The 48,147-nt window shown below is 75.5% G+C and carries 34 protein-coding genes and 1 riboswitch (1 of these 35 only partly in view); of the genes, 20 read left to right on the forward strand and 14 right to left on the reverse strand.

Annotated features, from left to right (window positions below; genetic code table 11):
* From ACFY2K_RS05195 to ACFY2K_RS05205, 3 genes are all read right to left on the reverse strand, one after another.
* Nucleotides 1–80 carry the beginning of a PP2C family protein-serine/threonine phosphatase gene (locus ACFY2K_RS05195; RefSeq protein ID WP_380523139.1) on the reverse strand. The gene continues 1,015 nt to the left of window position 1, outside the view, so only the first 80 of its 1,095 coding nucleotides appear in the window; it begins with the start codon at nt 78–80; the stop codon falls past the left edge of the window.
* Nucleotides 81–295: 215 nt separating this feature from the next.
* Nucleotides 296–718, reverse strand: a complete 423-nt coding sequence (locus ACFY2K_RS05200) for a MarR family winged helix-turn-helix transcriptional regulator (protein WP_375892035.1) — start codon at nt 716–718, stop codon at nt 296–298.
* A 43-nt stretch (nt 719–761) separates the two neighbouring features.
* Nucleotides 762–2,057: a M48 family metalloprotease gene (locus ACFY2K_RS05205; RefSeq protein ID WP_387709670.1), complete on the reverse strand. Its 1,296-nt coding sequence runs from the start codon at nt 2,055–2,057 to the stop codon at nt 762–764.
* 170 nt (nt 2,058–2,227) lie between these two features.
* On the opposite strand from ACFY2K_RS05205, the gene ACFY2K_RS05210 reads away from it, so the two are divergent.
* From ACFY2K_RS05210 to ACFY2K_RS05240, 7 genes are all read left to right on the forward strand, one after another.
* A complete protein-coding gene (locus ACFY2K_RS05210; protein WP_387709672.1) occupies nt 2,228–3,367 on the forward strand; it encodes a CapA family protein in 1,140 nt (379 codons plus the stop codon).
* A 415-nt stretch (nt 3,368–3,782) separates the two neighbouring features.
* Entirely contained in the window at nt 3,783–4,529 is a 747-nt protein-coding gene (locus tag ACFY2K_RS05215; RefSeq protein ID WP_387709731.1) for a 2,3-dihydro-2,3-dihydroxybenzoate dehydrogenase, read from the forward strand.
* Nucleotides 4,530–4,590: 61 nt separating this feature from the next.
* The gene (dhbC, locus tag ACFY2K_RS05220; RefSeq protein ID WP_380523141.1) at nt 4,591–5,802 is read left to right on the forward strand and encodes an isochorismate synthase DhbC; all 1,212 of its coding nucleotides are present in this window, start codon (nt 4,591–4,593) and stop codon (nt 5,800–5,802) included.
* A complete protein-coding gene (locus tag ACFY2K_RS05225) occupies nt 5,799–7,469 on the forward strand; it encodes a (2,3-dihydroxybenzoyl)adenylate synthase (protein ID WP_387709673.1) in 1,671 nt (556 codons plus the stop codon). The genes dhbC and ACFY2K_RS05225 overlap by 4 nt, the downstream gene beginning before the upstream one ends.
* A 53-nt stretch (nt 7,470–7,522) precedes the next feature.
* Nucleotides 7,523–8,173 (forward strand): isochorismatase family protein, encoded by a 651-nt coding sequence (locus ACFY2K_RS05230; RefSeq protein ID WP_387709675.1) that lies wholly within the window; start codon nt 7,523–7,525, stop codon nt 8,171–8,173.
* Nucleotides 8,174–8,178: 5 nt separating this feature from the next.
* Nucleotides 8,179–8,412, forward strand: a complete 234-nt coding sequence (locus tag ACFY2K_RS05235; protein WP_387709677.1) for a phosphopantetheine-binding protein — start codon at nt 8,179–8,181, stop codon at nt 8,410–8,412.
* A 56-nt stretch (nt 8,413–8,468) separates the two neighbouring features.
* Complete coding sequence (locus ACFY2K_RS05240; RefSeq protein WP_387709678.1) at nt 8,469–9,164, forward strand: AMP-binding protein; 696 nt, start codon at nt 8,469–8,471, stop codon at nt 9,162–9,164.
* Nucleotides 9,165–9,285: 121 nt separating this feature from the next.
* On the opposite strand, the gene ACFY2K_RS05245 is transcribed toward ACFY2K_RS05240, so the two are convergent.
* Complete coding sequence (locus ACFY2K_RS05245; protein ID WP_387709680.1) at nt 9,286–10,449, reverse strand: amidohydrolase; 1,164 nt, start codon at nt 10,447–10,449, stop codon at nt 9,286–9,288.
* A gap of 117 nt (nt 10,450–10,566) precedes the next feature.
* On the opposite strand from ACFY2K_RS05245, the gene ACFY2K_RS05250 reads away from it, so the two are divergent.
* The 5 genes from ACFY2K_RS05250 (at nt 10,567) to ACFY2K_RS05270 (ending at nt 20,881) form a co-directional block, all read left to right on the forward strand.
* Nucleotides 10,567–18,000, forward strand: a complete 7,434-nt coding sequence (locus tag ACFY2K_RS05250; RefSeq protein ID WP_387709682.1) for an amino acid adenylation domain-containing protein — start codon at nt 10,567–10,569, stop codon at nt 17,998–18,000.
* The gene (locus ACFY2K_RS05255) at nt 17,993–18,178 is read left to right on the forward strand and encodes an MbtH family protein (RefSeq protein ID WP_375892016.1); all 186 of its coding nucleotides are present in this window, start codon (nt 17,993–17,995) and stop codon (nt 18,176–18,178) included. Before ACFY2K_RS05250 ends, ACFY2K_RS05255 begins: the two co-directional genes overlap by 8 nt.
* Nucleotides 18,175–19,569 carry a DHA2 family efflux MFS transporter permease subunit gene (locus ACFY2K_RS05260; protein WP_387709684.1) on the forward strand — a complete coding sequence of 465 codons (1,395 nt, stop codon included), beginning with the start codon at nt 18,175–18,177 and terminating at the stop codon, nt 19,567–19,569. The genes ACFY2K_RS05255 and ACFY2K_RS05260 overlap by 4 nt, the downstream gene beginning before the upstream one ends.
* Nucleotides 19,570–19,652: 83 nt before the next feature.
* Nucleotides 19,653–20,204, forward strand: coding sequence for a Uma2 family endonuclease (locus tag ACFY2K_RS05265; RefSeq protein ID WP_387709686.1), 552 nt, complete (start codon nt 19,653–19,655; stop codon nt 20,202–20,204).
* 125 nt (nt 20,205–20,329) lie between these two features.
* Entirely contained in the window at nt 20,330–20,881 is a 552-nt protein-coding gene (locus ACFY2K_RS05270; RefSeq protein ID WP_380586928.1) for a YceI family protein, read from the forward strand.
* Nucleotides 20,882–20,925: 44 nt separating this feature from the next.
* On the opposite strand, the gene ACFY2K_RS05275 is transcribed toward ACFY2K_RS05270, so the two are convergent.
* The 5 genes from ACFY2K_RS05275 to fhuB all read right to left on the reverse strand — a co-directional run bounded on the left by ACFY2K_RS05275 (nt 20,926) and on the right by fhuB (nt 26,362).
* Nucleotides 20,926–21,219: a hypothetical protein gene (locus ACFY2K_RS05275; RefSeq protein ID WP_387709688.1), complete on the reverse strand. Its 294-nt coding sequence runs from the start codon at nt 21,217–21,219 to the stop codon at nt 20,926–20,928.
* A gap of 11 nt (nt 21,220–21,230) precedes the next feature.
* Nucleotides 21,231–21,920 carry a hypothetical protein gene (locus ACFY2K_RS05280; protein WP_387709690.1) on the reverse strand — a complete coding sequence of 230 codons (690 nt, stop codon included), beginning with the start codon at nt 21,918–21,920 and terminating at the stop codon, nt 21,231–21,233.
* A 192-nt stretch (nt 21,921–22,112) separates the two neighbouring features.
* Entirely contained in the window at nt 22,113–22,970 is an 858-nt protein-coding gene (locus ACFY2K_RS05285; protein WP_387709692.1) for an MBL fold metallo-hydrolase, read from the reverse strand.
* A 14-nt stretch (nt 22,971–22,984) separates the two neighbouring features.
* Nucleotides 22,985–23,044, reverse strand: a riboswitch (guanidine-III (ykkC-III) riboswitch).
* Between the two features lie 16 nt (nt 23,045–23,060).
* On the reverse strand, nt 23,061–24,185 hold the full coding sequence (gene fes, locus ACFY2K_RS05290; protein ID WP_387709693.1) for an enterochelin esterase: 1,125 nt from the start codon (nt 24,183–24,185) through the stop codon (nt 23,061–23,063).
* 17 nt (nt 24,186–24,202) lie between these two features.
* Nucleotides 24,203–26,362 (reverse strand): Fe(3+)-hydroxamate ABC transporter permease FhuB, encoded by a 2,160-nt coding sequence (fhuB, locus tag ACFY2K_RS05295; protein WP_380523156.1) that lies wholly within the window; start codon nt 26,360–26,362, stop codon nt 24,203–24,205.
* 105 nt (nt 26,363–26,467) lie between these two features.
* Here fhuB and ACFY2K_RS05300 point away from each other — a divergent pair, with 105 nt between their 5' ends.
* The 8 genes from ACFY2K_RS05300 to ACFY2K_RS05335 all read left to right on the forward strand — a co-directional run bounded on the left by ACFY2K_RS05300 (nt 26,468) and on the right by ACFY2K_RS05335 (nt 42,282).
* Nucleotides 26,468–27,496, forward strand: a complete 1,029-nt coding sequence (locus ACFY2K_RS05300; RefSeq protein ID WP_375892002.1) for an ABC transporter substrate-binding protein — start codon at nt 26,468–26,470, stop codon at nt 27,494–27,496.
* A 25-nt stretch (nt 27,497–27,521) separates the two neighbouring features.
* The gene (locus tag ACFY2K_RS05305; protein ID WP_380643190.1) at nt 27,522–28,304 is read left to right on the forward strand and encodes an ABC transporter ATP-binding protein; all 783 of its coding nucleotides are present in this window, start codon (nt 27,522–27,524) and stop codon (nt 28,302–28,304) included.
* Between the two features lie 240 nt (nt 28,305–28,544).
* A complete protein-coding gene (locus tag ACFY2K_RS05310; RefSeq protein ID WP_387709696.1) occupies nt 28,545–29,402 on the forward strand; it encodes a DUF4132 domain-containing protein in 858 nt (285 codons plus the stop codon).
* Nucleotides 29,399–34,615 carry a hypothetical protein gene (locus ACFY2K_RS05315; RefSeq protein WP_387709698.1) on the forward strand — a complete coding sequence of 1,739 codons (5,217 nt, stop codon included), beginning with the start codon at nt 29,399–29,401 and terminating at the stop codon, nt 34,613–34,615. The genes ACFY2K_RS05310 and ACFY2K_RS05315 overlap by 4 nt, the downstream gene beginning before the upstream one ends.
* On the forward strand, nt 34,612–35,808 hold the full coding sequence (locus tag ACFY2K_RS05320; RefSeq protein WP_387709700.1) for an AAA family ATPase: 1,197 nt from the start codon (nt 34,612–34,614) through the stop codon (nt 35,806–35,808). Before ACFY2K_RS05315 ends, ACFY2K_RS05320 begins: the two co-directional genes overlap by 4 nt.
* Before the next feature lie 2 nt (nt 35,809–35,810).
* Entirely contained in the window at nt 35,811–39,614 is a 3,804-nt protein-coding gene (locus ACFY2K_RS05325; RefSeq protein WP_387709702.1) for a DUF5682 family protein, read from the forward strand.
* On the forward strand, nt 39,611–41,728 hold the full coding sequence (locus tag ACFY2K_RS05330) for a hypothetical protein (protein WP_387709704.1): 2,118 nt from the start codon (nt 39,611–39,613) through the stop codon (nt 41,726–41,728). The genes ACFY2K_RS05325 and ACFY2K_RS05330 overlap by 4 nt, the downstream gene beginning before the upstream one ends.
* 101 nt (nt 41,729–41,829) lie before the next feature.
* The gene (locus ACFY2K_RS05335) at nt 41,830–42,282 is read left to right on the forward strand and encodes a MarR family winged helix-turn-helix transcriptional regulator (RefSeq protein WP_387709706.1); all 453 of its coding nucleotides are present in this window, start codon (nt 41,830–41,832) and stop codon (nt 42,280–42,282) included.
* Between the two features lie 83 nt (nt 42,283–42,365).
* Here the strand turns inward: ACFY2K_RS05335 and ACFY2K_RS05340 are convergent, their stop codons facing one another.
* The 5 genes from ACFY2K_RS05340 to ACFY2K_RS05360 all read right to left on the reverse strand — a co-directional run bounded on the left by ACFY2K_RS05340 (nt 42,366) and on the right by ACFY2K_RS05360 (nt 47,871).
* A complete protein-coding gene (locus ACFY2K_RS05340) occupies nt 42,366–42,941 on the reverse strand; it encodes an ATP/GTP-binding protein (protein ID WP_375891989.1) in 576 nt (191 codons plus the stop codon).
* Nucleotides 42,942–43,055: 114 nt separating this feature from the next.
* Nucleotides 43,056–43,439, reverse strand: a complete 384-nt coding sequence (locus ACFY2K_RS05345) for a DUF742 domain-containing protein (protein ID WP_207813170.1) — start codon at nt 43,437–43,439, stop codon at nt 43,056–43,058.
* Nucleotides 43,436–43,867 (reverse strand): roadblock/LC7 domain-containing protein, encoded by a 432-nt coding sequence (locus tag ACFY2K_RS05350; RefSeq protein WP_375891987.1) that lies wholly within the window; start codon nt 43,865–43,867, stop codon nt 43,436–43,438. Before ACFY2K_RS05350 ends, ACFY2K_RS05345 begins: the two co-directional genes overlap by 4 nt.
* A complete protein-coding gene (locus ACFY2K_RS05355; protein WP_387709709.1) occupies nt 43,867–46,038 on the reverse strand; it encodes an ATP-binding protein in 2,172 nt (723 codons plus the stop codon). Before ACFY2K_RS05355 ends, ACFY2K_RS05350 begins: the two co-directional genes overlap by 1 nt.
* A 495-nt stretch (nt 46,039–46,533) precedes the next feature.
* Entirely contained in the window at nt 46,534–47,871 is a 1,338-nt protein-coding gene (locus ACFY2K_RS05360; protein ID WP_380523165.1) for an acyl-CoA dehydrogenase family protein, read from the reverse strand.
* Between the last annotated feature and the right edge of the window lie 276 nt (nt 47,872–48,147).

The raw sequence follows: 48,147 nt of genomic DNA on the forward strand, positions 1-48,147 counted from the left end.
GGGCCGAGGTGGATCGACGGCGGGGAGAGGATGTCGACGACGGTGATCACGACGATCAGTGCGAGCGGCAGTGCCGTCATCACTCGGCGGTCGGGTCGCCAGGAGCGGCGGCGGGCGCGGGGACGGGGGTCATCGGGACGCTGCCGGAGGGGCACCTCTCCTCTGTACACCGTGGGGGCGGTGGGGCGCACCCCGGGGCGGGCGGGGCCGGGGGCGGAGGCGCTGGTGAGGAGGGGCCGGCGAGAGGCCGGAGAGGGGGGCCGGCGAGGGGGCCGGGGCGCGGGTGCGGGCCCGGTCAGTCCTCCTGGCCGTAGCGGGCCAGGTACGCGGCGAAGCGGGCGACGTCCTCGTCGGACCATTCGGTGAAGCGGGCGGTGAAGGCCGTCCGGCGCTGCTCGTTGGCGTCCCGCAGCAGGGTGAGGCCGCCCTCGGTGGCGCGCAGGATCTGGCCGCGCTGGTCGTCCGGGTCGGTCTCGCGGCGCAGCAGGCCGAGCTTCTCCAGCGCGGTGACCTGGCGGCTGACGGTGGACTTGTCGAGCATGAAGTACGCGGCCACGTCGGCGGCCCGGCAGCCGCCGCGCTCGGTGATCAGGTCGAGGATGCTGTACGTGACCAGGGAGAGGTCGGGGTGCAGCTGGGAGGCCTTGTGCCGGGCACGGCGGGCGAAGGCGGTCAGCTCGCGCTGGATGGTGTCGATGGACGACTCGCGGCCGGGCACGGCGTTCCTACCTCCTCGGGATTTGTTGCACTATACAACGGATTTACCCCGGGGTCGCGCGCCTCGCCGCCGCCGGGCCGCCGTTCGCGGGGTCCGGCGGGTCCTGCCCTACCCGCCCTGCTTGCCAGGCGCGGGCCGCCGCGATCCGGCGGGTCGCACTCGGGTGAGTGGCGAACAGTAGCTCAAGCAGCCTCGGCGGGTCGACATCCGAGACGTTCACCACCGCCAGTCTGCGCTGCATCGCCACGAACTGCTCGGCGTCCCCGGTCAGTTCGAGGGCGTGCCGGTCCGCCCTGGCCTCGATCCGGCGGCTCACCGCACTCTGCACCGGCCCCGACAGCGCGCCGATCAGCGCCGCCGACGCGGCCAGCAGGGGCAGCGCCCGGGGATCCGCCGCGTCCGCGGCCCCGGCCGCCGCCAGCAGCGGCCGCCAGTTCGCCAGCAGGCCCAGCAGTACCACCGCCACTGCGGCACCCAGCGCCCCGAGCGCCGTACCGACCGGCACGTCCCGGTGCTTGACGTGCCCCAGTTCGTGCGCCACCACCAGCTCCACCTCGCGCGGCTCGGCCGCCGTCAGCAGGGTGTCGTACGCGACGATCCGACGGGTCGCGCCGAACCCGGAGACGTACGCGTTCAGTGCGGTGGTCCGCCGGGAGGCGTCCGCCACCAGGACGTCCCGCACCCGCACGCCGTCCCGCTCGGCCAGCGCCAACAGTGCCGTCCGCAGCTCGCCCGGCGGCATCGGGGTGAAGCGGTTGAACACCGGCTCGATCAGCAGCGGGTGGAGGAAGGACAGCGCGGCCGTCAGCAGCGCCGCCGCCCCCGCCGCCGGGAGCCACCAGTGCCGCGGGGACCACCCGGTCAGCGCGAACAGCCCGAGCACCAGCGGCAGGACCAGCAGCAGGGTCAGCCCGAGCGAGCGCACGGCGTCCAGCGCCCAGCCCGCCCAGCTCTGGGTCACCAGGCCGAACCGGGCCCGGACGGCCCGCGCCCCCGCCCCGAACGGCAGTTGCAGCGCCTGGCCCAGCACCACCAGGGCAGCCGCGCCCGCCAGCACCCCGGCCGTCCGGGAACCGCCGAACCAGCGGCCGGTGGCGGTCACCAGCGCGGCACCGGCCGGGGTCAGGCCCAGCACCAGGGTCAGCGCCAGGCCCGCCAGGCGGCCGCCGAGTGCCCACGGCAGCTGGGCGCGGCGCAGCGCGCGGCCGCGGGCGCGCTCGGCGGGGGTGAAGTCGGGTGCGGGGGTCGCGCCGGGGGTTGGGGCTGGCGCTGGGGTGGGCTCGGGCGTCGTCATCGGCGGGGTGGCTCCGGCGGGGGTGAGGGTGGGCGGGTCCAGCATGTCCTACCGCAGGCGGCGGGCGCCCACGCGTCGCGCGCGTTCGCGCGGGGTCGTCGCTTGTCGGCCCGCTGGTGTCCTCCTGTGTCCGGAATGTTGTGGATGCGGGCACAAGCGGTGCCGATTCGGTGGCGTAGGCTGACCGCTTGCATCGACCTCGGGGGGAACCACTCATGCGCCGTGCCGCGGCTGCCGTCGCCGTGCTCGTCGGCCTGACCGTCGCCACCGCCTGCGGGCCGGACGACCCGGCACCCGGTTCGGCGTCGACCGCCCCGTCCGCCGCGGCGCCCCCGGCCTCCGCCGCCGCGACCACCGGTACGGCCCCCGCAGCCGCCCCCACCAAGGGCGGCGCGCCGCGCCCGGACGGCACCATCACCGTCGCCTTCGCCGGAGACGTCCACTTCGAGGGCCGGACCGAGCCCCGGCTGTCCGTCCAGCCGCCCGAGCAGGCCCTCGGCCCGATCTCCCGCACCCTCGCCGACGCCGACCTCTCCGTGCTCAACCTGGAGACCGCGATCACCGGGCGCGGCGCACCCGAACCGAAGACCTACACCTTCCGCACCACGCCCAAGGCGCTGTCCGTGCTCAAGGACTCCGGCGTGGACGTCGTCTCGATGGCCAACAACCACGCCGTCGATTTCGGCGCCGACGGCCTCACCGACACCCTGGCCGCCAAGGACTCCTCGCCCGTCCCGGTGATCGGCGTCGGGCACAACGCCAAGGAGGCGTACGCCCCGTACGTGACCACCGTGCGCGGGGTGAAGGTCGCGGTGGTCGCCGCCAGCCAGGTCGAGGACATCACCAACCAGAAGTGGCGGGCCGGCGCGAACAAGCCCGGCATCGCCTCCGCCCTGGACGTCCCCGCGCTGGTCGCGGCCGTGCAGGCGGCCAAGCAGCAGGCCCCGGTCGTCCTCGTCTACCTGCACTGGGGCGAGGAGGGCAAGGCCTGCCCGACCGCCGCCCAGACCGCCGTGGCCAAGAAGCTCGCCGCCGTCGGCGCCTCCGCGGTGGTCGGCACCCACGCCCACACCATGGTCGGCTCGGGCATGATCGGCAACACCTACATCGGGTACGGCTTCGGCAACTTCCTCTGGTACGGCACCTCCAACTACGCCTTCTCCAACGAGACCGGCGTCACCACCCTCACCCTCGCCGCCGACGGCAAGGTCAAGGGCGAGGCCTTCGCCCCGGCCACCATCGACGACAAGGGCATCCCCCAGCCGGTCACCGGCGCCGCCGCCGAGGCCGCCCTCAAGCGCCGCGACGGCCTGCGCGGCTGCGCCGGACTCACCCCGCCCCCGGCCGCCCACTGACGACGGCCGTCCACCGGCGACGGCCGTCCACCGAGACGGCGGTCCGTACATCAACGGGTGAGCGGTCAACTGGAACTGACCACCCGTAGAGCATCGTTGCGACGCCCGGTCGAGGGCGGCATCGACGCGAACCCCCTAGGGCCCGCATTCGGACTCCCGCAGACGGGAGTCCGAAGGCGGGCCCTGGAGCCCCTGAGGCCGCTCGTCCCGTCGTCGGGGCGGGCGGCCTCTTCGCGTGCCCGGGCGGATCGGGACGCAGCAGGACGGCCGGGCGGATTGACGACGGCCCAGGTGTCGGAATCTGTCGAACGGGCTATCGGCGTAGGCGAACAGATGTGTTAGGTTAGGCTTGCCTAACATTGCTGGTCGGAGGGGAAGTCCTGTGGAACGGTCCGAATTCGCCGGTGTCGTCGCGATGGTCACCGGGGCCGGACAGGGCATCGGCGCGGCCGTGGCCCGGGCGCTGGTCGCCGAGGGAGCCGTCGTCGCGGCGGTGGACCGGGAGGCCGGCCCGCTCGCCGGGGTCGCGGCGGAGTCCGAGGCGCTGCACCCGTACGCCCTGGACGTCTCCGACGCCCGAGCGGTCGACAGCGCAGTGGAATTGATGGAGCGTCAACTCGGCCCGATCGGCGTACTGGTGAACGTCGCCGGAGTGCTGCGACCCGGCCCGGTCGTCGAACTGTCCGACGCCGACTGGGCGGAGACCTTCGCCGTCAACAGCACCGGGGTGTTCCACACCGGCCGGGCGGTCGGCCGCCGGATGGCCGAGCGGGGGCGGGGCGCCGTCGTCACCGTGGGCTCCAACGCCGCCGGGGTGCCGCGGGCCGGGATGGCCGCCTACGCGGCGTCCAAGGCGGCGGCCACCATGTTCACCCGCTGCCTCGGCCTGGAGCTGGCCCGCTCCGGGGTGCGCTGCAACGTCGTCTCGCCCGGGTCGACCGACACCCGGATGCAGCGCGGGCTGTGGGGCGAGGACGCCGAGGCGGCCGAACAGCGCGTGATCGAGGGCGACTTGGGGGCCTGGCGGGTCGGCATCCCGCTCGGGCGGATCGCCGAGCCCGCCGACGTCGCGGAGGCCGTGCTCTTCCTGGCCTCCGACCGGGCCCGGCACATCACCATGCACGACCTGTACGTCGACGGCGGCGCGACCCTGCGCGCCTGAGGCACCCCCGGGCATCCGCCGACCGCAGACCGTAGACCCGTCCCAGACTGGAGAGACCACCGTGACCACGGTGCACCACGCCCCGCCGACCCCCACCGACGGCGGCCCCGACCGAACCGCCATCGGCGCGGCCAGCGGCCTGCTCGGCCAGTACCGGGCCGCCGACGACGAGGCGTTCCTCGCCTCACCGACCCGCACCCTGCTCGCCGCGGGCGTGCACGCCCGGGTGCCGCAGGACGCCCGCCCGCTGCCCGTCCGGGTCGCCGAGACGCTGGCCGGGGCACGCCGCGACGGGGTCGAACGGCCCCTGGTGGTCGGTGCGGTGGCCTTCGACCACGGCGGCCGGGACGAACTCGCCGTCCCCGCCCGGGTCCGGTCCGCCGGGGCGCTGCGCGACGACCCGCTGATCGCGCTGCCCGCGCCGCGGGCCGCGCAGGCCGGTTGGCGGATCCGCCCGGTCCCGGAGCCGGAGGCGTACGGTGCGGGCGTCGCGGCGGCCGTCGAGCGGCTGCGCGGCGGGGAGTTGAGCAAGGTGGTGCTGGCCCGCACGCTGGAGCTGACCAGCGACCGGCCGCTCGACCTGCCGGCCGTGCTGCAGCGCCTGGCCCGGCGCGACCCCGGCGGCTACACCTTCGCCGTCCCGGCCGGCGCCGGCAGCACCCTGATCGGCGCCAGCCCCGAACTCCTGCTCTCCCGCCGGGGCACGGCCGTGCTGGCCAACCCGCTGGCCGGTTCGGTGCCGCGCAGCGAGGACCTCGGCGAGGACGTCCGGCGCGCCGCCGCGCTGCTGGAGTCGCCCAAGGACCTGCACGAGCACGCCGTGGTGGTGGACGCGATCCGCGCGGCGCTGGCGCCCTACTGCCGGAACCTGGACGTGCCGGAGCGGCCCACCCTGGTGCGGACGGCGGCGATGTGGCACCTGGCCACCACGATCAGCGGTGAGCTGGCCGACCCGGCCGTCTCCGCCCTGGAGCTGGCCTGCGCGCTGCACCCGACCCCGGCGGTCTGCGGCACGCCGACGGACGTCGCCCGCCGGGTGATCGGCGAGATCGAGCCCTTCGAGCGGGGCCTGTACACCGGCATGGTCGGCTGGGGCGACGAGAGCGGCGACGGCGAGTGGGTGGTGACCATCCGCTGCGCGCAGGCGCAGGACCGCACGCTGCGGGTGTACGCGGGCGCCGGGGTGGTCGAGCAGTCCCGGCCGGAGGCCGAACTCGCCGAGACCAGCGCCAAGTTCCGCACCTTCCTGGAGGCCGCGGGGGTGGCGCTGTGACGCCCCTGGACGAGGTGCTGGACGGATTCACCCCGTACCCGGCCGACTTCGCCGAGCGCTACCGGGCGGCCGGCCACTGGCGCGGCGAGACCTTCGGGCGGATGCTGCGCGAGCGCGCCGCCGCGCACGGCGACCGGATCGCCGTGGTCGACCCCGGCGGCCACTCGGTGGCGGCGGGCGAGCGGCGCTGGACGTACGCCGAACTCGACCGCCGGGCCGACCGGATGGCCGCCGGGCTGCTCGCCCGCGGGCTCCGGGCCGGGGACCGGGTGGTGGTCCAACTGCCCAACGCCGCCGAGTTCTTCGAGGTGGTCTTCGCCCTGTTCCGGATTGGTGCGCTGCCGGTCTTCGCGCTGCCCGCGCACCGCTACGCGGAGATCTCGCACTTCTGCGCGTTCACGGGCGCCGTGGCGTACGTCGTCCCGGGCGTCGAGGGCGGCTTCGACCACCGCGAACTCGCCACCCGGGTACGGGAGGAGAACCCGGACCTGCGGCTGGTGCTGGTGGCCGGCGAGGACCCGGGCGAGCACCTGCGGCTGGCGGACGTGCCCTGCGACGGCCCCGGCTCCGCGCGCGAACCCGAGCCCGGGGACGTCGCGTTCCTCCAGCTCTCGGGCGGCAGCACCGGGGTGCCGAAGCTGATCCCGCGCACCCACGACGACTACATCTACTCGCTGCGCGGCTCGGTCGAGCTGTGCGCGCTGGACGGGCGCAGCGTCTACCTGTGCGTGCTGCCCGCCGCCCACAACTTCCCGCTCAGCTCGCCCGGTTCGCTCGGCACGCTGTACGCCGGCGGCCGGGTGGTGCTCTGCCCGCAGCCCAGCCCCGAGACGGCCTTCCCGCTGATGGCGCGCGAGGGCGTCACCGTCACCGGGCTCGTCCCGCCGCTCGCGCTGCTGTGGCTGGACGCCGTGGAGCGCGGCGCCCGCGGCCACGAGAGCCTGGAGGTGCTGCTGGTCGGCGGCGCCAAGTTCAGCGAGGAGGCGGCCCGGCGGGTCGGCCCGGTGCTGGGCTGCACGCTCCAGCAGGTGTTCGGGATGGCCGAGGGTCTGGTCAACTACACCCGGCTGGACGACCCGGAGGAGCTGATCGCCACCACCCAGGGCCGGCCGATCTCCGCCGACGACGAGGTCCGGGTGGTCGACGACCAGGACCGCGACCTGCCCGACGGCACCACCGGGCACCTGCTCACCCGCGGCCCGTACACCATCCGCGGCTACTGGAACGCCCCCGGGCACAACGCGGCGTCCTTCACCGCGGACGGCTACTACCGCACCGGGGACCTGGTCCGCCGGCTCCCCAGCGGCCACCTGGTGGTCGAGGGCCGGGCCAAGGACCAGATCAACCGGGGCGGCGAGAAGGTCGCCGCGGAGGAGATCGAGAACCACCTGCTCGCCCACCCGGCCGTGCACGACGCGGCGGTGGTGTCGATGCCCGACCCGTACCTCGGCGAACGCACCTGCGCGTACGTCGTGCTCCGCGCCGAACACCGCGAACAGCCGCCGAAGGGCGTCGAGTTGAAGCGCTTCGTGCGCGGGCGCGGACTGGCCGAGTACAAGGTGCCGGACCGGGTGGAGTTCGTCGACGCCTTCCCCGCCACCGGGATCGGCAAGGTCAGCAAGAAGGACCTGCGGGCCGCCATCGCGGCCTCCCTCCCCGCATCGTGACATCCCCCCGTCTACCCCCCATCACCCCCGTGAATCCGAGGAGTTCGACCATCGTGGGCCTGCCCCGCATTCCCTCCTACCCGCTGCCCACCGCCGGGGAGCTGCCCGCCAACCGGGTCTCCTGGACGGTGGACCCGGCCCGCGCCGTGCTGCTGGTGCACGACCTGCAGAACCACTTCCTGGACGCCTTCCCGGGCGACGCCGCGCCCCTGCCCGAACTCCTGGACAACGTCGCCGCGTTGACCGCCGCGGCCCGCGCGAGCGGGGTGCCGGTCCTCTACTCGGCGCAGCGCGGCGGGCAGAGCCCGGCCGAACGCGGACTCCAGCAGGACTTCTGGGGCCCCGGCATCCCCGACGACCCGCGCGCCACCGCGGTCGCCGACGCCGTCGCCCCGGCCGAGGGCGACACCGTCCTCACCAAGTGGAAGTACAGCGCCTTCGTGCGCACCGAGTTGGAGCAGCTGCTGCGCGAGCAGGGCCGCGACCAGCTGGTGATCACCGGGGTCTACGCCCACATCGGCGTGCAGGCCACCGCCTGCGACGCCTGGATGCGGGACGTCCGGGCCTTCGTGGTGGCCGACGCGGTCGCCGACTTCGGACCGGACGAGCACCGCGCCGCACTGGAGTGGATCGCCGGGCGGTGCGGGGCGGTCACCACCGCGGACGTCGTACGCGCGGCGCTGGAAGGGACGGACGGGAAGTGACGGGCGTGGACGCGACCGGTTTCACGGTGGAGCGGATCCGGGGCGAGGTCGCCGACCTGCTCGGCGAGGACCCGACGGACATCCCGCTGGACGAGAACCTGGCCGACTGGGGGCTGGACTCGATCCGGCTGATGACCCTGGCCGAGCGCTGGCGGGCCGAGGGCGCCGAGGTGGAGTTCGTACGGCTGGCGGAGCGGCCGTCCGTCGAGGCCTGGGCCGAACTGCTGGGCGTGGCCTGATGGAGGCGGTCGTACGGGAGGCGGGCGCGGGCCCGGCCGGCGCGGGGGGCCCTTCCGTGGAGGAGGGCCCGGCCGGGCTGCTCGCGGCGGAGGGGCTGGTCCTGCCGGAACCGGTGCGGTCCGGTCCGGCGGTCGAGTACCCGGCCACCACCGTGGTCGGCCCGGTCGAGGCCCAGGCGGCCCGGACGCCGCAGGCGCCGGCGCTGGTGCTCGCGGACGGCGGGGTGGTGACGTACCGGGAGCTGAACGCCTCGGCCAACCGGCTGGCCCGGGCCCTGGCCCGGCGCGGCGCCCGGCCGGGTACGGTGGTCGGGCTGACGCCCGCCGGCCGTCCGGAGGAGCAGCTGACGGCGGTGCTCGCGGTGGCCAAGTCCGGGGCGGCGTGGCTGTCGTTGGACCCGGCGGACCCGCCCGGGCGGCGGGACTGGCTGCGCGCCGAGAACGAGCTGGTCTGCGTGCTGGGGGAGGGGACACCGGGTGCACCGGGCGGCCTCGACACCACCGGCGAGCTGGACACCGACCCGCCGCGCGCGCTCACCCCGCAGCACCTGCTCAGCGTCGGGTACGGCCCGGGCGGGCGCCCGGCCGCCGTCCGGCTGACCCACGCCGAGGCGGACCGGCGGGTGCGCGAGCTCCAGGCCGCCCACCCGCTCGGGCCGGGCGACCGGGTGCTGCAACTGCGGCTGCCGCACTGGGGCTTCCTCTGGCCGCTGCGGACGGGCGCGGCGGTGGTGCTGGCGGGCGGCGGCTGACGGATGACAGCGAACAACTTTCAGCGAACAGATGATGAAAGATGAAATCTGTTCGCTGAAAGTTGTCATCTGTTATCTGTCGGCTGTTGTCCGTCAGCTGTCAGTCATCAGCCGTTGGCCGTCAGCTGTCGGCCGCCCCCGCCGCCAGGTCCATCGCGGTCCACGCCATCGCCACCGCGCCGTCCAGCAGGGCCCGTTCGGCCTCCGCCCCGAGCGCGGCCTCGGCGAAGGCCGCCTCGTGCGGTGCGCAGGAGCCCCCGGTGATGTCCAGGACCGGATGGATGGAGGGCACCACGTGCGAGACGTTCCCCATGTCCGTGCAGGCGAACGGCGCGCGCTCGACCGGTTCCGGCCGGCCCAGCGCCGCCGCGTTGGCGCGCCAGTGGGTGAGCAGGGCCGGGTCGGAGCGCATGTCCAGGTAGTCCGGCTCGGGCCTGGTCAGCTCCACCTCGCAGCCGGTGGCCAGCGCCCCGGCCCGGAAGCAGTCCTCGACCCGCGCCCGCAGGTGGGCGAGGTCCTCGGCCGCCGAGGCGCGGATCTCGTACTCGGCGCTCGCGCTGTCGGGGATCAGGTTCGGGGCCGTCCCGGCCGCGGTGGTGATGCCGTGCACCCGCCACTGGGGCGGGAGTTGCTGCCGCAGCAGCCCGAGCGCGACCTGCGCGACGGTGAGCGCGTCGGCGGCGTTGCGGCCCTCGTGCGGGTTGAGGCTGGGGTGGGCGGCGCGCCCGGTGTAGCGGACGGACAGGGTGCCCAGAGCGAAGGAGCGGAAGTCGGCGACCTCGACCGGGCAGGGGTGCACCATCATCGCCGCGTCCACCCCGTCGAAGGCTCCGGCCTCCAGCAGCAGGGCCTTGCCGGCCCCGCGCTCCTCGGCCGGTGCGCCGATCACCCGTACGGTGAGCCCGAGTTCGTCCGCGTACGGGGCGAGCCCGAGCGCCGCGCCGACGCCGGCGGCGGCGATCAGGTTGTGCCCGCAGGCGTGCCCGAGGCCGGGGAGGGCGTCGTACTCGCAGACCAGCGCGACGGTGACCGGCCCGCTGCCGAGGCTCGCGGTGAACGCGGTGGCCAGGCCGTGGGCGGGAGCGGTGACCGAGTAGCCGTGGGAGCGCAGCAGTTGGGCGCACCAGGCGGCCGCCCGGTGCTCCTCGAAGGCGGTCTCGGGGTGGGCGTGGATGCGGTGGCTGAGCGCCAGCAGGTCGGCCGTGTGCGCGTGGACGCGTTCGCGGACGGCCTGCTTGGCCGCGCTCAGCGCCTGGTTCTCGGGCTGATTCCGGGGCTGGGTCATGGGCGTCTCCGGGATGTCAGGGGCGCGGCCGCACGAGGCCGTTGACCAGATCGTATGAAGTTAGATTAGGCTAACCTAAGTAAGGCGTTCCGGATCCCCCGAGGAGCTCTCCGCACCATGCCCGCCGTCGAAACGCAGCCCGCCGATCAGCAGCCCGTCGATCAGCAGCCCACCGGGGCCCGGTCCGCCGACGTCCCGCTGCTCGCCGCCCAGGCCGCCGTCTGGTACGCCCAGTCGCTCGACCCCGCCAGCCCGGTCTACAACACCGGCGACGCCGTCGAGATCACCGGACCGCTCGACGAGGAGGCCTTCGAGGCGGCCCTGCGGCAGACCGTGGACGAGGCCGAGGCCCTCGGCGCGGTCGTCGTCACCGGCCCGGACGGCACCCCGCACCAGCGCCTGACCCCCGGTCACCGCTGGCCGCTGCACCGCCTCGACCTGCGGGCCGCCGAGGAGCCGTCCGCCGAGGCCGAGGCCTGGATGCGCGCCGACCTCGCCCGCCCGGCCGACCTCACCACCGGCCCGCTGTTCACCCAGGCGCTCATCCGGCTCGCCGACGACCAGCGGATCTGGTACCGCCGGATCCACCACCTCGCCGTCGACGCCTACGCGTTGACCCTCCTCGGCGACCGCGTCGCCGCCCACTACACCGCCCGCACCACCGGCGCCGACCCCGGCCCCAGCCCCTTCGCCCGCCTCGCCGAGGCCGCCGCCGAGGAGGCCGCCTACCGCGCGGGCGAGGACTACCGCACCGACCGCGCCCACTGGTCCGCCCACCTTGCCGGCGCCGACGCCCCGGCCGTCCTGCCGGGCACCCCCGCCGTGCATCCCGGGGCTGAGCACTCCGGGGCCGAGCACTCCGGGGCCGAGCGCTCCGGGCGGCCCGGGGCCGAGTCGACCCCGCTGCGGCTGACCGCCACCCTCCGCGCCGGAACCCGCGAGCGCCTGGAGCGTGCCGCCACCGCGGCCCGCGCCACCTGGGCGGAGCTCCTCCTCGCCGCCACCGCCGGCTACCTGCACCGCCTGACCGGCGCCGAGGACGTCCTGCTCGGCCTCCCGCTCGCCAACCGCCGCGGCCCCGCCGCCCTGCGCACGCCCGTCGCCGCCGCCAACGTGCTGCCGCTGCGCCTGGCCGTCCGCCCCGCCGACACCGCCGAGGACCTGCTGCGCCAGGTGGTCCGCGCCCTGCGCACCGCCCGCCGCCACCAGCGCTACCCGCTGGAGGACCTGCGCCGCGACCTCGGCCGCACCGGCGGACGCCGCGCCCTGTTCGGCCCGATGGTCAACGTCAAGGCCTTCGAGGCCGACCTCGACCTGGCCGGCCTGCCCGGCGTGGTCCGCAACCTCGCCGCCGGACCGGTCGACGACCTCGCCGTGAACGTCTCGCCCGGCCCCGACGGCGGCCTGCGCCTGCTCCTCGACGCCGACCCGGCCCGCCACGGCGCCGACTCGCTGGCCGCCCACCGCGACGGCCTGCTGCGCTACCTCGACGCCCTCACCGAGCTGCTGCTCACCGACCCGACGACGCCGATCGCCCGGATCGACCTGCTGGACGCCGACGCCCTGCGCCGCGCCACCGAGGGCCGCACCGAACCCCCGGTCGAGCGGACCGTGCCCGAGCTGTTCTCCGCCCAGGCCGCCCGCACCCCGGCCGCCGTCGCCGTCCGCTGCGGCGAAACCGCCCTCACCTTCGGCGAGTTGGAGAGCCGGTCCGACCGCCTCGCCCACCGGCTGCGCGGCCTCGGCGTCCACGGCGGCGCGCCCGTCGCCCTCGCCCTGCCGCGCAGCGCGGACACCCTGGTCGCGATGCTCGCCGTGCTCAAGGCCGGCGGCGCCTGCGTCAGCCTCGACCTGGCCCACCCCCGGCAGCGGCTCGCCGCCGTGCTGGCCGACGCCCGCCCGGTCTGCGCCGTCGGAACCCCCGAGGCGCTCGCCGACCTCGACCTGCCGCCCGGCCTGCCCACCGTACGGCCGTCCGACGCCGAGGCCCCCGGTGCCACCGCGGCCCCTGAGGCCCCCGGGAGCCCCGAGGCGCCCCTGCCGGCCCCGCGCCTCCACGACGCCGCCTACGTGCTGCACACCTCCGGCTCCACCGGCCGCCCCAAGGGCGTGGTCGTCACCCATGCCTCGTTCGCCAACCTGCACGCCGGCCACGGCGAGGACCACATCGCCCCCGCCGTCCGCCGCACCGGCCGCGAGCGCCTGCGCATCGCCCACAGCGCCTCCTTCGCCTTCGACGCCTCCTGGGACCCGGTGCTGTGGATGGTCCACGGCCACGAGCTCCACCTGCTCGACGACGCCACCTACCGCGACCCGGCCGCCCTCGCCGCCCACCTCCACCGCGAGCGCATCGACTACCTCGACCTCACCCCCTCCTACCTCGAAGTCCTCCTCGCCGAAGGCGTGCTGGACGAGGACCGGCACCGCCCCTCGGTGCTCGCGGTCGGCGGCGAGGCCACCCCGCCCGCCCTCTGGCAGCGGCTCGCCGCCGTCCCCGGCCTGCACCCGATCGACCTCTACGGCCCCACCGAGACCACCGTCGACGCCTACGCCTGGACCCCGGGCCCGGACGGCGCCCCGACCGGCAGGGTGGTGCGCGGCTCCCGCGCCTACGTCCTGGACGGCTCGCTGCGCCCCGCGCCCGACGGCGTGACCGGCGAACTGTACGTGGCCGGTGCCTGCCTGGCCCGCGGCTACCTCGGCCGCCCCGACCTCACCGCCGAACGCTTCCTCGCCGACCCCTTCGGCCCGCCCGGCGACCGGATGTACCGCACCGGCGACCTCGCCCGCCGCCGCCCCGACGGCACCTTGGAGTTCCTCGGGCGCGCCGACGACCAGGTGAAGATCCGCGGCTTCCGGGTCGAACCCGGCGAGATCGCCGCCGTCCTCGCCCAACTGCCGGGCGTGGCCCAGGCCGTGGTGATCGCCCGACCCGGGCCGCAGGGCAAACGACTGCTCGGCTACGTCGTCCCCGCCACCGGTGGACTCTCGACCGGTCAACTCCCCACTGGTACCGTCTCCGGCCCCGACCCGGAGGCCCTGCGCGCCGCGCTCGCCGCCCGGCTGCCCGCCCACATGGTCCCGGCCGCCGTCCTGCTGCTGGACGAACTGCCGCGCACCGCCCACGACAAGCTGGACCACCGCGCCCTCCCGGAGCCCGCCGCCACCACCCCCGGCGCGGCCGCCGCCACCCCGCAGGAGGAACTGGTCTGCGGGCTGTTCGCCGACGTCCTCGGCCTGCCCGCCGCACCCGGCCGGGAGGAGTCCTTCTTCGACCTCGGCGGCCACTCCCTGCTCGCCGGTCGGCTGGCCGCCCGGCTGCGCGAGACCTTCGCCGCACCGGTCGCCTTCGCCGACGTCTTCCGCCACCCGACCCCGGCCGCCCTCGCCGCCCTGCTCCGGCTCGCAGCGCAGGACGGGCCCCCCGCGGCCGGGCCCGCCGAACCCCGCCCGGCCCTGGTGCCCGTGCCCCGCACCGAGCGGATGCCGCTCTCGCCCGCCCAGCGCGGCCTCTGGTTCCTGCACCGGCTCGAAGGCCCCAGCCCCACCTACAACATCCCGCTCGCCCTCACCCTCACCGGCCCGCTCGACCGCGCCGCCCTCGCCCTCGCCCTCGGCGACCTCACCGCCCGGCACGAAGTCCTGCGCACCGTCTACGGCGAGGAGCCGGACGGCACGCCGTACCAGCGGATCCTGCCGCCCGCGCCGGTCGAACTCCCGGACGTCGAGGGCGAGCTGGCCGAGGCCGTCCGGTACGCCTTCGACCTCACCGCCGAACCCCCGCTGCGCGCCACGCTGTTCGGCCACGGGCCCGAGCGGCACACCCTGCTCCTGCTGCTCCACCACATCGCCGGCGACGGCGCCTCCACCACCCCGCTGCTGCACGACCTCGCCGCCGCCTACACCGCCCGGCAGGCCGGGCGCGCGCCCGAACTCGCCCCACTGGACGTCCAGTTCGCCGACCACGCGGCCTGGCAGCGACAGCTGCTCGGCACCGTGGACGCACCCACCCCGCTCGCCGTACGGCAGACCGAGCACTGGCGTGCCGCCCTGGCCAGCCTGCCCGACCAGCTCGACCTGCCCACCGACCGCCCCCGCCCGCCGCTGGCCGGACACGACGGCGCCACCGTCCCCTTCGCCCTCGGCGCCGAGGCGCACACCGCCCTCGCCGCGCTCGCCCGCGCCACCGGCGGCACCGTGTTCATGGCCGTCCAGGCCGGCCTCGCCGCGCTGCTCACCCGGCACGGCTGCGGCACCGACATCCCCGTCGGCACCCCGCTCGCCGGGCGCGAGGACGAGCGGACCGCCGCCCTGGTCGGCTACTTCGTCAACTCCGCCGTGCTGCGCACCGACACCGCCGGCGACCCGTCCTTCCGGGAGCTGCTCCGGCGCGTGCGCGGCACCGTGCTGGCCGCGCACGAGCACGCCGACCTGCCCTTCGACCGCCTGGTCGAGGAGCTCAACCCGGCCCGCTCGCTCGCCCGCCACCCGCTGTTCCAGGTGATGCTCGCCTGGCAGAGCCGCGCCGACGAACCCCTCGCGCTCGGCGGCGGCCTGACCGCCGAGATCGCCGCGATCCCCAGCGGCACCGCCAAGTTCGACCTCACCCTCAACGCGGGGGAGCGGCCCGGCGGCGGCATCGGCGGCTTCCTGGAGTACCGCACCGACCTCTTCGACCCCGCCACCGCGACCGCCCTCGCGGACCGCCTCACCCGGCTGCTCACCGCCGCCGCCACCGCCCCGGACACCCCGATCGGCCGGCTGCCGCTGATCAGCGCGGAGGAGCGCCGGCGCGCCCTGGTCGAGTGGAACCTCACCCCGTCCGCCGCAGCCGTGCCGACGGCGCCCGTGCCGGCGGCCACCGACCCGACCGCCACCCTGCCCGAGCTCTTCGAGGCCGCGGCCGCCGCCAACCCGCGCGCCGTAGCGGTCAGTTGCGGCGACGACCGACTCGACTACACCGAACTCTCCGCCCACGCCGACCGCCTGGCCCGCCTGCTGGCCGCCCACGGCATCGGCCCCGGCACCATCGTCGCGCTCGCCCTGCCCCGCTCGGTCGACCTGGTCGTCGCCCTGCTCGCGGTCGCCAAGTCCGGCGCCGCCTACCTCCCGCTCGACCCCGACTACCCGGCCGACCGCCTCGCCTACATGCTGGCCGACGCCACCCCCGCCGCCCTGCTCACCGACCGGGCCACCGCCCCCCGGCTGCCCGTCCACGACGTCCCCCGACTCCTGGTCGACGGGCCGGAGTCGGCGCGGTACCCGGCCACCCCGCTCGCCCAGCACGAACGCACCCGTCCGCTGCGCGCCGAGGACACCGCGTACGTCATCTACACCTCCGGCTCCACCGGTCGGCCCAAGGGCGTGCCCGTCACCCACCGCAACGTCGCCCGGCTGTTCAGCTCCACCGACCACTGGTTCGGCTTCGACGCCCAGGACGTCTGGACGCTCTTCCACTCCTACGCCTTCGACTTCTCGGTCTGGGAACTGTGGGGCGCGCTGCTGTACGGCGGCCGGCTGGTCGTCGTCCCGCACCTGGTCAGCCGCGACCCGGCGGCCTTCCTCGACCTGCTCGCCCGCGAGCGCGTCACCGTGCTCAACCAGACCCCGTCCGCCTTCTACCAGCTCAGCGCCGCCGACCGCGACCGTCCCGGCAGCGAACTCGCCCTGCGCTACGTGGTGTTCGGCGGCGAGGCGCTCGAACTCGGCCGCCTCGACGACTGGTACTCCCGGCACCCGCAGGACGCCCCGACCCTGGTCAACATGTACGGCATCACCGAGACCACCGTGCACGTCTCGTACATCGCCCTCGACCGGGCGAGCGCCGCCGCCACCAGCAGCAGCACCATCGGCGTCAACATCCCCGACCTGCGGGTCTACGTCCTCGACCAGCACCTCCAGCCCGTCCCGCCCGGCGTCACCGGCGAGATGTACGTCGCCGGGGCCGGCCTGGCCCGCGGCTACCTCGGCCGGCCCGAACTCACCGCCACCCGCTTCGTCGCCGACCCGTACGCCGGGCTCTTCGGCGAGCAGGGCACCCGGATGTACCGCTCCGGCGACCTCGCCCGGCGCCGCGCGGACGGCGTGCTGGAGTACTTCGGCCGCGCCGACCAGCAGGTCAAGCTGCGCGGCTTCCGGATCGAACTCGGCGAGATCGAAGCCGTGTTGGCCGCCCACCCGGGTGTCGCCGACGCCGCCGTGGTGGTCCGCGAGGACACCCCCGGCGACAAGCGCCTGGTCGGCTACGTCGTGGGCACTTCCCCCACCGCCCCCACCGCCCCCACTGCCCCCACCGCCCCCACCGCCCCCACCGCCCCCGCCACCCCCACCACCCCCGCCGCCTCGCCCGAGGACCTGCGCGCCCACGCCGCCGCCGAACTGCCCGCCCACATGGTCCCCTCCGCCGTGGTCCCGGTCGACCGGCTGCCGCTGACCGCCAACGGCAAGCTCGACCGCCGGGCCCTGCCCGCCCCCGAGGCCCCCGCCGCCGGAGCCGGCCGCCCGCCCCGCAGCCCGCGCGAGCAGCAGCTCTGCCAGCTCTTCGCCGAGGTCCTGGGCCTGGAGGCGGTCGGGGTCGAGGACGACTTCTTCGCGCTCGGCGGCCACTCCCTGCTGGTGGTCCGGCTGGCCGGCCGGATCCGCGAGGTGCTCGGCCTGGAGGTCGGCATCGGCGCGCTGTTCCAGGCCTCCAGCGTGGCCGCGCTCGACGCCGCCCTGTCCGAGGGCGCCCCCGGCGCCGACGCCCTGGACGTGCTGCTCCCGCTGCGCCCCACCGCCCCCGGCCGCCGGGCCCCGCTGTTCGCGATCCACCCGGCCGGCGGCCTCAGCTGGTGCTACACCGGCCTGATCCGCCACCTCCCGGCCGACGTCCCCCTCTACGGCCTCCAGGCCCAGGGCGTCGGCGCCGCCACCGTCGGCGAACCGCTGCCCGCGACGATGGAGGAGCTGGCCGCGCACTACGCCGACCGGCTGCGCGAGGTCCAGCCCGAGGGGCCGTACCGGCTGCTCGGCTGGTCCACCGGCGGGATCATCGCCCACGCCGTCGCCGTCCGGCTCCAGGAGCTCGGCCAGCGGGTCGAACTGCTCGCGATCCTGGACGCCTACCCGGCCGAGGGCTTCCGCGAACTGCCCGTCCCGGACCAGGCCGAAGCCCTGGAGGCGCTGCTCACCATGGGCGGCTTCGGGCCCGACGACCTCGCCGGGCAGCCGCTCGAACTCGACTCCGTCATTGAGCTGCTGGGCCGCGAGGGCAGCCCGCTGGCCGGGCTGGACCGGTCCACCGTGACGGCGCTCAACGAGATCTACCTCAACACCAACCACCTGGTGCGCGGCTACGACCACCGCCCCTTCCACGGCGACGTCCGGTTCTTCCGCGCCACCGTCGACACCATCGACGAGACCCTGGTGCCCGAACTCTGGGCCCCCTACGTGACCGGCCGGATCGACAACACCGATGTGGCCTGCTCGCACAAGGACATGACCCTGCCCGCCCCGATCGCGCACATCGCGAGCGTGATCGCCGACCACCTGGAGAACCCCGACCATGAGTGACGCCCCCGCCAACCCCTTCGACGCCGACGGCGAGTTCCTGGCCCTCGTCAACGGCCAGGGCCAGCACTCCCTGTGGCCCGCCTTCGCCGCCGTCCCGCCCGGCTGGGGCGTCGCCCACGGCCCCTGCGCCCGCCCCGACGCCCTCGCCTGGATCACCGCGCACTGGACCGACCTGTGACCCCTCCCGCCGTCGCGTCCCCGGCGCGCCCCCTGCTCGCGGGGCGCGCCGCCGTGGTCGTCGTGTACACCGCCGCGATGTGCATGAACGGCCTCGACTCGACCATCGTCAACCCCGCGCTGTACCGGATCGCCGAGGACTTCGGCCGGCCCGTCCCGGCGGCCAACTCCGTCGAGACCGCCTTCCTGATCGGCCTCGCCCTCGGCCTGCCGGTGGCGGGCTGGCTCGGTGACCGGTACGGCGTGAAGCGGGTCTTCCTCGGCGCGCTCGCCGTCTTCACCCTCGCCTCCGCACTCTGCGCCGCCGCCCCCGGCCTCGGCGCCCTGGCCGCCGCCCGCGCCGTCCAGGGCGTGGCGGGCGGCCTGCTCACCCCGGTCGGCATGACCCTGCTGTTCCGCGCCTTCACGCCGGAGGAGCGCCCGCGCCTGGGCCGGATCCTGATCGTGCCGACCGCCCTGATGCCCGCCCTCGGACCGCCCCTCGGCGGCTTCCTCACCGAACACCTCTCCTGGCACTGGCTGTTCCTGGTCAACCTGCCGGTCGGCATCGCCGCCGTGGCACTCGGCCTGGCCGCCCTGCGGACCGAACCGGAACCCCCGGCCGGCCGCTTCGACACCCGCGGCTTCCTGCTCGCCACCCCGGGCCTCGGCCTGCTCACCTACGCCCTCGGCTTCGGCCCGGCCCACGGCTGGACGGCACCGGCGGTCTGGCTCGGCGGCCTCGCCGGAGCCGCCCTGCTCGGGCTCGCGGTACGCAACCAGCTCCGCTCGCCCGAACCGCTGGTGGACCTGCGGCTGCTCGCCGACCGCTCCTACGGCGCGGCGAGCTGGCTGGCGCTGCTCACCTCGGCCGGTCTGATGGGCGCCCTGTTCGTGCTGCCGCTGCTCTACCAGGCCGCCCGCGGCGCCACCGCCCTGGACGCCGGGCTCAGCGTCTTCCCCGAGGCGATCGGCCTGATGGCCGCCTCCCAGGTGGTCGACCGGCTGCTGCCCAGGCTCGGCCCGCGCCGCCTCGCCCTGCCCGCCCTGCTGCTGGCCGCGGCGATCCTCGCCGCCCTCGGCCTCGCCGAGAACCCCTGGGCCGTACGGGCGTTGATGTTCGCCGTCGGACTGGTGCTGGGCACTGCCGTGCTCACCGTCCAGATCGCCGGCTTCGCCGACATCCCGCCGCCCGCCATGGGCCGGGCGATGGCCCTGTTCACCATTCTGCGCACCCTCGGCGGCGCCATCGGCATCGCCGCCACCGCCGCCCTGATCGGCGCCCTCGGCGACGGCGCCGACCCCGCCCCCTACCGGCTCGCCCTCGCCGTCACCGCCGCACTGGTCGCCGCCGGAGCCCTCCTCGCCCGCCGCCTCCCGGCCCAGGGCCCACCCCCGCCCCCGGAGGGCTGAGGGGCCCGCGATCGGGGCGGGCGGGAGCGACATCCCGCTTGCCCCGACTACCGTACGGTGGCAGGACCACCGGAGGAGATCGCATGAATCCCGAGCACTACCGTCTTCTCGAAGAGGCCAGGCGCAGCATTCCGGACGGCTACAAGGTCGAGTTGTCTGGCGAGATCATCGTCATGCAGGCGTCGCCGTCCTCGATCCACCAACTGAACCTCGCGCTCGTCCAGCGCCAGTTCGAGGCCCACTGCCCGCCCGGGTACTTCCCGACCGGGAACAGCGACCTCTCCTCGCCCGGGGCGGGCGCCGTGCGCAACCCCGACCTCACCTACCTGCCCGAGGACGTCGTCGATCTCAGCGGCCACGAGATCCCGGCCGAGCTCGCGCTGATCGCGGTCGAGGTCGTCTCCCCGTCCAACCCCGAGAACGACTGGACGGGGAAGGTTCGGGACTACCCGCGGATGGGCTTCCCGCTCTATCTGATCATCGACCCGCGTCAGAAGACCGTCACCCTGTTCTCGGAGCCGAACCGCGACCGCTACCACACCCGTACCGAGCGGGAGTTCGGCGAGACGATCCGGATCCCCGAGCCGTTCGGCTTCGAGCTGGACCTGGCGCGGCTGGTCCCGTACCGGGACTGAGAGGGCTTCACCCGTTGGCGGGAACTTGGCACGGTGGTGCCGCGCGGCGGGCGGGGTGATACTGCATTGGGCTGACACCTTGCAAGCTGACGCCCGGACCCCGGGCCACCCCTTGGAGGTACCTGATGACCGTTTCGCTTCCCGAGCTCACCGGGGACTACGTCCTCGACCCCGCGCACTCCCGGATCGGCTTCGTCGCCCGGCACGCCATGGTGACCAAGGTGCGGGGCGCGTTCGGGCAGTTCGAGGGCACCGCGCACCTGGACGGCGCCGATCCGACGCGGTCGACCGGCCAGGTGGTGATCAAGGCCGAGAGCATCGACTCCGGAGTCGAGCAGCGCGACCAGCACCTGCGCACCAACGACTTCCTGGACGCCCCCAACTTCCCGGACATCACCTTCCGTTCGACCTCGGTCGAGGCCAAGTCCGACACCGACTACCGGGTCACCGGGGACCTCACCATCAAGGACACCACCCGCCCGGTCGCCATCGACTTCGAGTACACCGGCAACGCGGTGGACCCGTACGGCAACCTGCGGGTGGGCCTGGAGGGTTCGGTGACGATCAGCCGCAAGGAGTTCGGGGTGACCTGGAACGCGGCACTGGAGGGCGGCGGCGTGCTGGTCGGCGACAAGGTGGTGCTGGAGTTCGACATCTCCGCGATCAAGCAGAGTTAGCAGGGCAGGCGGCCGGGCTGAGTCGGAGCTGCCGCGGCTCCGGCTCAGCCGAAGAGGGTGTCGCGGACGGTGGCCATCCGCGCCTGGGCGGGGTGCCTCCTGACCCAGTCCGTGATGTTGTTCACCGCGACGTCGGTGTCGGTCTCCTTGCGGTAGTCCGAGAGCCGGGATCCGGCGATCACGCCGTTGACCCCGATCTCGCCGAGCATCCGTGCCGCGCAGTCGGCACCGTCGGGTGAGGAGCCCATGGTCCAGGCGAAGACGCCGGCGATGTTCCCCGCCTCACGGTTGGCGACGCTGTCCCTGAGCCCCGTGACCTTGTCGCCGTTGGTCTTCATGCAGGTCCCGGTCAACGTGGCGAAGACCGCCGAACCGTCGGTGGCGAACCGGTGCCTGGCGGGGATTCCGCCGCCCTCCCTTGAGAAGGTGTCGCGCCCTGCGCGTAGGTGCCGGTCACGGCCGTCGACTCCAGGGGGTCCAGGTTCTGCTTGAGCGCGTTCCAGGCGGCGTCACTGCTCGACGAGTAGGGCACCTCGTACATCACCCTGATCCCGGCGGCCAGCAGTTTGTCGCGGACCAGGCCTCGCAGGGTGCTGATCTGGGCGGGCTGGTCGCCGTCGGAGGACGACTTGATGTCGACCCACACGGCCGCGAGGTTCTTGCCGCTGCGCCGGGCGTTGGCGAGTGCGTCGAATACCGCGCCGGTGCGTTTCCGCTTGATGTTGACCGGGTCGACGCTCTCCGACGCCGGGTTGCCGGGGTCGCAGGAGACCCACTGCCTGGTGCCGCCGCACGCGCCGGAGACGTTGAACGCGGCATCGACCTCGACGCCGTTGTAGCCGGCGGCGAGGGCGTTGTCGACCTGGTCGGCGGAGTTCAGGTTGTGGGCGAAGACGTAGATCGGGCGCGGGGGATGCGGGGCGGCCGGGGCCGAGGTCACGGGCATCGCGGTGAGGAGGACCGCGGTGATGCCGACCGTGGCGTGGCCGCCACCCCGGAGGCGGCGCCGGCTGCGGGAGACCCGCTCGGATCGTGCCATGAGAGGACACTCCTTCCTGAGGGGTATGCGTCCTGTCCATGTCAAGTTCGGGAGTGAACGGCTCCGCGGGATGTGCCCGGCGGGATGTGACGCAACTATGCCGAGCGGTCGTCAGGCGTGCAAGACCACCGATACGGGCCGACCGTCAGCACCCGCGCCGGCCCACCCGGGCCGGCGTGACCGCCCGGCCCCTCAGCTGTTGGGGCAGAGGATCAGGTCGTCCAGCGCGTGCCGCCGCGGCCGGTCACCGAGTTCGGCGAGGGCGGCGCGGATGCGGTGCAGGTGGTCGACGGTGAGCTGGAGCGGGGGCTCGTCGGGCTGGTGGGTGGTGCGGATCGGGTAGTCGACGCCGGGTTCGCGGGTCATCTCGATGTGGCAGCCGAGGACGTGGGTGACGGGCCGCTCCCGGGTGAACGCGATCAGGCGCTCGATGCTGCGGCCGAAGGCGGGCCAGTCGTCGATGTAGAGCCGGCCGGGGTAGACGGTGTCGCCGGTGAGCAGGAAGCCCGTCCACGGGTCGTAGTAGGTGACGGCGGCCGGGTGGTGGCCGGGGGTGGCCAGGCATTCCAGGACCCGCCCGCCGCCGAGGTCGACGCGGGCGGTGGCCTCCGGGTCGTGGTCGAAGCCGAAGTACGCCCAGGCGGTGGGCCGGTCGGCGCCGACCAGGGCGGTGTCCGGCCGGTCGCCGAACTGCCCGTCACCCGCGACGTGGTCGCCGTGCGGGTGGGTGTGCAGGACCAGCAGCGGGTAGTGGTCGCGGGGGTTGCGGGTGAGCCACTGCGCGATCAGGCCGTCGACGATCGCCCGGAGCGGGAAGTACGCGGGCTCGGCGGTCGCTCCGGTGTCGATGAGGACCGCCCGGTCCGCCCCGAAGAGCAGGAACAGGAACGGCGCCTCGTAGTGCACCGCCTTGTTCTGCCGCAGGATGACGGTGTTCTCGTCGTACGGGTGGACCTGGATCTCCGGGTCCGTGTCGTGCTTCGCGGACGGCGAGCCGTGGATCCACGGCACGTCCAGCGGACGGGCGATCGGTGCGTCGGCGGCGGTCATGACGACTCCCTGGGTGTGCGTCGTCTTGGCGGGCCGGGTACGGCGCACATCTCGTCCGGGGCGGGCGCCGTCGCGCTGCCGTCGGCGACGCTAGCACGGGTCGTTCGCCGACGCCCGGCCCAGCAGGTGCGCCAGCCCGTCCGCGAGGCCGCCGCGCCAGCAGGCGTAGTCGTGGCCGCCGTTGAACTCCTGGTAGTGGAGGTCGTAGCCGCGTGCCGTGAGCACGTCGCGCAGGTGGCGGTTCTGGGTGAGGAGCATCCACTCCTGGAGGCCGACCTCGATCCAGAACCGGGCGTCCCGGTGGGGTTCGGCGGCGAAGCGGCGGGTGAGCCACTCGCTGCCGGCGTCGAACTCGGTCTCGTCGGGCCACCAGAAGGAGCCGGACTGGGAGAGGGCGTTGCCGAAGCGGTCCGGGCGCCGGAAGGCGGCGTAGGCGGCGGTGAGGCCGCCGGCGCTCTGGCCGGCGATGGCGGTCCGGCGCGGGTCGTCGGTGGCGTCGAACTCCGCTGCGGCCCAGGGCAGGAGGCGGTCGGCGAGGAGGTCGACGAAGGCCGGGTTGCAGCTCAGGTCGTCGGGGCGGCCGGGGCCCATGGTGTGCACCAGCAGGGCGACGGTGGGCGGGATCGCGCCGTCGGCGGTCAGGTTGTCGAGGGTGTCGCCGACGGAGAGCACCTCGCCCCACATCTCGCCGTCGAGCAGTACCGCGACCGGGTACGGGCCGAGGCCGGGTCCGTACCCGGCGGGGAGGTGGACGTCGACCCGCCGCCCGGCCACCGTGCGGGGGAGGGTGCGCCCGCGCGGTACGTCCTCGCGCCGCCGGACGTACGGCTGGGCGGGGGCCTGCGGCAGGCTGAGCACGGAGGCGGGGTGGCGGCCGTCGCGGGCGGGCAGGCGGGGTTCGCTGTCGCGGGGGTCGGGGCGGGCGTGGTCGAGGACGTGCAGCCAGTCGGCGCGGGTGGTGCCGGGGGGCGCGCCGTGGAAGGGGTGCAGCTGGTAGGAGGCGCGGTGGTCGGCGCGCAGCCGGTAGGTGATCTCCCAGCGGCCGCCCCGGCGTTCCATCAGGTGGGGGGTCAGGTCGCCGGCGTGCCGGTCCTTGTCGGTGACGGTGTGGACGAGGGCGAGCACGCCGTCGCAGTCCTGTTCGGTGGAGATGAAGGTGACCAGCCGGTACGCGGCGTCGTCCGGGTCGGGTGCGATCAGCGGGAAGGCGTTCAACGTCTGTCTCTCCAGGATCAGTTGGTACGGCGCCCGAGCAGCACCCAGAGCAGGAAGGGGCCGCCGAGCACGGTGGTGACGATGCCGACGGGGATCTCCACCCCGCCGATCAGCACCCGTCCGAGGGTGTCGGCGAGCACGACGAGCAGGGCGCCGGTGAGCGCGGAGCCGAGCACCGGCACCCGGGTCGGTCCGGCGAGCCGGGCGGCGAGTACGGGTGCGGCGAGGGCGACGAAGCCGACCGGCCCGCAGATCCCGACGGCGAGCCCGGCGAGGGCGACGGCGAGCAGCAGGCAGGCGAGCCGGACCCTCCCGGGGTCGACGCCCAGCGAGGCGGCCACGCTGTCGTCGAAGCGCAGCACCGCCAGCCGCCGGGCCACCACCAGGGCGGTCGGCACCAGGACGGCGAGTCCGACGAGCGCGGGCGTGGCGATGGCGTAGTCCCGGCCGTTGAGGCTGCCGGAGGTCCAGACGTACAGCGAGCCGGCGGAGTTGAGCGAGCGCCGGGCGAGGGCGACCTGGATGACGGCCGAGGCGAGCGCCGACATGGCGAGTCCGACGACCAGCACCCGGTAGCCGCGGGCGCCGAGCCCGCCGGAGACGAGGGTGACGACCAGGACGGCGGCCAGCGCGCCGAGCGGTCCGGCCCACCAGGCGCCGAAGGTGCCGGAGGCGGTGGCGGAGATCAGTACGGCGGCGGTGGCGCCGTCGTTGACGCCGAGGAGTTCGGGGGTGGCGAGCCGGTTGCGGGCCAGGGTCTGGGTGAGGCAGCCGGCGAGTCCGAGGGCGGCTCCGGCGGCGAGTCCGGCGACGATCCGGCCGAGGCGGAACTTCTGCACCAGCAGGACGTCCAGCCGCTCGCCGTAGCCGAACACGGCCTGGAAGGTCTTGCCGAGGCCGAGTTCGCTCTGTCCGGCGTGCGCGGAGACGACCACGACGGCGAGCAGGGCGGCGGCGAGGCCGAGTCCGGCGAGCAGCGGCCGGCGCGGCACCAGCAGGGACCAGGCGCCGTACCGCAGGGCCGGGTCCGGCCGCGCCGGGCGCGGTTCGGCGCGCTGGACGGGCGGGGCCTCGGCGGCGGGGTCGCCGATCGCCAGGGCGGCGGAGCGGCGGGAGCGGACGATGGCGATCAGCGCGGGGGCGCCGACCAGGGCGACGATCACCGAGACCGGCGCCTCGAAGGGCCGGGCGACCACCCGGGCGAGCACGTCCGCGCCGGTGAGCACGGCGGCGCCGAACAGCCCGGCGAACAGGGTGAGTCGGCCGATCCGGGGCCCGGCGAGGGCGCGGGCCAGGAAGCCGGCGAGCAGGCCGAGGAAGGAGATCGGCCCGGCCAGGGCGACGGCCGAGGCGGTGAGCAGGGTGACGGCGGCGGCGACGGCGGCGCGGGTGGCGCCGGGGCGGTGGCCGAGGCCGCGGGCGAGGTCGTCGCCGAGGGCGAGGGCGGTGAGCGGCCGGGTGGTGAGCAGGGCGAGCAGGAAGCCGGCGCCGAGGACGGGGGCGAGTTGGCCCAGGGTCGTCCAGCCTTCCACCCCGGCCAGCGAGCCGAGCACCCAGACCCGGTAACGGTCGTACGCTTCGGGTGAGTTGACGATGAGCACGCCGGTGATGCCGCCGAAGGTCGCGCCGACGGCGGAGCCGCCGAGGACCAGCCGCATGGGGGAGCCGCCGCCCCGGCTGCCGGCGATCAGCAGGACCAGGGTGCTGGCGAGGACGGCGCCGCCGAAGGCGAAGGCGAGGTACCCGTAGGAGGTCTGCACGCCGAGCACGGCGATGCCGAGGACGACGCCGAGCGAGGCGCCCGCGTTGACGCCGAGCAGGCCGGTCTCGGCCAGCGGGTTGCGGGTGACCGACTGGAGCTGGGCGCCGGCGACGCCGAGGGCGGCGCCGACCAGTAGCGCCGTCAGGGTGCGGGGCAGCCGCAACTCGCCGACGACGAGGGCGAGTCGGCTGTCGGCGCGGGCGCCGTCGCGGTCGAGCAGGTAGTCCAGGACCCGTCCCGGCCCGACCTCGCCGGCGCCGACCGAGAGCGAGAGCGCGGTGAGCGCGAGTAGCACCGCGACCGCCCCGGCGGCGACCGGCCAGGCGCTGTCCCGGAGGGGGCGGGCCGGTGGGGGAGGGGCGCCGGGCGCGGTGACGGCGGGCGCTTCGGGGGCGCCCACTTGCGACGATGTCATAAGGTAAGGCTAACCTAATGGCCGGAGCGTCCCGCCGGCACCGCCGTCGTGCCGGGCTGCCCGGACGCCCCCAACTCCCGTACCACCCGCGCCCCGGAGGCACCCATGCCGTACGCCCAGAGCCCGCTCCACCCCGTCCGCCGCCGCGCGGCCCAGGCGCTGGCCGTCACCGGGGCGGCCGCCCTCCTGCTCACCGGGTGCGGCTCCTCCGGGTCCTCGTCCACGTCTGCGGACCCCTCCAACTCCGCGTCCGCCGCCCCGGGCAGCGCGGCGGACGCGGCCAACGGCGGCAAGCGCACCGTCAAGGACGCCACCGGCAAGGCCGTCGAGGTCCCCGCCGAGCCCAAGCGGATCGTCACCCTCACCCAGGAGGACCTCGACGCGGTGCTCGCCCTCGGCCTCAAGCCGGCCGGCATCACCAACGGCCAGGGGCTCAACGAGCCGCCCGCGTACCTCAAGGACAAGGTCCAGGGCGTGCCGGTGGTCGGCAACCTGCTCCAGCCGGTGATGGACAAGGTGATCGCCGCCAAGCCCGACCTCATCCTGGCCGGGGACATGCAGGACGAGCAGGTGCTCAAGCAGCTGCGCGAGATCACCCCCGCCACCCTGGTCACCATGGCGCCCACCGACGACTGGAAGCTCGCCTTCCGGGGCATCGGCAACGCCGTCAACAAGCTCGACCAGGCCACCAAGGTGATCGACGACTACCAGGCCAAGGCCACCAAGGCCGGTGCCGACCTCGGCAAGAACAAGGGCGCCGCCGTCTCCATCGTCCGCTGGAACCCCACCGGCCCCAGCTGGATGGAGAAGAAGCAGTTCGCGAGCGGCGTCGCCCTCGACATGGGCCTCACCCGCCCGGCCGCCCAGGACAAGGACGGCAACGCCCACAGCCCGGCGCTCAGCCTGGAGAAGCTCGCCGAGATCGACGGCGACTGGCTGTTCCTGTCCACCCTCACCGACGACGGCAAGGCCGCCCTCAAGGACGTCCAGTCCAAGCCCGCCTACCAGCAGTTGAACGCGGTGAAGAACAACCACGCCGTCACCGTGGACGGTTCGGTCTGGTCCACCCGGGGCGGCCCGCTGGCGGCCGACGTCGTCATCGGCGACCTCGGCAAGGCCCTGTCCGGTTCCTGAGCGCGCGGAACCGGGGGGCTGAGAGATGGAGTTGACGATCCAGGGCGTCACCGCCGGGTACCGCCCCGGCCGCCCGGTGCTCGGCGGCATCGACCTCACCGTGCCCGCCGGGCAGGTGGTGGCGGTGGTCGGCCCGAACGGCTGCGGCAAGTCCACCCTGCTGCGGGCGGTGGCCCGGCTGCACAGGCCGGACGGCGGGCGGATCCTGGTCGGCGGCGAGGACATCTGGCGGTTGAGCCCGCGCCGGGCCGCCCACCGGGTCGCGCTGCTCCCGCAGAGCCCGCAGGCCCCCGAGGCGGTCACCGTGGCCGGCCTGGTCCGCTACGGGCGCCACCCGCACCAGGGACTGTTCCGCCAGTGGTCGGCCGACGACGAGCGGCTCACCGCCGAGGCCCTGCGCGCCACCGGCGTCGACGCCCTCGCCGACCGCCGCCTCGACCAGCTCTCCGGCGGCCAGCGGCAGCGCTGCTGGCTCGCCATGGTGCTCGCCCAGGACGCCCCGGTGGTGCTGCTGGACGAGCCGACCAGCGCGCTCGACCTCGGCCACGCGGTGGAGGTGCTGGAACTGGTCCGTACGGTCGCGGCCGGCGGGCGCACGGTGGTGATGGTGCTGCACGACCTCGCGGCCGCCGCCCGCTACGCCGACCTGCTGGTCGCCCTGCGGGACGGCGCGGTGGTGGCCTGCGGGCCGCCCCGGGAGGTGGTGGACGCGCCGCTGGTGCGGGCGCTGTACGACATCGACAGCCACGTCCTGGCGGCCCCGGACGACGGCGCCCCGGTCATCGTCCCGCGGGCGCCGACGGGCTGAGGGGCCGGTCGGCCGTGAAGGCGGCGCCACCCGGACGGGGTGGCGCCGCCTTCACGCGTCCGCAGGGCCGCGGATCGGTCCTGCGTACCCGATCGACCACCCGTTCGAGTGGTTTCAATTCGTCCGCTCCCCGGCCGCCTCCCCCCGCCCGTCGCGTTGTCAGTGACCCTCGCTACGTTCCTCGCATCGCTGGTCAGCGGGGCGATCCGAACGACGTTCCCCGGTGGGAGGAGTACGGCTGTGGCATGGGTGGAAACGGGCGCGGGAGGGTACCGCGTCACGCTCGACGGAGAGGGCCGGGTGGTGTGCCGCAACGCGGCGGGCCGCCCCCTCAAGTCCGTCCCGTCGAAGCTCGGTGACGACCCGGTGGTCACCCAGCTCAAGCAACTCGCCGAATGGCTCGCCGCGCACGAGCGGCGCTGCCAGGAGGACGTCGAGCGGTGGATGGTGCGCTCGCTGCCGGTCCCCGCCGCCGTGCTCGCCGCCGTCTGGCCCGACGAGGCCTGGCAGTCCGTCCTGCGGGACGTCGTGGTCACCGGCGCGGACGGCGCCGTGGCCGGCTTCCTGCGCGACGCCGACGCCGAGCGCGGCCTCGGCCTGGTCGACCTCGACGGCGACACCGTGCGCCTGACCGACGGCCAGGTCCTGATACCCCACCCGGTGCTCCTCCCGGACCTCGACGACCTGCGCGAGTTCGCCGTCGAACTCGGCGTCTCCCAGCGCGTCCAGCAGCTCTACCGCGAGGTCTGGCACCGCCCCGAGGAGCCGGCCGCGGGCACCGAGGTCCACACCTACGCCGGCGGCCGCTACCGCGAACTGCGCGAGCTGGTCGGGCGCTGCGCCCGGCTCGGCTGCCGGGTCCGCGGCGGCTCCGCCGTCCAGCCGATCACCGAGGGCGGCCGCACCGTCGAGGCCCGGGTCTGGGTCGGCGACTACTACGAGTACGACGCCTGCGAGACGGGCGCGCTCAGCTGGGCCGGCCCCGACGGCCGGTCCCTGCCGCTCGCCGAGGTCGGGCCGGTCGCCTGGTCCGAGGGCATGAGGATGGCCGCCGCGCTCCACGCGGGCCGCACGATCGAAGGGGAGGACGCCGCATGACCACCGGCCCGATGACCACCACCGTCCCGCAGCAGCGCGCCGCGGAGCCCGAGGCACTGCTCGACGCCGGCGCCGTCCTGCCGCCCGGCACCCTGGCCGACGCCGGCCGCCCCGACAGTGCCGCCGACGTGCTGACCGCGCGCGGCTACACCCACCCCGCGCTGGACGGCCGCCGGATCGTCCGGCTGGTCCCCGGCGCGCTCGGCCCCGCCGAGGACCTCGCCCTGGACTTCCTCGGCCTCGCCCCCGAGGGCGCGCCCGCCGAGGTCGGCCAGGTCCGCCAGGAGGCGCTCGGCTTCCCGGCCTGGGCACTCGTCCACGACCCGGCCAACGGGCACCACGCGCTCGCCCTGGTCAAGGAGCTGGAGCGGCTGGCCCGCCAGGCCCGGTCCAAGCCCGGCGCCGCCAAGGACGGCTTCGACGAACTCGCCACCCGGCTCGGCCGCGCCGTCCCGCACTTCCTGCCCACCTTCTGCGAGGAGGTCGGCCGGATCTTCCTCACCCACGGCAACCAGACCTACGCCGCCGCCTGGTTCGGCAAGGCCCGCGAGGCCGAGCGCACCCACAACCTGGCCGTCGACGAGGAGCGGCTGCGCGCCGTCTTCCTGGAGTTCGCCCTGGCCGGCGCGCTCACCGTCAAGTCCCTGCGCCAGTACGTCAAGGAGCTCGCCCGGCGGCTCGACCCGCAGACCGCCTGGCTGCGCTTCCGCCAGCTGTGCACCGAGCGCTCCGCGGCCGGCATGGCCCCGTACGCCGGGGTCGCCGAGGACGCCCGCGCGCTGATCCGGGCCGCCGGGCTGGACCGCGCCGCGCACGAACGGGCGCTGCTCGCCGAGCTGCTGGAGTCCCCCGCGGTCAACCGGGCGCCCGCCGCGTTCTGGAAGTCCTGGCACGGCGCCCTGGTCGAGCTCGGCAGCGACGACGCCGCGGTCCGCACCCGGCTGCTGGAACTGCTGCCCGACCCGGCCGCCGGCGGCACCGACGCCGCCGCCCAGGACTCCGCCTGGCTGGCCGTCCTCGCCGCCACCGGCGCCGAGGACCTGCTCACCGGCCCGCGCGCCGAGGGCGCCGAGCCCGCCGCGCAGTGGCTCCGGCGCTGGTGCAACCACCTCGGCCGCGGCTGGCGCAACCGGCCCGGCTGCCCGGCCACCCTCGCGCTGGCCGGCCGGATGGTCGAGCGGCTGCGCGCCGACGCCGTCCCGGTCGACCTCTTCACCGGCATCAGCGGCAGCCTCACCCGGCTCGACCTGCTGGAGCTCCTGCTGGCCGAGGGCATCCCGGTGGCCGACCCGCCGGCCGGCCTGGGCTTCGACCTGCGCGAGTGGGTCACCCAGAGCGGCCCGGCCGCCGCCGACGCTCCGACCGGCGCTCCGACCGACGCTCCGAGCGCCGCGACCGACGGGGCCAGGACCATCGGCGGCTCGCTCGCCGCCGTCGCCGCCGACGCACGCTTCCGGCCGCTGCTGCGCCGCTCCGCCCCCGGCGCCTGGGCGCAGGCCGTCGAACACCGCTGTGCCGCGCTCCCCCTGCTGAACGAGCTGTTCCGGGAGTGGGCCGAGGAGCGCGCCGAGGAACTCACCGCCGTCCGCGGCCTGGCCGGCGCCGTCGACCTGGTCCGCTCGCTGACCCCGCACCGCACCGCCATCCGCACGGTCGCCCCGGCCGCCGCCGAGAAGATCGCCGCGCTCGACGTCGCCGGGCTGCTCGCCGGCGCCCTCGCCGCCGGGATCCTGGACGAACTCGGCTGGCCCGCCCTGGAGGAGGCGCTCGCCCGGCTCGCCGACCCGCCCGCCGCCGACGCCCTCCCGGACACCGCCCCCGGACACCGCCCCCGCGGCCTGAACGACCTGACCGTCGAGGACGCCTGGCCGTACCTCGTCCTCGCCCGCCACGACCGGGCCCTCGTGGTCGGCCCGGACGCCATCCTGCTGGAGCACACCCTGCGGGTGCCCCCGCTGCCGGGCGTGCGCAACCGGCCCCGGCTGCGCCTGGTCGACGGCGAGCTCCTCGTCGTCTGGTACGAGGGCAACGAGCAGAAGGCCTACTGGTCCGGCCGCCCGGACCAGACCTTCGAACTGACCGGCCGCACCATCGCCGGCTACTACTACGGCGAACGCCACCCGGACGACACCTCCCTCCCGCTGCCCGGCGGCGGCCGCACCACCGGCGCCCGCCCGCTGCACCCCGGCGACACCCGGCTGCCCGAGGAGCACCCCGTCCTCGGCGACGGCACCGGGTACTGGACACTGCGCCACGCCCCGGACGGCACCCCCGTCCTGCGCGAACTCGACCCGGCCACCGGCACCCTGGGCCGGGCCGCCGAACCGCCGGTGATCGCCGCCACCGCAGCGGCCGGCCGGCTCGTCACCGGCAGCACCGGCCTGCTGCCGCTGCAGCCCGGCCTGGAGGGCACCCCGCTGGGCACCGACGGCACCGTGCTCGGCAGCTGGGTCCGGCACGACCCCGGGCGCGCCGTCACCACCTTCACCGCCGACGGGCAGCGCATCGTCCTGCCGCTGAACGAGCGCACCGACACCCACATCCTCCCGGTCGGCCGGCTCGCCCTGCCCGGCGCGCGGGGCCCGGTGGTCAGCCGCACCGGCGAGTTCCTCGACCTCGGCCTGCCCGACCTGGCCGAGCGCTCCGACCGCACCGCCGACCTGCGCTCCTGCCGGTCGGGCGAACTCTCCGCCGCCGGTACCGCCCTGGTCCCGCCGTACGACCACTGGCACGCCCTGAGGCCCCGTGACGAGGCCGGTTCCCGGGTGCTGCGCGCCCTGACCGCCGAACAGGCCGCCCGGCTGGTGGACCTCGCCTGGCCGGTCGACGCCGAGCCCGTCCCCGCGGACGAGCAGCGCTGGATCACCGTCCAGGGCGTACGGCGCCCGCTCGCCCAGCGCGGCGAGGCCCGCAACAGCCTGCCGGTCGAGGCGGTCGGCGCCGCCCTGCCCGCGATCACCCACCCGCTGCTGCTGGCCGGCGTCGCCGGGTTCGCCCGCACCGCCGCCGACCTGCTCGACCGGATCGCCCGGTTCCTCCCGCAGCCGGAGGCCGAGCGGCCCAGCAAGGCCGAGGCCGCCGAGTGGCGCCCCGAGCACGGCCGCGACCACCAGCTGCGCGACGCCGTCAGCGCCGTCCTGCCCGGCACCCCGGGCCTGGGCAACAACTGGGGCGACTCCGAGCAGTACTGGGTGCTCAACAACCTGCGCGCCGTCACCGCCGCGTTCACGGCCTCGACCGCCTCGACCGCCCCGACCGCCCCGACCGCTGAGGCTGCCGCGGCCGCTGCGGCCGTCCCGACCGCCGTGGAGGGCGAGGGCTGGACCGCCCAGGGCACCGTCACCCTGCGCGGTGGCGAGGCCCACCACGGCTGGCGCAACCTGCTCGGCCGGGTGGACGTCCTCGCCCACGCCATCGCCGACCCGCTCACCCCGCCGGCGCACCGCTCCACCCTGGTCCTGCTGCTCGGCGAGCTCACCAAGGGCCCGCTCGCCGACCGCGGCGCCACCCTGCGCGAGGTCGTCCTCGGCGAGACGGACGAGCGCGCCAAGGGCCGCCGGCCGGAGGCCTACCGCCAGGGCGAGGTGTTCCGCCGCGGCGACCGCACCGTGGTGATCCTCGACTACCGCCACCAGCAGGAGGACGGAACGGCGCACTGGCGGGCCGTCGACCACGACCCGAGCGGAGAGTTCGGTCCCGTCGCCCACTTCACCACCCTGGAGGAGCGCCGCACCGAGGAGCGGGTGAACACCGCCTGGACCGAGAAGTTCCGGCGGGTCGCCGCCCTGCGCGGCAGCGTCCCCTGGCAGAGCGAGCACGCCGCCGCCTTCGCCGAGCTCACCGGCATCGGCACCGCCCGCGCCACCCTGCTGCTCTGCCCGCCCCCCGGCCTCCTGAACTGGGGCAACGTCGAGGTGCCCGCCGAACACGGCCTCAAGACCGCCGAGGTCAGGGCCGCCCAGGCCTGGCTGCGCAACCACGACCACCACGCGATCGCCGACGTCTGGGGCGCCCTGCTGCCCCTCGACGACCCGAAGCGGCTGTGGACGGAGGGCCCCGACACCGCCGCCGCGGCCGAGGCCTGGATCCGGCACTTCGGACGCCTCGTCACCCTCCCCGAGGACGCCCTGGCCGGCGTCCAGGGCGTGCCCATCGGCACGATCGAGGAACTGCTCAACCCCGGCCGCACGCCCTGGCTCACCCGCACCACCGCCTACCGGCTGACCACCGGCAGCCGGGCCGCGCTCCAGCTGGAGCCCGCGGACGCCACCGCCGCCCCCGGCCCCGGCACCCTCCCGGGGGCGATCGACGCCCTGCGCTGGCTCGGCTACCACCTGCCCGCCGACAGCCCGCTGCGCCCGCTGCTGCCCACGGCCGCCGCCGCGCTGCGCACCCGGCTCGCCGACCCCGAACTGCTGCTCGGATTCGGCCTGGTCAGCACCACCCAGGGCACCTCGGTGTCGACCGTCCTGCGCGCACACTTCGGCCGGCCCGCCGAGGGCGGAGCCGACCCGGACGGCCTGGTCCGCTGCGGTCCGGCCGTCGTCCTCAGCCCCTACCGCACCGAGTACGAGCAGATCTGGCTGCGCCCCGCCGGCCTCACCGGCCCGGACGACCCGCTGATCGACCTGCTCATCGGGCTGACCGACGGCTACTGGTCCGGCTCCGACCTGGCCGCCGTCCGGTCGATCCTGGGCGGCGAACCGGAACGCCTGGCCGCGGGCGCCCCAGCCGTGCCGGCCGCCGACGAGGGCCCGGCCTGGCTGCAGAACCCGCAGCTCAGCGCCCCCGAGCTGGTCGCCGAGGCGGCCCGTACCCACGGCCTGGGCGAGGACGCGGCCGCGCTCTACCTCCAGCTGCTCGCCCTGCCCGACCCGACGGACCGCAACGCCGCCCGCTGGACGGGCTGGAAGCCCGCCCGGCTCAAGCGCGCCCGCGCCGAACTCGCCGCCGGCGCACTGGTGCTGGAGGCGAAGCGGGCCCGGGCCGGCCGCAGCCTCTTCCTCCCCGGCGGCTGGCAGGAGGCCAAGGCCCCCGCCCTGCCGGTGGAGACCTGGAAGGCGGGCCTGTACCAACTGTCCACCCACCGGCCGGTGCTGCCGCACCTGCCCGTGCCCGAACTGTTCGCCCGCGCCTGGCAGCGCACCCTCGACGGCGACACCCCCGGCTACGAAGAGCTCCGGACCAGCAAGCGCAGGAAGGCCCGCCGATGAGCGCCACCGACACCACCGCCACCGACACCACCGCCACCGGGACCACCGCCACCGGGACCACCGCCACCGACTCCCCGGTACGGCAGATCGTCCCGCCCGAGGAGAAGCACGCCGCCGAACTGGAGTTCCTCGCCGCCCACGACAGCGGCCCGCGCCCGCCCGGCTGGCGCCTCACCCCGCGCGCCGTGGTCACCTTCGTCATGGGCAGCGGCGGCGAGAAGCTCAAGGCCGGACGCCGCAGCCTGGCCGTCGAGCCCAAGTTCGTCGGCGAGCGCGCCCTGGTCGAACGCTGCGTCGTCACCCTCGCCGGCGAGCGCGGCCTGCTCCTCGTCGGCGAACCCGGCACCGCCAAGTCGATGCTCTCCGAACTGCTCGCCGCCGCCGTCTGCGGGACCAGCGCGCTCACCGTCCAGGGCACCGCCGGCACCACCGAGGACCAGCTCAAGTACGGCTGGAACTACGCCCTGCTGCTCGCCAAGGGCCCCAGCCGCGAAGCCCTCGTCCCCTCCCCGGTGCTCACCGCGATGACCACCGGGGCCGTCGCCCGGGTCGAGGAGGTCACCCGCTGCCTGCCCGAGGTACAGGACGCCCTCGTCTCCCTGCTCTCCGAACGGCGCATCGCCGTACCCGAGTTGGCCGGCACCCCGGACGGCCAGCTGCACGCCGCGGCCGGCTTCACCCTGATCGCCACCGCCAACCTGCGGGACAAGGGCGTCAGCGAGATGTCCGCCGCCCTCAAGCGGCGGTTCAACTTCGAGACGGTCGGCCCGATCGGCAGCCTGGCCGCCGAGGTCGAGCTGGTCCGCCGCCAGTCCACCGTCGCCGTCGTCCGGGCCGGCGCCGGCTACGCCGTGGACGACGCCGTCCTGGAGGCCCTGGTCACCGCCTTCCGCGACCTGCGCACCGGCCGCTCCACCGAGGGCTGGGAGGTCGAACGCCCCTCCACGGTGATGAGCACCGCCGAAGCCGTCTCCGTCGCCACCGCACTCGGCGTCACCGCCGCCTACCTGCCGGACGGCGGCGACCTCCTCGGCCGGCTCCCCGGCCAACTCCTCGGCGTGGTCCGCAAGGACGACCCGGCGGACGCGGCCCGGCTGCTCGGCTACTGGGACGGCCCGGTCCGCCGCCGGGCCGAACAGGGCGCCGCCACCTGGCGCACCCTGTGGGACCTCCGCCCGGCGCTGGAGGCCTGACGATGACGAGCAGCGCGGTGAGGACCACCACCCCGGACGACCCGGCCGTCCGCCCCGGCCCCGGCGCCGTATGCGGCCACGGCACCGATCCCGGTGCTGACCTCGGCACGGCCCCCGGTACCGATCCCGGCACCGACCCCGCGGTCCGGGCCGAGACGGCCCGGCTGGCCGGCTCCGGCACCGACCGTCCCGGGCCGTACCTGATCGGTGTGCGCCACCACGCGCCCTCCCTCAGTGCGGTCCTCCCCGCGCTGCTCGACGCCGCCCGGCCCGAGGCCGTCCTGGTCGAACTGCCCGCCGAGTTCCAGCCCTGGCTCGACCACCTCGCCGACGAGGCCACCGAGGCCCCCGTCGCCCTCGCCGCCGCCCCGGCCGGCGGGGGTGATGCGGACGGGGACGACGCGGGCGCAGCCCCCGGCGGGCTCGCCTTCTACCCCTTCGCCGACTTCTCCCCGGAACTCGTCGCCCTGCGCTGGGCCCGGCGCAACGGCGTCGAAGCCATCGCCTGCGACCTCCCGCTCGCCCACCGCACCGGCCCCGGCGGCCCGCGCGGCCGCCGTCCCGCGGCCGGCCCCGACACCCCCGGCGTGGCCGACGCGCTGCGCCACCGCCTCACCGGCCGTGCCACCGACGACGACCTCTGGGACCGCCTCGTCGAGACCGCCGCCCCCGGCTCCGGCCCGGAGGCCGTCCGGCGCGCCGCCCTCCTGGTCGGCTGGGCCCTGCGCCACGACGCCGGAACCGGCCCCGGCGTCGACCCGTACGACCTGCGCCGCGAAGCCTGGATGCGCGCCCGCATCCGGGCCGCCTCGGCGGGCGGACGCCGGACCGCCGTGGTCGTCGGCGCCTTCCACGCCCCCGCCCTGCTCGACGGGCCCACCGCCCCCGAGGAGCCGCCCCGCCCCGACGAACCCGGGCACGTGCTCTCCCTCATTCCGTACACCTACCCGCTGCTCGACGCCCGCTCCGGCTACCCGGCCGGCATCCGCGACCCCGAGTGGCAGCACACCGTCCTCGACGCCGGCGGCGACCCCGAGCGCCTCGACGAGGCGCTCACCACCACCGCCGTCCGGATCTGCGCCGCCCTGCGTGCCCAGGACCACCCCTCCGGCCCCGCGGACGCCCGAGAGATCGTCCGCCTGGCCGGCGACCTCGCCCGACTGCGCGGCCACGCCGCCCCCGGGCGCGGCGAACTCGTCGAAGCCGTCCAGTCCGTGCTCGCCCAAGGCGAGCCCCTCGGCCGTGGCCGGGCCGTCGCGCGCGCCCTCGAACAGGTCCTGGTCGGCATCCGCACCGGGCGCCCCACCCCGGCCGCCCCGCGCAGCGGCCTCGGCCCCGCCGTCGAAACCCTGCTCGCCGACCTGGGCCTCCCCGGCCCCGCCGACCCGGGCCCGCGCGAACTGCGCCTCGACCCGCTGCGCAGCCCCCTCGACCGCCGCCGCGAGATCCTCCTCCACCGCCTCACCGCCTGCGGCGTCCCCTACGCCGACCCCGTCTCCACCACCGGCCCCGGCGGCACCGAAACCCTCGGCACCCGCTGGCGCCTGCACTGGACCCCCACCGTCACCGCCCTGCTCACCGTCGCCGGCACCCGGGGCGTCACCCCCGCCCAAGCCGCCGAGGGAGCCCTCCGCAGCCGCCTCCCCGACGACCCCACCCCGCGCGAGATCATCGACGGCCTCACCGCCGCCGCCTCCTGCGCCCTCCCCGCCCTCACCGCCACCCTCCTCACCCGACTCACCACCACCCTTCCCGCCACCGCCACCCTCCCCGACCTCCTCGCCGCCCTCGCCCTCCTCGACCGCCTCACCGCCGGCCACCTCCCGGTCACGGCCCCTGGGGAAGCACCTGCGGGTGAAGCACCTGCGGGTGCGGCCGGTGCGGCGGAGTCAACGACTTCGGCCTCCAAGGGTGTTGACAGTCGGACCGGCCCCGGACTGCCGCTGCGGGCGGCGATGGAGCTGTTGACCGCCGTGGCGGTGCGGCAGGTGGAGGGGTTGGGGGGTTCGGACGATCCCGCGGATGCGCGGGCGCTGGTGGAGCTGGCCCGGCGGGCGGACCAGCTGGGCGGGGTGCGGCTGGGGTACGCGCTGGGGGAACTCGCCGAGCGGGGGAGCCCGTTGGTGCGGGGCGCGGCCGGGGCGGTGCGGGTGCTGCTCGGGCAGGAGTCCGCACAGGTGTTCGGCGGGCGGGCCGCGTCCTGGGTGGACGGGGCGACCGACGTGCGGGCGCGGCAGGTGCTCGGACGGTTGCTGGTCGGGTTGTTGACCGCTGCCGAGGGCCTGTTCGACAGTGCGCCCGAGGCGCTCGAACCGGTGCTGGAGCGGGTCGGTTCGCTCTCGGACGCCGCCTTCCTGGACCGGCTGCCCGCGCTGCGCGGTGGCTTCGACACGCTCAGCCCGGCCGCCCGTGACCGGCTGCTGGTCTCCGTCGAGGACCGCCTGGGCACCAGCCTGGCGGCCCTGCCGGAGCAGACCGACCCCGCTCTGGTGGCCCGTTGGGTCCGCGCGGACCTGGCGGCCCGCCGGGTGCTCGCCGGGAGAGGCCTGCTGCCGGCCGCTCCCCGGACCGCCGACCAGGTGTCCGAGCCTGGCTCCGGGGCCGGGTCCGGGTCCGAGCCCGAACCCGGGCCCACGACGGCGACCGGCCCGGCACCCGCCCCGTCGCCCGCTCCCGAGCGCGTCCTCACGCCCGCCGAGCGCTGGCGCCTGCTGCTGGGTCGCCCGGGCACGGGCGGCCTGTCCGGCCGCAGCGCCCGACTCGCCACCGCGCTGGACGAGTTGTACGGCAGCGGCCACGGCGAGGGCTCCGGCCCCGGCCTGGACGACCGGGGTGGCAGGGGCGGCAGCAGGGGCGGCCGCGAGGCGCCGTTCCCCGGAGTGCGGGAGTGGGCCGAGGAGTTGGAGGCCCTGTTCGGTCCGGGCGTCCGGGAGGAGGTCCTGGCGGCAGCCGTCGCCCAGGGCCGTACGGACGTGCTGGAGGCGATCGACCCGTCCGCCGTCCGCCCGTCGGTGGACCTGCTGCGCGCGGTGCTGGACCACGCGGGCGGTCTGCCCGAGGCCCGGGTGGCCAAGCTGCGTCCGCTGGTGCGCCGCATGGTGGACGAGTTGAGCCGCGAGCTGGCGACCCGGCTGCGCCCGGCGCTGACCGGGATCAGCGTGCCGCGCCCGTCGCGGCGCCCGGGCGGCGGGCTGGACCTCCACCGGACGATCCGGGCGAACCTGGCCACGGCCCGCCCCGGGCCGGACGGTTCGGGCACCGTGATCGTGCCGGAGCGCCCGGTGTTCCGGACCAGGGCGCGGCAGGCCAACGACTGGCGGCTGATCCTGGTGGTGGACGTGTCGGGGTCGATGGAGGCGTCCACGGTCTGGGCGGCGCTCACCGCCTCGATCCTGGCCGGGGTGCCCTCGTTGAGCACCCACTTCGTGGCCTTCTCCACCGAGGTCCTCGACCTGACGGAGCAGGTGGCGGATCCGTTGAGCCTGCTGCTGGAGGTGAGCGTCGGTGGCGGTACCAGCATCGCGACCGGTCTGCGCTACGCCCGGGAGCTGGTGACGGTGCCGTCGCGGACGCTGATCGCGGTGGTCAGCGACTTCGAGGAGGGCGGCCCGGTCAACGCGCTGCTCGCCGAGACCCGGGCCCTGGTGGACTCCGGCGTGCACCTGCTGGGCTGCGCGGCGCTGGACGACTCCGGGACGGCCCGCTATTCGAAGGCGGTCGCCGGCCAACTGGTCGCGGCCGGGATGCCGGTGGCGGCGCTGAGCCCGCTGGAACTGGCCCGCTGGGTGGGGGAGAAGGTGCGATGAACGCCACGACACAGACAGAGCGGGCTTCACAGACCGGGAGCAGCTGGCCGGGGGTCCGGCCGGAGGTGGTCGCCGAGGTGGTGTCGGGGCTGAGCGCCCGCCTGCAGAAGCGGTTGGACGGCGCGGCGGCGAAGCTCGCCGAGCGGCCGCTCAGCCGGGAGGGCGACGAGTGGCGGGTGCAGGTGGACGAGGAGGTCCTGCTCGTCCTGCACGCCCCGGGCGGGGTGGTGGCCGGCCCGTCCGACGTCCGGTGCGGCTGTCTGCTCGCCCCGGCCTGCGTCCACCGGGCCGCCGCCGTCAGCCTCTGCCCGCTGGCCGAGGCCGACGATCCGGGCCTCGGGACCACGCCGGCCGAGGCGCCGGGAACACCTGCCGCGACCACCACCACAACCCCGCCCGAGCCCGGATCCGAACCCCGCCCTGGACCCCGACTCGAACCCGGACGCGAGTCGGGACCGGAACCCGGACCCGCCGCCCTCACCCCGGCCGAACGCGGCGCCGCCCGGCACCTCCACCGCGCCGCCTGCGCGCTGCTGGCCGCCGGGGTGAGCGGGGCGGGCGCGGTCGCCCAGGCGGAGCTGCTGCGGGCCGGCCACGGGGCGCGGGTCGCGGGGCTGTACCGCCCGGCCGCGGCGGCGGTCGCCGTGGTGACCGGGATCCGGGCGGCGCGTTCCGGTGCGCCCGACCACCGGCTGGCGGACCTGGTGGCGGCGCTCCGCGAGCTGCTCGGCCTCACCACCGCCCTGAACACCCTGACTGCCGTGACCACGCCGACCGCCCCGGTCGCCCCGGTCGACGCCCTGACCCCGCCCGCCGCCCCGAGCCCGCTCGCCGCCCTGCGCGGCACCGCCCGCCAGGCCTACGCCGAGGAGGGCGGCCTGCGGCTGTACGGGCTGTTCGCCGAGCCGGTGCTGACCGCGACCCACGCGGGGGCGGTCAGTTGGGCGGTGGACGCGGGTGGCCGGCTCAGCACGATCGCCGAGGTGACCCCGCACGGCGATGTCACGACCGCCGCCCCGCTGGCCGTCGGGGCGGGCAACCGGACGGTCCGGCTGGGCGATGCGGCGCTGAGCCACCGTGAGTTCAGCCGCGCGGGGCTGGCGGTCCAGGGCGCGACCAGGTCCACCGGTGGGCGGCTGGGCGCGGGTGCCTCGGTGCGGGCGGTCCGCGCGGCGGGCGCGGCCTGGACGGCGGAGCCGGTGGCCCGGCTCTGGGCCGAGCCGCCCGCCGCCCAGGTGGCCCGGGCACTGGCGGCGCAGGAGCTGCCGTACGGGAGTCGCCCGGCGGGGAGCGACCTGTTGTTCCTGGACGTCGTCCTGCTGGGCACGGCCCCGACCGGTCCGGGCGGGGCGCTCCAGCTGCTCGCCCGTCCGGTCGGGGGCGACACGGTGATCGCGCTGCGCCCGGGGCACGAGCACCCCGATCTGGCCTTCCGGGCCAATCTGGCCCTGCTCGCCACGGCCCCGGGCCTTCGGCTGCGGCTGATCGGACGGCTGGAGCGCGCGGACCGTCCGGAACTGCGGGTGCTGGCGATCGGCACGCCCTGGGACGGCTCCGACCACGACGGCCACGACGGCCACGACCGCCTTGCCCTGCCCGCCGACCGGGCGGACCGGGTCAACCTCGGCCTGGAACGCCTGCAGACCGCTGACCTGCCCGCCGGCCCGTCCACCGGGCCATCCGCCGATCTGCCCGCCGGGCTCCCGGCCGAGCTCCCCACCGCGCCGCCGCTCGGCCCGCCGGTGCACGTGCTCGGCCGCCGGGTGGAGCAGACCGTCACCACCGGCCGGTCCGCGCCGGCGCCCGGCGCGGCCACGGCGGCGGCGGACCGGGCCCTGCTGCGGGCGTCGGGGCTGGCGACCGCCGCCGAGTTGCTGGAGGGCCTGCGGGCGGCTGCCGCGGACCAGCGGCGTGACGTGTTCGGCCGGATCGTCGCGGACGACCACGACGCCTTCGCCACCGCCTGGCTGGCGGCCGCCGACTACACCGAGGCGCTGGCGACCGCGCTCTGCTCCGCCTCCTGGGGCGGCGAGCAGGACGACTCGGAGGACGGCCCGGAGGACGGGACGGAGAACGGCCCGAAGAACGGGACGGAGGACGGGAAGGAGCTGTGAGCCGATTTATTTGCAGAGACCGATAATCGGCGCCGAATGGCATACTTGTACGAGAGGGGACAGCTCAGGACGCACAGGTGAACGTGAAGGGAAGGCGAGCCATGGCCATCCGCGACGACGCGGCCGAGGTCCGGGCCGGTGGCTGGCGGACGCTCGCCGCCCTGCACGGGCTGATCGACGCCGCGCTGGAGAAGGCACTCCAGGCGGAGCACAAGCTCTCGGTGGTGGAGTACACGGTGCTGGAGGCGCTCTCCCGGCAGGACGGCTGGCACATGCGGATGCAGCAGCTGGCCCGTGCGGCGGCGCTGAGCAGCAGTGCCACCACCCGGCTGGTGAGCCGCCTGGAGGACCGGGGCCTGCTCAGCCGCTACCTCTGCGCGGACGACCGGCGCGGCATCTACACCGAGCTGACCTCCGAGGGCCGCGCCCTGCTGGAGGCCGCCCGCCCGGTGCACGACGCCACCCTGGAGGCGACCCTGGCCCAGGCCGCGGAACTCCCCGAGCTGGCCCCGCTGGTCGACGCGCTCGCCGAGCTCAGCCTGACGAAGGCGTGATCCCGGCCCAGGCGTGACCCGGGCGGCTACCGCCGCCCGGCCGCCTCAGCGCCGCCTGGTCGCCGCACCACCGCCTGGCCGCCTCACCGCCGCCCGACGGCCAGCGCGTCCCGGTGCACCCGGTCGAGCAGGGCGAGCAGCAACTCCTTGCTGGACGCCCGCTCCCGGACGTCGCACAGCACCACCGGCACCTCCGGCCCGAGGTCGAGGGCCCGGCGGACGTCCTCCGGGGTGGCGTCGCGGCGGCCGTGGAAGCAGTTGACCCCGATGGCGAAGGGGATTCCGCGCTGCTCGAAGAAGTCCACGGCGGCGAAGCTGGATTCGAGCCGCCGGGTGTCGGCGAGGATGATCGCGCCGAGGGCGCCGAGGGCGAGGTCGTCCCACATGAACCAGAAGCGGAACTGCCCGGGCGTGCCGAAGAGGTAGAGCACCAGGTCCTCGCGGACGGTGATCCGCCCGAAGTCCATCGCCACCGTGGTGGTGGACTTGCCCTGGACGCCTTCGAGGCTGTCGACCCCGATGCTGGCGCGGGTCATCCGCTCCTCGGTCTGCAGCGGTTCGATCTCGCTGACCGAGCCGACCATGGTGGTCTTCCCGACGCCGAAGCCGCCGGCGACGAGGATCTTGACCGCGCCCGGCACCAGGCTCTGGGTCGTCAATTCGGGTCTCCTGGAGAGGAACTGTGGGGATGCTGCGGGTGCGATGGATGCGATGGATGCGGTGGATGCGGTGGACGCGACGGGTGCGGCGGATGTCACGGACGCGGCAGCCGGTCAGAGTCTGCGGACGCCTTCGATCACGGCCTGGATCAGGGAGATGTCCGGTGCCTCGGCGAGCTGGACCGGGGCCCGGGTGAGGATCAGCCGGGCCTCCGCCAGGTCGTCCAGCAGCACCTTGACCACGCTCACCGGCAGGTCCATGGTGGCCGCGATCTCGGCCACGGCCAGCGGGCGTTCGCGGCACAGGTCGAGGATCGCGGCCGGTTCGGGGGTCAGCCGGCTGGTGTCGGTGCGCGGGTCGGCGGTGACCACCAGGGTGATCAGCGCGAAACCGTCACGGACCGGGCCGGTGCGCCCGTTGGTGATCGCGTAGGGGCGGACCAGGTGGCCGGCGTCCTTGTCGTAGAACCAGCCCTCGTCGGCGTCGGCGCTGGTCACGCACCGCCACCCGCGCCGGGTCGGCCCGCGTCGCTGCGCGGCGCCGCGGTGAGGTACTGGCCGACCTGCTTGACCAGCATGTTGATCTCGTAGGCCATCAGTCCGGCGTCCACCTGCTCGCTGGTGAGGACGGCGAGCCGGGCGCCCTGTCCGGCGGTGGTGACGAACAGGAACAGCTGGTCCATCTCGACCACGGTCTGCCGGACCCGTCCGCCGTTGAAGCGGTGTCCGGCGCCGCGGGCCAGGCTCTGCAGGCCGGAGGCGACGGCGGAGAGGTGCTCGGCGTCGGCCCGGTCGAGGCCCTGGGACGTGCCGACCAGCAGTCCGTCCTCGGAGAGGACGATGGCGTGCCGGGTCTCGGGTACCCGCGCCACCAGCTGGTCCAGCAGCCAGTTGAGGTCGCGCTGGGTCTCGGTGTGCTGCGTCATCACTGCTGTTCCTTGGCTTCCTGAACGGCGGGGGCTTCCGCGGTGCCCTCGGGGGCGGAAGGTGCGGCCGGGTGGGGGGCGATGGCGGGCGCGTCCGGTCCGGTACCGGTCGCGCGGGCGCTGCGGGTGCCGCGCTGGATGGCGGCCATGGTGGCGCGGGACCGCGTCGGCGAGGGGTCGTCGGCCTCGCCGAACCGGGGGCCGGCCGGGGCGGGGCGGGCCCCGTACGGCGAGGACGGCGCGGTCGGGGTGGACGGCGGCATCATGGTGCCGGGCGCGTTGGCCTCGCGGAGCTGCTCGGCGAGGCTGGCGTTGCGGACCCGCTGCGGCAGGATGCGCGGGGTGCGCAGTTCGCCGTCCGGGCCGTGCTCCACGCTGTCCTCCTGCGGGCGTTCGTGGGTGGGCGTCGACCGGTCGGCGGGCACCCCGTCGAGACCGCCCGCCGAGTCCACGACGGCCGGATCGACGACCGCAGGATCGACGACGGCCGGGTCCGCCTGAGCCCCGTCCCCATGCCCGGGGGTCGCGCCGGCGCCCGGGTCGAGTTGCGCGGCGAGCTGTGCGGCGAGTTCCGCCGACGGCCCGGTGGGCAGGTCGTACGGGCGCGGCAGCACGGGCCGGGGGACCACCACGGCCCCGGGCAGCCCGGGGATCTCGGCACCGACCGTCAGCCCGGCGTTGTCGAGGACGGGCCCGCCGTCCTCACCGTCCGGCCGCCCGAACTCCTGCGGCCCGAAGCCCTGTTGGCCGAACTCCTGCGGTCCGAACTCCTGCCGCGCGAGCAGCTCGCCGAGGATCACCCCGCCGTCGGCCCCGCCGCCTGCCGGCTCCGTCGGTGCCGTCGGCACCGCCGGGGAACCGACGCCACCGATCCCGTCGACCCCGCCCGAGGTGCTGCTCGTCAGCCCGTTGAGCACCCCCGCCAGCGCGCCGGACAGCTCGTCGTCGACCACGCCGAAGTCGCCGTCGGACGGCCGCGGTTCGGGCACCGGGGTCCGGGTGACCCGCGCGCCGGACGGCAGCCCGGGCACCGTGGCCGGCTGCTCCGCCTGCTCCAGCAGCACGGAGGGCACCAGCACCACGGCCCGGGTGCCGCCGTACGGCGAGGGCCGCAGGGTGACCTGGATGTCGTGCCGGGCGGCGAGCCGGGCGACGACGAACAGGCCGAGCCGCAGGTCGTCGCCGAGCGCGGAGACGTCCAGCTCGGGCGGGTTGGCCAGGTACTCGTTGAGCCGCTCGTACTCCTCCTCGGTCATGCCGAGGCCGCGGTCCTCGACCTCGACCGCCAGGCCCTTGGGGACCTCCTGGGCCGAGACCTGCACCTGGGTGTACGGCGGGGAGAAGGTGGTGCCGTTCTCGATCAGCTCGGCGATCAGGTGGATCACGTCGGCGACGGCCTGCCCGCTGAGCGAGGCGCGCGGCACGCCCTGGACGACGACCCGGGCGTAGTTCTCGGTCTCGGAGACGGCGCTGCGCAGCACGTTGACCACGGGCACGGCGTTGCGCCAGCGCCGGGCGGGCAGTGCGCCGCCGAGGATGACCAGGTTCTCGGCGTTGCGCCGCATCCGGGTGGCCAGGTGGTCGACGGCGAACAGTTCGCGCAGCAGCTCGGGTTCCTCGTGCTCGCGCTCCAGCGCGTCGAGCATGCTGATCTGCCGGTGGATCAGGATCTGGGTGCGGCGGGCGATGTTGAGGAAGACCTTCTTCGTCCCCTCGCGGCCCTGGGCCTGGTGGACGATGGCGGCGACGGCGGCCTGCCGGACGGCGGCCAGGCCGTCGGAGGTCTGCTGGACCTCGTCGCCGACCCGCCGGGACGGTGCCCAGGTGGGCGGGGTGGGCACCGGCTCCCCGGCGCGCAGCCGGCCGACGATCTCGGGGATCTCGTGCTGGGCGAGCGCGAAGGTGTCGCCGCGCAGTCCGGCGAGCCGGGCGGACAGCGACCGGGCGGCCCGGATGCCGCGGACCAGGCTGACCAGCAGCACCAGCGCGACGGCGGCGGTGCCGGCCAGCAGCGCGGTGCGGTTCGCGGTGTCGCGCAGCAGGTAGGCGGCGTAGCCCCAGGCGGCGGCGAGGCCCAGGCTGGGGACCAGCACGAGGGCGAGGAGCGAGCTGCGGAGGGAGCCGGACCGGCCGGCGCGGTGGCCCGTGCGGGGGGCCGATATGCCTGGCATCTGATTCCTTGTTGCAGGGCCGAGTTGCAGGCCGGGTCTCGGGTCCGGACGGTGGGTCGGCCCGAGCGGACCGGACCGGGCGTCAGGGAGCCGAGGCCCGGGGTCGCCGGACGGGGTGACGCGGTGTCACCGTCCGTGCGGGTGCAGCTCGGCCGCCGACGGCAGGAAACCTATCAGTCCCAGGTGGCCCCATCGCAACATCAACTGACGATATGTGAACGGGCGATGGCAGGAACGGCCAGTTCCGGTCGGAGCGTTCGCCGACGGATCGTCGCAGCTCAGCGCGGTCGGTGCGGAGCGGGGACGGCTCCTCGGGAGGTCGGTGGGCCTCTCGGGGAGCCGTCAGGAGCAGGTCAAATCGTCGTCATACCGAAAGTTCGCCACCATCCGGGCGGCAGCCGCGGATCCGGCGCTCCCGCCGCGCGGCTCGGTCCTCCGCGCGGCTCGGTCCTCCGCGTGGCTCGGTCCTCCGTGCGGATCACCCCGCCGCGCGGCTCACCCCGCCGCGGAGAGCGGCACCACGCGAGCGCTCCGGACGCCCCGGACCCCGCGCGGGCTGTACCCGTACAGCTCCTCCGCCGGGGAGACCCCGGCGGCGCGGGCGGCCCCGGAGGCCCCGGACTCCAGCGCGTTGAGCTCGGTCCACGCCCAGCTCGCCAGGTCGGCCAGCTCGGCCGACCACTGCTTGCCGTAGGTGCCCGTCGCGACCTGTCCGAGCCGCAGCTTCTGCACGTCCGAGGTGCCGGCCGGGGCGTAGATGTGGGTGGCGTCCCGCAGGTAGCGGATGATGTTGTGCTCCTCCTGGGTGCCGCGCGCCGCGAAGATCTCCATCGCCTGACGTGCCGAGTCCATCGCGTACTCGGTGTTGATCAGCTTGGCGTTCATCAGCTCGGCGTCGCAGGCCTTGCCGTTGTCGAGCAGGTGCGAGGCGTGGTAGGCGGCCAACTTGGCCGTCATCAGCCGGGACTGCATCTCGCCGAGCTTGAGGGCGATGCTGTTCAGCTGGTTGATCGGCTTGCCGTAGAGCACCCGCTCCTCGGCGTAGCGCACCGTGTCCTCCACCACGGCGACGTGGATGCCGAGCGCGACGGCGCCCAGGTTCAGCCGGCCGTACAGGGTGGAGGAGGAGTAGGCGACGTCGAGGCCCTGCCCCTCCTCGGCGAGCCGGTTGCCGACCGGGACGCGGCAGTCCTCGAAGACGAGCTCGCCGAAGCTGAACCCGTGCAGGCCGCCCTGGGTGCCGACGGTGCCGGTGCGGAAGCCGGGCCGGTCGCTCTCGACCAGGAAGGCGGACAGCCCCTTGCTGCCCCGGCCGGTACGGAAGACCACGCCGTGGACGTCGCCGATGTGCGAGTTGCCGACGAACACCTTGCGGCCGTTCAGCACGTACTCGTCACCCTCGCGACGCGCGGTGCCGCCCATGCCGAGCACATGGCCGCCGGACTCCGGCTCGGTGACCGCGATCGTCGGCAGGCACTCCCCGGAGGCGAACTTCGGCAACCACGACCGGCGTTGGGCGTCCGAACCGAAGTGGATGACCTTGGCGACGCCGAGCTGGGAGGCCTGTGCCATCGCGCCCATCGCACCGCTGACCCGCGCCAGCTCCTCGACGATCACGGTCTTGGCGAGGTGTCCCAGGCCCAGGCCGCCGAACTCGCGCGGGATCGTGACGCCGATCCAGCCGCGGCGGGCGATCTCCCGCGAGAGCTCGAACTCGATCTCCCGGTCGGCCTCCATCCGGGCCACCTGAGGACGCACCTCCTTCTCCGCGAACTCACGCACCTCGGCCCGGAGGCTCTCGTGTCGTTCGTCGGTGAAGTAGTCCATCGCCATGCTTGGTCCTCTCATTCCGGTGGGTGTCGTGCCTCCCGTTCATGCCGTAGATGCCGCTCCGGCCGCTCCCCCTGAGGGTTCGGGTGGGGGTGTGGAGGTGTGGCGGTGCCGATCGCTTCCAAGCCATCGGTGCATGCGGACCTGGGGTCCGTCTTCGAACTCCCGTCTGCGGGGCGGCGTTGGGGCACGCGCCTCGCCGCGTTGTCGTCGGTCGCCAATGCGCTGCATTGGGCTCCCTCCTCCGCCTTGCGATGCACGCACCCCAACGCCGCCCCG

Source organism: Kitasatospora sp. NPDC001309 (assembly GCF_042896295.1).
Lineage (GTDB): Bacteria > Actinomycetota > Actinomycetes > Streptomycetales > Streptomycetaceae > Kitasatospora.

Excerpts from the sequence above, each read along its gene's own strand:
- ACFY2K_RS05205 (WP_387709670.1), bottom strand. The coding sequence starts at position 2,057 with ATGCTGGACCCGCCCACCCTCACCCCCGCCGGAGCCACCCCGCCGATG.
- ACFY2K_RS05210 (WP_387709672.1), top strand. The coding sequence starts at position 2,228 with ATGCGCCGTGCCGCGGCTGCCGTCGCCGTGCTCGTCGGCCTGACCGTC.
- ACFY2K_RS05215 (WP_387709731.1), top strand. The coding sequence starts at position 3,783 with ATGGTCACCGGGGCCGGACAGGGCATCGGCGCGGCCGTGGCCCGGGCG.
- ACFY2K_RS05245 (WP_387709680.1), bottom strand. The coding sequence starts at position 10,449 with ATGACCCAGCCCCGGAATCAGCCCGAGAACCAGGCGCTGAGCGCGGCC.
- ACFY2K_RS05250 (WP_387709682.1), top strand. The coding sequence starts at position 10,567 with ATGCCCGCCGTCGAAACGCAGCCCGCCGATCAGCAGCCCGTCGATCAG.
- ACFY2K_RS05255 (WP_375892016.1), top strand. The coding sequence starts at position 17,993 with ATGAGTGACGCCCCCGCCAACCCCTTCGACGCCGACGGCGAGTTCCTG.
- ACFY2K_RS05265 (WP_387709686.1), top strand. The coding sequence starts at position 19,653 with ATGAATCCCGAGCACTACCGTCTTCTCGAAGAGGCCAGGCGCAGCATT.
- ACFY2K_RS05270 (WP_380586928.1), top strand. The coding sequence starts at position 20,330 with ATGACCGTTTCGCTTCCCGAGCTCACCGGGGACTACGTCCTCGACCCC.
- ACFY2K_RS05275 (WP_387709688.1), bottom strand. The coding sequence starts at position 21,219 with ATGAAGACCAACGGCGACAAGGTCACGGGGCTCAGGGACAGCGTCGCC.
- ACFY2K_RS05280 (WP_387709690.1), bottom strand. The coding sequence starts at position 21,920 with ATGGCACGATCCGAGCGGGTCTCCCGCAGCCGGCGCCGCCTCCGGGGT.
- ACFY2K_RS05285 (WP_387709692.1), bottom strand. The coding sequence starts at position 22,970 with ATGACCGCCGCCGACGCACCGATCGCCCGTCCGCTGGACGTGCCGTGG.
- fhuB (WP_380523156.1), bottom strand. The coding sequence starts at position 26,362 with ATGACATCGTCGCAAGTGGGCGCCCCCGAAGCGCCCGCCGTCACCGCG.
- ACFY2K_RS05300 (WP_375892002.1), top strand. The coding sequence starts at position 26,468 with ATGCCGTACGCCCAGAGCCCGCTCCACCCCGTCCGCCGCCGCGCGGCC.
- ACFY2K_RS05305 (WP_380643190.1), top strand. The coding sequence starts at position 27,522 with ATGGAGTTGACGATCCAGGGCGTCACCGCCGGGTACCGCCCCGGCCGC.
- ACFY2K_RS05315 (WP_387709698.1), top strand. The coding sequence starts at position 29,399 with ATGACCACCGGCCCGATGACCACCACCGTCCCGCAGCAGCGCGCCGCG.
- ACFY2K_RS05320 (WP_387709700.1), top strand. The coding sequence starts at position 34,612 with ATGAGCGCCACCGACACCACCGCCACCGACACCACCGCCACCGGGACC.
- ACFY2K_RS05325 (WP_387709702.1), top strand. The coding sequence starts at position 35,811 with ATGACGAGCAGCGCGGTGAGGACCACCACCCCGGACGACCCGGCCGTC.
- ACFY2K_RS05330 (WP_387709704.1), top strand. The coding sequence starts at position 39,611 with ATGAACGCCACGACACAGACAGAGCGGGCTTCACAGACCGGGAGCAGC.
- ACFY2K_RS05335 (WP_387709706.1), top strand. The coding sequence starts at position 41,830 with ATGGCCATCCGCGACGACGCGGCCGAGGTCCGGGCCGGTGGCTGGCGG.
- ACFY2K_RS05350 (WP_375891987.1), bottom strand. The coding sequence starts at position 43,867 with ATGACGCAGCACACCGAGACCCAGCGCGACCTCAACTGGCTGCTGGAC.
- ACFY2K_RS05355 (WP_387709709.1), bottom strand. The coding sequence starts at position 46,038 with ATGCCAGGCATATCGGCCCCCCGCACGGGCCACCGCGCCGGCCGGTCC.
- ACFY2K_RS05360 (WP_380523165.1), bottom strand. The coding sequence starts at position 47,871 with ATGGCGATGGACTACTTCACCGACGAACGACACGAGAGCCTCCGGGCC.